The following is a 57,671-nucleotide window of genomic DNA, read 5'->3' as shown; positions in this document are numbered from 1 at the left end:
GCGCATGCCGTTGCCAACAAGGCCTCGGGCATCTACGCCGACTACCTCGAAGAGGACGAAGCGACCAAGGTCGCCATTTACCAGTCCGGCATCGAGCGTGCGGAGCAGGCCATCCAGCGCTGGGACCAGGACGCCAACGCGCACTACTTTCACGCCTTCCTGCTCGGGCGTTACAGCCAGAGCATATCGATCACCCAGGCCCTGGCGCAGGGCATCGGCGGAAAGGTGCGCGAGTCCCTGGAAAACGCGCTTTCGCTCTCACCGGAGCACGCCGAGGCCCACACCGCCCTCGGGCTCTACCACGCGGAGATCATCAACAAGGTCGGAAAGATGGTGGGCAAACTCACCTACGGTGCCAGCGCCGACAAGGCGCTGGAACATTTCGAGCGAGCACTGGAACTGACACCCGAGGCGCCGATCGCCCACCTGGAGTACGGCAACGGCCTGTACCTGTTGTTCGGCGACAAGCGCCTGGACGAATCGAACGCCGCCTACGAAAAGGCCGCCGCCATCAAGCCGATCGACGCGATGCAGAAGCTGGATGTGGAGTATGCCAGGGCGAGCGTGTAACCGCCCTTAGCCACCATAGCCGCCCTCATCGATCCACTCATGCATCAACTCCGCCGCCTCCGGCGGAATCGGGCCGTCCTGGGGCCCCAGCAGCATGGTCAGGTGCAGCAGGTTCTCGAACTCGCGCCTGAAATCGACAACCACTTTGTGCGGGTCCGGCACCAGGCGATTGTCGGTGATCAGCCCCGAAAACACCTGGCCGTTGTAGCTGATGATGCTGATGCCCATTCCGACCGATCCGGTCTGCGGCACCCAGAACATCATCTCGCGGATTTTCGAGCCGACCATGTAGAGCGGCTCCTGCGGGCCCGGAACGTTGGTCAGCACGGTTGAAGCCTTGCGGCTGAACAGTTCCAGCGCCGGCTTCTGCAGGGTGGCCGGCCCCATGCCCAGGGCGGCCAGCAGGCCCAGCGACATCATCGCCTGCCGGGAATCCTTGAGTTCGCGCATGAACTCGGCCACGCGGTAGACGCGTGCCAGGGGATTGTTCTCGGCCACCGGCAACTCCAGGAAAACCAGGCCAAAGTGATTGCCGAGTTCACGCGCGTGCTCCAGCGGCCTGAGATTGACCGGAACCGTGGCGCGCATCGTGACCTCGGAAGGATCGTCGCCGCAGTCGACCATGTAGCGGTGCAGCGCACCGGTCATGACCGCGATCAACACATCATTGACGGTGCAGCCCAGGGCCTTGCCGACGGCCTTGACCTCTTCGAGATCGATCGGCTCGGCCCAGGCGACGTTCTTGCGCACGCCGAGCTTGCCCTTGAAGCGCGAGGGGGGATCATCGGGCAACAGCAGTGCATTGATGAGTTCACCCGTCAAATCGGCCGCCGTGCCGGCATAGTCACTCGCCAGGTGCGGATCGCGCACTATCTGGGCGGCCTCCTCGATCATCTTGTAGCTCAAGTGCTGAACCGCGTCGATCCCGTCCCGAGCCGGCGCCATCAGGCGTCGAAAGATATTCGATTCGGCCGCACGCTTCTCTTTCCAATCCTGCGGGCTGATCTGCCGCAGCGATTTTTCGGGATCGGCCTCGGTCAGTGACAGCAGCACCTCGACCAGCGCAATGCCGTCGGCGTAACAGTGATGAATCCGGCTGACAATCGCCGGCCCGCCGGCATAGTTTTCCACCAGGTGGAACTGCCACAGCGGCTTGGTCTTGTCGAGCGGGGTGGAAGCGAGCTGAGAAACCAGCTCCTCGAGTTCGGCCTTGCCGGCATCGCCGGGGAGCGCCGTGCGCAAAATGTGCGCGCTTGGCTCGAACAGTTCGTCGGTTTCCCACCAGCAGCCCCGGGCGGACTCGACGGCCTTCTGGCGAAAGCGGCGAAAGGCAAGGAAACGATTGACCAGGATCTCGCGAAACGCCTCGAAGTCGATCGGATTCTCGAGGACGATCACGCCGGTGATCATCATCAGGTTGGTCGGCTGCTCCATGCGCAGCCAGGCAATATCGACTTTCGAAATCGCTTCGCGCTTGGCGCTCGTCACCCGGACCACTCCCTCAGCTTCAATAGCAGGATTCTTTCATGCCCCGCGACAAGCGTCAATTTGCGATCAATGAACCTGCCGCTGCCCTGCCCCCGCCTGGTCCTGCGCATTGCCGGCCAGATCGTAGGGCAACTTAACCTGGTCGAGCCCGAACTGCTTGAACACCGGCTGGAGTTGATGGTGGATGAGTGGATAGAGCTGACGCGTGAGGCTGCCGTGGTTGGCCTTGAAGGTTTCGAAGCCTACCGGCTCTCCCTGGAACTGCGAATAGACCACCTGCAGCACCAGCTCGATGGTGAACAGCGGCTTGTCTGGTTGCTCCTCGCGCGAACCGCGACACATCATCCGGGCGGTGACCTGGTACTGGGGCAACTCTCCCTCGTACTTCATCTCCAGCGGGGTGAGCTTGAGTTCGACCTTGGCGCTGAAGGTCTGGTTCGGCGGCACGATTTCGCCCAGTTCCGCATTCAGGCGTGTGACCTGGGTGTGCGCCAGGGCGAAGCGTTCGAGCAGGTTGATCATGGGGTGTCCCTGAAAGCGATCCGAACTGGAGACATGGCCATCGAGCGGGCCGGATTCAAGCACCGACGCGGCAAAAAACGGAGCGCCCGCACAATGGCGGGCGCTCCTGCTCTGTCAACGTCCGGGCAAACTCAGGGCGTGAAGGTGGTTGTATCCACCGCCGTGGCCTCGCCGTCGCTTTCACCCAGTGTCAGCGGCAGGTAGTCGTTGGTCAGCCACAACCTGAGCTGATTGGTATAGAAGGGGCTGACCAGCACACCGCTGCGACCGCCAGGCAGGATCTCGCTGACGTTGGGCGTGCCCGGCGTCATCTCGGCCACCGTGCGGCGCGCCGGACCGGAACCGAACATGAAGTCGTTGAGCCCGTCAGCTCGCACGCCGTGCGAAGAGGCATCGACGGTCTGGTATCCGCCGGCACGGGCTACGCCCGGCAGGTTCTCACCGACATCGCTCAGACCGCCGCCATTGGGCACGTTGAACGGATCGCTGCCCAGCGGGTGGCTGAAGACGATGCGGTGCAGCTTGCCCCAGCGGTACTCGCTCTGGTCGGTGGAATTGCCGAAGGCCGGGGCGAACTCGTCGCTGGCCAGCAGCTCGAGGGTCTGCGCCAGGCTGGCGAGCAGAACCGTGTCGCGAGCCGATGCCATGTCCGGCGCTTCCTCGACGTTGAAGAACGGCACACCGGAGGCGCCGAATCCACCGTTCTGGTCGAAATCGGCCAGCAGGTGATGGAATGCGCGCAGGGCGTCGCTCGAACCGGGGCGGAAATTGCCCAGCTGGAGGGCCTCGAGCGTGGCGTCGATGGTATTCCCGATGGCCTGTCCGCGCCAGACCGAGTAGATGGTGGCGGCCACGCTGTTGGCAACCGCCTCGGCCGAGGGTTCACCGCTGCCGGCGGGGCTGCCGGGATCCCAGCCCTCGGCCAGGCCTGTCGGCGTCGAGAAGTCCCATTCGGCGAGTCGGCCCGCAGCTTCCTGGATACCCGGATCGAGCGCGAACTGCGCCAGACCGGGCCAGGCATCTTCGGCGGTGGCGTTCTCGAACGCCTCGAGGATATGCGGCACGATCAACTCGGCGTCGAACATCTGGTTGTTGGCCTGCAACGCCTTCATCTGGTCCACGCTGATGTCGCCGGCGGAAATCATGTCCTGGAGCTCACGATCGATGCGCGCCATGCGCAGCTCCGAATAGGACGGATTGAGGTAGTAGATACCGTTTCCGCCCGGGCGCAGCTGGTTGAGCGGATTATTGTCCAGGGTCGTGCCGACCGGGTCGTTGTTGGCGTTGGCGATATAGCCGCTGGCCGGATTGACCACGTGCGGCATTTCCGACTTGGGCAAGGAGGCGAACGGCGCGGCCCGCGGCGAGTCGTCGTTGGCCGGCAGCCAGTCGTGGCCCAGCGCCCCGGAACCATCACGCAGCAGGAAGGGCGGAACGCCCCCGCCGACTTCGTTGTTCTGCAAGTCCTGGCGCAGGGGAACCCCACCGGCCGTGAAATAGGCGATATTGCCTTCGACATCGGCGTAGACAATGTTCTGAGAACCGAAGGTCCAGTTGTCGATTGCCGCGCGGAATTCTTCCATGTTGCTGGCGCGCTCGAAGCCTCGCAGGGTGCTCAGCTCGAAGGTCGCGCCCCAGCCGGCGTACTGCACGGATATCGCCGAGTCGGCGTCAGGCTGCGCCACGATCGGGCCGTTGTTGCGGCGCGGCACGAGGAAAGTAATGCCGCCAGAGGCGTAGCCGACGTTGGCGCGATTGAGGTTGTCCATCTCGCCGTCACCGACACCATTGACGAAGTAGCTCTGGAAGGCGTAGAGCACCGGCTCCTCGCCATCGGCGTGAACCGTATGCGTCGGCAGACCGTAGCCGTTGGTCAGGATCTCTTCCTGGAAATAATCGGTCACGTCGACATTGTGGTTGGTCAGGCCCCAGCAGATATCGAGGTTGCAACCGAGCAGGATCAGGGGCGTTCCCGGCGGCGTGACCCCGCTGACCACCCGTTCCTCGTCGCGAATGACGATGTTCTCGTTGATCATCAGGGCCGGCATGTCCAGTCCCAGATGCGGGTCGTTGGCCATGATCGGGAAGCCGTTCTCGGTGTGCTCACCGGAAACCACCCACCAGTTCGATCCGGCGCGATTGTCCGCCCGGCCGATGGTCGTGCCGAGCAAGGGGATGCTGCGGACCCGGTCCATGTAATGCCCCAGGCTGTCGACCACCGAGTCATCGAGCTGCGGCAGGTTCTGCCAACCACCCGTCTCGCCCGCCGAGCCGGATTCGGTCGCCGACTGGAGGCTGGCTTCTGACGTACCCGGCACCGGGAGGATGCCCGCCGTCTCGAAGAAATCCGGAATGCTGATGCGGTCATCCATGGGCGCACTGCGGGACAGGTCTTCTGAAAACAGTGCGCGTCCATCGAACCCGGCGGCATCGCCAACACCCTGGTAATTGGCGAGCCTGAGCGTGCGATCGACGACGCCGGAATCGAACGACAGCTGGAAGGCCAGAAGCTTGCCGATGATCAGCGAATCGACCGGCGACCAGCGCTCGACCTCGGTCAATTCCAGGGCGCCGTACTCGGGCGGCAGCTGGTCGGCACTGGCCAGGAATGCGTTGACGCCGTCGGCATAAGCCTTCACCCAGGCCTTTTCGTCGGCGGTCATTTGTTGCCAGGTCTCGAGCGCGCCGCGGCGGAGCCCCAGGGTCCGGAGCTCGACATCGCTGCTCAGCGCGCCCTGCCCGAGGAGTTCGGCCAGCGTGCCGGAGGCGACACGGCGCAGGTAATCCATCTGGAAGAGTCGGTCGCGCGCATGCAGAAAGCCCCGGACATAGTTGACGTCGTGTTCGGTGTCCCCGACGATGGTCGGAATACCGTTCGCGTCCGTGTGAACCGTGACCGGCGCGGAAAGGGCCGGCATCGGCACGGACTGCGCGTTCAGGCCGGCAGCCAACGCCAGGCCGCCGACGAGCGTGATCAATTTTCTCATTCTCTTGTACCCCTGATGTTTTGTGGTGTGCGTCACCGATTATGGCACACCCGGCGCCGGGGCCTGCATGGGCCGGGATCGGGCGCCAACCGGGCGCTTTTCCTTTCCGCGCCGGCGTTCGCGGCGCGGGTCAGGCCGCCATTTCCTCCCGGGCTGCTCAAGCGCTTATAATACGCACCGCTTCGGAGCCGCCGGCCGGCCTTCCGAACCCCGGCGCATCACTAAAGAAAGAGAGGAGTCGTCATGGCGCACACTGCCGCCGCCTTCAAGGTGGACTATTTCCAATTCCTCAAGCCCGATGGCAAGCTGGTCGACGACCAGCAAGTGCCGTCGCTGGCCAGGGATTTCGATCGGCTGACCGAGCTGTACAAGCTGATGGTTCTGACCCGCACCTTCGACAAGAAGGCGGTCGCCCTGCAGCGTACCGGCAAGCTGGGCACCTACGCCTCCAGCCTCGGGCACGAGGCCGCCCACGTGGCCATCGGCGCCTCGATGCGTGAACAGGACTGCTTCGCGCCGATGTATCGCGAGTACGGCGCGCAGTTCTATCGCGGCGTGAAGATGTCCGAGGTGCTGCTCTACTGGGGCGGCGACGAGCGCGGCAGCGATTTCAGCGGCCCGAAGCACGACTTCGCCTGGTGCGTTCCCATCGCCACCCAGTGCATGCATGCCGCCGGCGCGGCCTTGGCCTACAAGCTCAAGAAGGAAGATCGCGTGGCGGTCACGGTCGTCGGCGACGGCGGCTCCTCCAAGGGCGACTTTCTCGAGGCGATCAACGCCGGCAGCGCCTGGAAGCTGCCGCTGGTGCTGGTGATCGTCAACAACCAGTGGGCCATCTCGGTCCCGCGCAAGAAGCAGAACACTGCCGCCACGCTGGCGCAGAAAGGCATCGCCGGCGGGCTTCCCAGCATCCAGGTCGACGGTAACGACCTGATCGCCTGCCTTTGGGCCATGGACAAGGCGGTCAACGCCGCTCGCCAGGGCAAGGGCGCTTTCGTGATCGAAATGCTCACGTATCGCCTCAGCGACCACACCACCGCCGATGACGCCCGCCGCTATCGTCCCAGCGACGAAGTCGACGAGGCCTGGGACCGCGAGCCGATCAAGCGGCTCAACACCTACCTGGTCGACCAGGGCGCCTGGGACGACCAGAAGGAAGAAGAGCTGCTCGGCGAGTGCAAGCAGTGGGTCCAGCAGGCCGCCGATGAATACATCGACGTGATCGAGAACGACCCGCAGCCAGTGACCGCCATGTTCGACTACATGTTTGCCGAACTGCCGCACGACCTGATCGAGCAACGAACCTACGCCCAGGACTACGCCGAAGACGGAGGGCAACACTGATGGCAGAGATTACCCTGATCGACGGCGTCACCATGGCGCTGGCCCGCGCAATGGAAGAGGATTCGAGCGTGGTCATGTTCGGCGAGGACGTCGGCGTCAACGGCGGCGTCTTCCGGGCCACCGCCGGGTTGCACGACAAGTTCGGCGACGAGCGCGTGATCGACACGCCCCTGGCGGAGGTGATGATCGCCGGCATGACCGTCGGAATGGCCTCCCAGGGCATGAAGCCGGTCGCCGAAGCCCAGTTCTGCGGCTTCACCATGCCGATGATCGACCACATCATGTGCCACGCCGGGCGCCTGCGTAACCGTACCCGCGGGCGCATGAGCTGCCCGATGGTGTTGCGCTTCCCCTCCGGCGGCGGTATCCACGCCCCGGAACACCACTCCGAAAGCCCCGAGGCGCTGTTCGCGCACATGCCGGGCGTTCGCGTGGTCATCCCCTCCTCGCCCTCGCGCGCTTACGGCCTAATGCTCGCCGCCATCCGCGATCCCGATCCGGTCGTCTTCATGGAACCCAAGCGCATCTACCGCTGGCAGAAGGAAGAAGTGGCCGACGACGGCGAAGAGCTGCCGCTGGACGTGTGCTACACGCTGCGCGACGGCAACGACCTGACCCTCGTGACCTGGGGCTCGATGGTCAAGGAAACGCTGCAGGCGGCCGACGAGCTCGAGCAGCAGGGCCTGAGTGTCGAGGTGATCGACGTGGCCACCGTCAGCCCGCTCGACATGGACACAATCATCGAGTCGGTCGAGCGCACCGGCCGCTGCGTGATCGTCCAGGAAGCGCCCAAGCACTGCGGCGTGGCCAGCGAAATCGCCGCCGGCCTGGCCGATGGCGGCATCTGGCATCTCCACGCGCCGGTCAAGCGCGTTTGCGGCTACGATGTGGTCATGCCACTGTACCGAAATGAAATGAAATACATGCCCAGCGTGCGGCGCATCGTCGACGCGGCCAAAGAGATTCTGGAGGTTTCATGAGCGTTTTCAATCTGCCCGATCTCGGCGAGGGCCTGCCGGATGCCGAAATCGTCGAATGGCTGGTTTCCGAGGGCGACGAAGTCGAAGTCGACCAGCCGCTCGTTTCCATGGAAACAGCCAAGGCCGTGGTCGAGGTTCCCAGCCCCTTCAGCGGCAAGGTGGTCAAGTTCCACGGCGGCCCAGGCGATGTAATCAAGACTGGTGCCCCGCTGGCCGAATTCCAGGTCGAAGGCGACACCGGCACGGAAGAATCGACCCAGAGCGAACCGCCGGCCACCGTTGCCGCAGCCGAAAGCGAACAGCAAGACGAATCGCCGAGTTCCGAGGCCACCGAAAGCGAAAGCGGTGCGGCCGAAGACGCCACGGAATCGGACAAGCCCGCCGGCGGCGAGCGCGAGGATTCCGGAACCGTCGTCGGCAAGATGCAGGCCGGGGGCGAAGTCCTGCAGGAGCGCACCTCGACCGTGGGCGGCGTCAAGGTCACCCCGGCCGTTCGCGCTCTTGCGCGCAAGCACAAGGTCGACCTCTCCCAGGTCAGCCCCACGGGTACCGACGGCGTGGTCACGGCCGCGGACGTGCGCAAGGCAGCCGAGGAAGGAACCGCCAAGGCACAGCCGCGCCAGGAGCAGCCGACCCAGAAGCGCGAAGAACCGGATTTTCCGACCGATGCGCAGCGTGAGCACAAGCCGGCCGAATCGAGCCGTCCCAGCCAGCCGGCCGCCTCGGCCAGCGGCGAATGGGAGCCGCTGCGCGGTACCCGCCGCACCATGGCGCGCATCATGAGCGAGTCGCACAAGCGCGTCGTGCCGACCACGCTGATGGACGATGCAGACATCCACGCCTGGCGCGCCGGCGAAGACGTCACTTATCGTCTCCTGCGTGCCCTGGCCGCCGGCGCGAAGGCCGAACCCGGTCTCAACGCCTGGTTCGACGACGAGCAGAACATGCGCATGGTGCACAAGGGCATGGACGTGGGCATGGCGGTCGACACCGCCGACGGCCTGTTCGTGGCCCGGCTCAAGGGCGTGCATAACGGCTCGCGTGAAGACATTCGGGGCGAGATCAACCGCCTGAAGGAAAACGTCAACAGCCGCAGCATTCCGCCCGAGGACCTCAAGGACTACACCATCATGCTGTCCAACTTCGGGGTCTTCGCCGGGCGCTACGCCACGCCGATCATCAACCCGCCCTGCGTGTCGATCGTTGCCGCCGGCGTGTTGCGTCACGAGGTCGTGCCGGTCCTCGGCGGCGTGGAAGTGCACCGCATGATCCCGCTGTCGCTGACCTTCGACCACCGCGCCTGCACCGGCGGCGAAGCGGCCCGCTTCCTCCGGGCCATGATCGCCGACCTGTCAAAGGCCGAGTAAACCGCCAATGCCTGAAAATTCCCACGCAGAGACTCAGAGACGCAGAGGGCGCAGAGAAAATAGTTTTGTTATTGATTTTATCTCTGCGAACTTCGCGGCTCTGCGGCTCTGCGTGAGGCTGACGACGCAACTACTGGCTCCAAACTCATGAAGTCGCGGATATCCCCCCCCAACATGATCATCGGCGCCTGCGAATGGGTAGCGCTGCCGGATCTGGGGATCAATCAGCTGCGCGCGCGGGTCGATACCGGCGCGAAAACCTGCGCGATGCACGCCAGCGATATCGAACAGATCGAACGCGACGGCGTCACACTGGCCATTTTCCATGTGCCCATCGGCCGCCACGAAGCCGTCCGTTGGCAGCGTTGCGAAGCCCAGGTGCGCCGGATCCGGCGGGTGCGCAACACCTCCGGCGAGCTGGAAGAGCGCCTGACCATCCGGACCCCGGTAGTGATCGGGCATTCGAGCTGGGATGTGGATATCACCCTGACCAACCGTGAGAAAATGCGCTATCGTATGTTGCTGGGGCGGACCGCCATGGAGAACCATGCGCTGGTCTACCCGGCACGCACGTTTCTGCAGGGCAAGCCGCGCCTGTAAGCTTCACTCGTTCAATTAAAGGGTTCGCCGCTCATGCGCATCGCCATCCTTTCCCGAAGCCGCCGCATCTACTCGACCCGCCGCCTCGTCGAGGCCGCCAAGGAGCGGGGGCACGATGTGCAAATCGTCGACACGCTGCGCTGCTACATGAACATCGCCTCACACCGGCCGACGATCCACTTCCGCGGCGACCCGATCGAGCCCTTCGACGCCGTCATCCCGAGAATCGGCGCGTCGGTGACCTTCTACGGCACGGCGGTCCTTCGACAGTTCGAGATGATGGGTACTTTCCCGCTCAACGAATCGGTGGCGGTCACGCGCTCGCGCGACAAACTGCGGTCGCTGCAGCTTCTCTCTCGCAAGGGCATCGGCCTGCCGGTGACGGGATTCGCCTACGCCACCAAGGACATCAACGACCTCATCCAGATGGTTGGCGGCGCGCCCCTGGTCGTGAAGATGCTCGAAGGCACCCAGGGCATCGGCGTGGTGCTGTGCGAGACCAAGAAGGCCGCCGAGTCGGTACTCGAGGCCTTCATGGGCCTGAACGTCTCGATCATGGTGCAGGAGTACATCAAGGAAGCCGGCGGCGCCGATATCCGCTGCTTCATCGTCGGGGGCAAGGTGGTCGCGGCCATCAAGCGTCAGGCCCAGCCCGGCGAATTCCGCTCCAACCTCCACCGCGGCGGCTCGGCCAGCCTGATCAAGATCACGCCCGAAGAACGCTCCACGGCCGTGCGCGCGGCCAAGATCATGGGCCTGAACGTCGCGGGCGTGGACCTGCTGCGCTCCAATCACGGCCCGCTGGTCATGGAAGTAAATTCCTCGCCCGGCCTCGAGGGCATCGAAACGGCAACCGGCAAGGACGTCGCCGGCCTGATCATCGGTTTCATGGAAAAGAACGCGCAGAAGAACAAGACCCAGACGCGCGGAAAGGGCTGATTTCGACCGCCCACAAACGGTAGAAGTAACGGGGCGGCCTGCGGGTCGCCCCGTTTATTTACGCGTCGGCCGTGGCAGGCGCCCTCAGAACGCCAGGCGATCGAACTCCCGGATATTGACCAGCATCTCGTGGATGGCTTTCTCCATGGCCCTGCGGTCTCGCGCTTCGGCCAGGCGCCGGATGCTGTCGACGATGGCGATCCACCAGTTCATGTGCGTGGCCGACAGCTGGGCGGCCACCGCGACCAGGTCGCGCGTCATCGACAGCGACTCCTCGCCCTCGCGCTTGAGCGCCACCAGGCTATCGAGGTCGGGGTGCTTGCGCTCGAGCTCTTCGATCATGCGCGTGATCACCTGCGGGTCGCGCTCGAGCTCCTTCGAAGAAGTCGGCTCGGCGTTGGGTTCCAAAAAGGCGATATCGAGCAGCGACAACAGGTCGCGAAACGATCCGCGCAGGCTCAACCACATCTGCTGGCGCCGCTGGTGCTCCAGATAGCGCTGAATCAGGCCGAGCAGGCCGACCAGGAAGAAGGCCTCGATACAGAATACGACCAGTTCCGGGGACAGTTCCTCGCGAAACAGGCCGCCGCCGCTGCCGTAGACAAAATAGAGCCACAGCCCGCCCCCGGCGAGCGCAAAGATCACCATCAGGACGATGATGAACAGGCGGCTCATGACTCTGGCTCCGACTCCCGATCCGGCTTCGATCGAGTCTCGTCATCTTCACTGGCGAAAGCCCGCACGACCCGGGCGATGCGATCGGCCTCCTCGCGTGTCAGATCGAGCGGCAGGTTGGCGACGTACACCGTTTCGTCTTCGCGCAGCGCGATCGGAACGATATTGGATGGATTCTCGGTTGCTTCCAGCGTGATGCGCTCGCCCATTTCGCGTTCGGGCGTGAGCGACCCCCGCGGAACGGCCCGGCGCTGCTCGCCGCCGACGCTCTCGAAGCCGGCCGGATTATCGGCCCATGACAGGAAATCAGCCTGCGCCATGCGTACCCGTTCGGCGTACAGCGACAGGGCCTCGCTGCGAATGCTCGAGCCTTCGAGCTTATGGAAGCGCGAGGCCAGTTCGTCGACATCGAGCTTGCGTACGTCCGCGCGCTCGGCGTCGGTCAATTCGGCCTCGAGCTGCTCGACTGCTTTTCTCCTCGCCCGCGCGACCGCCGGATTGATCATCCCTTCCATCCCCGCGTGCTTGAGGAATTTCAGCAGGGTGTCTATCGAGTACGAACCGTCGGGCATCATGTCGTTATTCTCCGGCTGCCGTTGTGGCGATCATTCGAAGCCACCAGGACCTTCGTCAACTGAAGTGAGTATATCAACGGCGCGAGCGCCGCCAGCGCAGCAGCCAGGCAACGCCCAGACCCGCCAGAAACACCAGGTAGGCGCTGACCACGGCGATGATATTGCGATTGAGGTCCTCGAACTGCAGGGTCAGGTGCAGCCCGATCAGAACCGCCGCGGCCACCACCAGCGCGAGGATGGCCGGCAGCCGGTCGGCCAGCCAGTCTTTCCCGGTCAGTCCCCGCGGCCCCGAATAGGCGTACAGCCACAGCAGGAACACGGTAACGGGCAGCAGGATCAGGGCGTCGATCAACATTGGGTTCTCCGGTTAGTGGTCTTTATGCGGGTTCGTCCCAGGCGCATTCAGGCGTCGTCCGACAAGCAGCCCCGCAGCCGCCGCGGCCAGCCACAAGACGAGCGAGACGACCACATGCCCGGCCGCACGCGCAGGATGCTCGGCCAGTGCGAGGGTTTCCAGCGCAAAGGTCGAAAAAGTGGTGAGGGCACCGCAGAAGCCGGCCATCAGACCAAGGGAAAGCGCCGGGGGGAGCCGGTGGCGACCACCGGATTCACTGAAGGCCAGGACCACACCGATCAGGCCCGCGCCCCCAGCGTTGACCATCAGCAAGCCCAGGGGCAGTTGACCGGGCGCGGCAGGCCAGACGACCAGGACAAGCATCCGAAGCAGGCCGCCGGCCAGGCCGCCTAGAGCCACCGCCAGGTACACGCCCATCCCAACGCTCGACCTCATGCCCGGCCACCTGCCGACTGCGAAGCCAGGCCCCAGCAAGCCATGGCCAGCACCAGGCCGCCCAGAACCGAGGCCAGCACATAGGCCGCCGCCCTGCCCCGGTGGCCCGACTGCCACAAGATGACGGTTTCGAGGGAGAAGGACGACACGGTCGTATAGCTGCCGAGGAAACCGGTGGCCAGAAAAGCCACCAGGTCAGCGTTCGACTGCCAGGCGCTTCCGGCGAACAGGCCGGCCAGCGCGCAGCCGCTGAGGTTGACCGCAAGGGTGGCCGACAGGGGGTAGCGAAAATCCCGGCCCAGAACCCATTGCCCCAGCGCGAACCTCGCCAAAGTGCCTGCGGCGCTGCCGAGAGCAACCAAACCGGTCGCGAACATCGAAGGCAGGTCGCCCGTCACCAGGCTTCAGGCCGAGACGAGCCTGAACTCGAGTTCCGGCAGGCCTTCGACATGCGCGCGGACGCGCTGGCCGGTCTCGAGCGCGCCAACCCCGGCCGGCGTACCGGTGAAGACCACGTCGCCGGGCGCGATCGTGACCGTGCGAGAGAGCCGCGCGATCAATTCCGGCACGTTCCAGAGCATCTGACCGAGCTCGGCCGACTGGCGGCGCTCCCCGTCCACCCACAGGGCGATGGCCGTGTGGGAATCAGGGCGCCAATCGCTTTTGGGCACGATCAGGCCGACCGGCCCGGACTCATCGAAGCCCTTGCTCATCTCCCACGGCTGACCGGCCTGCTTGGCACGCGCCTGGACATCGCGACGCGTCAGGTCCACGCCCGCGGCGTAGCCGAAAACGGCGGATTCGGCCTGTTCGGGCGAAAGATTGCGCCCCCCGTCGGCCATGAAGACGACCAGTTCCACTTCGTGGTGCAGTTCGGCCGTATCGGGCGGATAGACCACTTGATCGGCATGTACCAGCGCCCGCGCCGGCTTGGAAAAGAACACCGGCTCCGAACGCTCGGGATCGACGCCCATCTCGCGGGTGTGCTCGGCGTAGTTTCGACCCACGCACCAGGCGTGGCGGGCCGGGAACACCCGCCCGTCGCTGACCGGCAGCGCCGGAGCCGACCATGTCACCGCCGCCTTCGCGCTCATGCCAGCGACCGGATGCCCACGGCGTCGCGCAGGCGCTCGATCAACGGCCGGCTGAGTTCGCGCGCGCGCTCGGCGCCGCGCTCGAGTTCCTTCTCGACCTTGTGCGGATTGCCGATCAGCGCCTCGTAGCGCTCGCGGGGGCCTTCGAGCTCGGCGTTGATCAGCTCGAACAGCTGCTGCTTGACCTCGCCCCAGGCGATGCCGTCGACAAAGGCCTGCCGCATCTCGGCGCGCTGGCGTTCGCTGGCGAAGGCGGCGTAGACCGAGTAGACGGACGCCGTGTCGGGATCCTTGGGTTCGCCGGGTTCCTGCGAGTTGGTCTTGATTTTCATGATCGCCTTGCGCAACTTCTTCTCGGGCAGCCAGAGCGGGATGGTGTTGTCGTAGCTCTTCGACATCTTGCGCCCGTCGGTGCCCGGCAGCGTAGCGACATGCTCGTCGACTACTGCCTCGGGCAGCGTGAAATGCTCGCCATAGCGGTGATTGAAGCGCCCGGCGATGTCCCGGGCCATCTCGAGATGCTGAACCTGATCGCGCCCGACCGGCACGCGGTGGGCGTTGAACATCAGGATATCGGCGGCCATGAGGACGGGATACGAAAAAAGTCCCATCGTGATACCCCAGTCCGGATCCTCTCCGCCCTCGACGTTGTCGTCGACGGCCGCCTTGTAGGCATGCGCCCGGTTCATCAGGCCCTTGGCCGTCACGCAGGTCAGCAGCCAGGTCAGCTCCGGAATCTCGGTGATGTCGGACTGGCGGTAGAAAACCGAGCGCGAGGTATCCAGGCCCAGCGCCAGCCAGGTCGCCGCGATCTCCAGCGTGGACTGCTGCACCCGGGCCGGATCTTCGCACTTGACCAGCGCGTGGTAGTCGGCCAGAAAGTAGAAAGAATCCGTCTCCGGATTCCGGCTGGCGGCGATCGCCGGCTTGATCGCACCGACGTAGTTGCCCAGGTGCGGTGTTCCGGTGGTGGTAATGCCGGTGAGGACTCGCTTATTGGCGGTCATGATCCTGTGTCTGGCGTGTTGGAAACGCGTTATTGTAAGCCATGACCCCAAACCTGATCGAAGCCACCTACGTCGCCACAAGCCCTGACCGCGATGCGGAAACGCTGGCGGAGAACATCGCCCGCGAGCAGAGCCTCGAGATCGTGCCGGAGCTGATTCCCACTGAGATCCGTGAGCGCCTGCTCGGGCGCGTGCTCGGCGTCGAACAACTCGATGAAGAGCGCTGGGCCCTGAACATCGGCTATCCCGAAGCGCTGGCCAGCCGGCAGATCGGGCAGCTGCTGCACCTGCTCTACGGCAACATATCCTTTTATCCGCGCATTCGCCTGACGGCTGTCCGGCTGCCCGAATCGCTGCTCGCCGAACTGCCTGGGCCGCTGGGCGGCATCGAGCGAATTCGCCGAATCACCGGGGTGCACGAGCGGGCCATGCTGATGACCGTGCTCAAGCCGCGCGGCAGCAGCCCGGAGCATCTCGCCGATCTGGCGCTGCGATTCGCTCGCGGCGGTGGCGACCTGGTGAAGGACGACCAGAACCTGGTCGAGACAGAAATATCTAGCTTCACAAAAAGAATTCGAAAGTGCGCGCAATCAATTGAAAAAGCTTCAGAAATTACCGGCCGTCGCTGTCTCTACCTGCCCCATGCAGCCGGTAGCGGTGACCACTTGAAGCGACAACTGGAAGCCGTCGCCGAAGCCGGCCTGCACGGCGTCGTCCTCTGCCCCTGGGTGATGGGCCTGGAAACAGCGGCTACCGCAGCCAGAGATTTCGACCTGATGTGGCTGGCCCACCCGGCCCTGGCCGGTAGCTTGACCGAACCCGAGGATCGCGGCGTCGAAACCGATGTCCTGCTCGGTACGATGACGCGCGTGGCCGGCGCCGACATCAGCATCTTCCCCGGTAGTGGCGGGCGAATCAGCGCCAGCCACGACGACGAAGCCGCAACCTGCCGCGCCCTCACTGCGCCGCTGGGAAACATGAAAACCACCCTGCCCTGTATCGGCGGCGGCAAGCGTATTGACCAGGTCGCCCAGGCCGGCCAGAAGCTCGGGCCGGACTATGCCGTTCTGGTCGGCGGCGACTTGCTCAGGCAAGGCGAATCGCTGGAGGCGGCGACGCGCCACGCGATCGACAGCCTTGGCTGATCCAGAAGGCGCAGCCTATTCTTCGCGGACGGCCGGAATCGGGGCCATGTCATCGTCGACCGCCACCATCGCCAGGTGGCCCTCGATGGCCAGATCCTGATCCCCGCTGCGCGAACTCTCGAGCATGATCTGGACACGAACGGTCATGGAAGTGCTGCCGACCCGGGTCACCTCACCGATGAGTTCCACGATGGCGCCTTGCGGAATCGGCACCTTGAAGTCGACGCGGTCCATCGAGACGGTGACGACCTGGCAGCGTGCGAATCGCGTCGCGGTCAGGAAGGCCACCTCGTCCATCCACTTCAGCGCCGTGCCCCCGTAGAGCGTGCCGATGGGGTTGGTGTCCTGGGGGAAGACCAGCTTGGTAATGCGTGTGCGAGACCGCTCGCTGCGTTCGGGATATGCGTCCATGCGTTAAGTATAACCGCCCGCCAGAAAAAGAGCCCCGCCGGCCTGCTTGAGCACCTTTTCGTGGCTGTCGATGCACAAGCCGCAGCCGTTGACGGCGGAGACGGCCAGCGACATCAACTTGAAATCCGCCTTGTCGATGCCCGGGCGGCCGATCACGTCCATGCGCAGGGCCTTGAATCAAGCCGCCTTCAGAGCATCCTCGCCGGGCTGCCAGTTGCAGGGGAACTTGTCGCCAATCGTCACCTATACGGTTGCGGGTTAACTGGCGCCGCTCTGCGACGAATCAGAACCCCCGCTGCCAACAAGAGAGAAAGCACGATCAGCAGAGCCCGACCCGGAATACCGAGACCGGGAACCGGATGAATCTGTCCGCAGCCGGGGCCAAAAGTGCAGCTGGAATCAATGGGGGTGACCACCGTATCGTCCTCCGGGGGCGTCTCGTCGCTGTCGCCGGTGCCGGTGTTGGATACCTGGCCCCCATCGACGTCGGACTGGGTCACCGTGTAGGTTCCCGTCAGTACGCAGTCATCGCCCGGCACCACCGTGGCACAGGTGGCCGGACTGGTATCCAGCAGCGGGTCGGTAACGACCACGTTGTTGAGCGTGACGTTGCCGGTATTGGTTGCCGTGACCGAGTAGGTCAGCACGCTGCCCTCCTCGATCGGGGTCGGCGCGTTGTCGAGGGTCTTGACTACACTCAGTCCTGGCGTGCCTGAGCCATTGGCCGTTGCCGAATCGGTAGCGCTCACCGGGTTGCTGTTGGAATCGCTTCCTTCAACTGTCGCCGTATTGGTAAAGCTGCCGTTGTCAACAGCGGCTTGCGTAACCGAGTACGTCGCTGCACACACCAGTGTCTCTCCCGGGGCCAAATTCGTCGGCTGCGCCGGCGTGCACGTTCCGATGACCGCATCCGGATCACTGATCGAGACAGCAGTCAGTGTGACGTTGCCGGTGTTGGTCGCCGTCAGCTCGTAGCTGATCGTGTCACCCACCGAATCGTACGGATCGCCGCCGGTGATGGCCTTGACCAGATCGATGCCGGGGTTCTGATCAACCTGCGTAACCACCGTGTCGTCCTCTGGCGGTGTTTCATCGCTGTCGCCGGTGCCGGTATTCTCGATCTGACCGGCATCCATGTCGCCCTGGGTCACCGTGTAGGTGCCCGACAGCACGCAGTCGGCGCCTGGCGCCAGCGTGGCGCAGGTTTCCTGGTCCGGTGAGAGCATCGGATCCGACACCAACACGTTGTTGAGCGTGACGTTGCCATCGTTGGTGGCTGTCACCGTGTAGCTCAGCGTATCGCCGATCGTCACACTTCCGCTGCCGTCTTCATCGGCGTTGCTTGTCAGCGTCTTGACGACGCTCAGTGCCGGCGCATCGGCGGCACTGGCTGTCGCCTGGTCGCTAGCGCTGACCGGGTTGCTGTCGGGATCACTTCCTTCGACCGTCGCGGTGTTGGTAAAGCTGCCGTTGTCCACATCGGCCTGCGTGACCGAGTAAGTCGCGGCACACGACAGCGTCGCGCCCGGTGCCAGGCTGGTCGGCTGGGCCGGCGTGCAGCTGCCAATCGTGGCATCGGGGTCGCTGATCGAGACGGCAGTCAGCGTAACGTTACCGCTGTTGGTGGCCGTGATCGTGTAGGTGATCGTGTCGCCGTCCGCCGAGTACGGGTCACCGGAGTCGATCACCTTGGACAAACCGATACCGGGGTTCTGGTCGATCGGAGTGACCACCGTGTCGTCACCGGGTGGCGTTTCGTCGCTGTCGCCCGTGCCGGTATTGGTCACTTGGCCGGCATCGACATCGGACTGGGTCACCGTATAGGTGCCCGACAGAACGCAGTCGGCACCTGGTGCCAGCGTGACGCAGGTCTCCTGGTCCGGTGAGAGCATCGGATCCGACACCACCACGTTGTTGAGCGTGATGTTGCCGGTATTGGTTGCCGTGACCGAGTAAGTCAGCACACTGCCCTCCTCGATCGGGGTCGGCGCGTTGTCGAGGGTCTTGACGACGCTCAGCGCCGGTGTGCCCGAGGCATTAGCCGTGGCCGAGTCGCTGGCACTAACCGCGTTGCTGTCCGGGTCAGTCGCGTCGACCGTTGCGGTGTTGGTGAAACTGCCGGCGTCGATGTCGTTCTGGTCCACCGCATAAGTCGCGGCACACACCAGCGTCTCTCCCGGGGCCAGACTCGTCGGTTGGGCTGGCGTGCAGCTGTCAATCGTGGCATCGGGATCGCTGATCGAGACGGCAGTGAGGGTGACGTTGCCGTTGTTGGTCGCCGTCAGCTCGTAGCTGATGGTGTCGCCCACCGAGGCGTAAGGATCGCCGCCGCTGATGGTCTTGACCAGGTCGATCAAGGCATCGGCCGGATCGATCGGTGTCGTCGTCGTATCTTCCGCGACCAGGTCGGGTGCGTTCGGGTCCGTCGGATCCGGGGCGCTGCTCGCCGCTTCGTTGACGATGTCGTCGCCGGCGTCCACATCGGCCTGCGTGACCTCGTAGCTGCCGGTGCACACCAGCTCTTCGCCGGGAAGCAGCGTTGCCGGCTGCGCGGGCAAACAGTCCAACCCGGCCGGGGTGGCATCAAGCAGGTCGTCGATGACCACCACGTCCGTCAGGGTCACATTGCCGGTGTTGGTGGCCGTCAATGTGTAATCGATGACTTCACCGACGTCAGCAAAGCCGTTACCGTCGATATCGTCAAGCAAGGCTTCCTTGAGCAGATCGAGCCCGGGAGTCTGATCAACCGGCGTCACCACCGTGTCGTCCTCCGGTGGCGTCTCGTCGCTGTCGCCAGCACCAGTATTGGTTACCTGGCCAGCATCGACATCGGACTGGGTCACCGTGTAGGTGCCCGACAGCACGCAGTCGGCGCCTGGTGCCAGCGTGACGCAGGTCTCCTGGTCCGGCGACAGCATCGGATCCGACACCACCACGTTGGTGAGCGTGATGTTGCCATCGTTAGTGGCTGTCACCGTGTAGCTCAGCGTATCGCCGATCGTCACACTGCCGCTGCCGTCTTCATCGGCGTTGCCTGTCAGCATCTTGACCACGCTCAGTGCCGGCGCATCGGCGGCACTGGCTGTCGCCTGGTCGCTAGCGCTGACCGGGTTGCTGTCGGGATCACTTCCTTCGACCGTCGCGGTGTTGGTAAAGCTGCCGTTGTCCACATCGGCCTGCGTGACCGAGTAAGTCGCGGCGCACGCCAGTGTCTCTCCCGGTGCCAAGCTAGTCGGCTGAGCTGGCGTGCACGTTCCGATGACGGCATCCGGATCGCTGATCGAAACTGAACTCAGCGTGACGTTGCCGTTGTTGGTGGCTGTAATCGTGTAGGTGATCGTGTCGCCGTCCGCCGAGTACGGGTCACCGGAGTCGATGACCTTGGACAGACCGATACCGGGGTTCTGGTCGATGGGCGTGACCACCATGTCGTCACCGGGCGGCGTCTCGTCGCTGTCGCCGGTGCCGGTGTTGGTTACCTGGCCGGCATCGACATCGGACTGGGTGACCGTGTAGGTGCCGGTGAGCACGCAGTCTGCACCTGGCGCAACCGTGGCGCAGGTCGCAGGACTCGTGTCCAGCAGCGGGTCGGAGACGACCACGTTGTTGAGCGTGATGTTGCCGGTGTTGGTGGCCGTCACCGAGTAGGTCAGCACGCTGCCCTCCTCGATCGGGGTAGCGGCGCTGTCGAGTGTCTTGGCAACGACCAGTGCCGGAGCTGCCAACTCAACGGTAGCACTATCATCGGGCGAGTCGATCTCGGGGGTGCTGGCGAAGGCGGTATTCACCACCTGCCCGTTGTTGACGTCGGTCGGACTCGTCGTATAGGTGCCGCTGCAGTTCAGCGTTTCACCGGGATCGAAGAAATTGTTGTTGTTGCCCACTGTGTTGAGGTCGGGGCAAAGCGCGTCGGTAATGAGCGGATCGTTGATCGCCACCGGTCCGGAGAGAACGGCGCTACCGGTATTCGTGACCACAAAACTGTAGCTGATGACCTCTCCGGCAGCGTCAAACACGCTGCGATCGGCCTGCTTGTCGAAACTCATGGCCGCGGTGGCAACCATCGCATCGTCGACATCACTAACGGCCGTACCGTTGCCGTTGGCGTCGGCCGTCGCAGTATTGGGAAATACGCCGCTGCTGCTGATGCTTACCGGACCGATAATGCAGACGTCGATGTGAGCCTCGGGGTCCGCGAACTCGGCCGTCGGCAGGGGATCGGTCCAGGTGCAGGCGGTCGTGTCGACATTCGGATCACTGACACTCAGACCAGTCAGCTCGGTTTCGCCGATGTTTTCAACAGTCAGCTTGTAGTAGACGCTGTCGCCCACCTCGACCGCCAGGTAATCGGACCAGGCACCGTCGACAGTGGAGCCGAATCCAACTTCCTTGCGCATCGCAACGTCGGGAATCGGTTCATCGACCAGCAGCGTCGCTTCAGCGTCATTGCCTTCGTAAAGGACGCCTTCGAATACATGGCTGACGGTTGAGGTCTGATTGTCGAAGATGGCGGGCAGATCACCCGCCACCAGACCGGGTGTAACGATGTCGATCGAGATCTCGCAGACCTGCCCGGCGAGAATCTCGCCGTTGCTGAACGACAGTGTGTTTGCCCCCGAATCATAGGTAAGCGTGGGCGACGCCCCGCACTGGCCGTTGTCAGTGAAGACCAGGGGACTGTCGGCGGGCTCCATACCCACAGGCAGCGGGTCGGTGAACGCCACGCTGGCAATGTCGAGCGCCGGATCATTGTTCGTAATCGAGAACGTCAGCGTGGAGAAGCCGGCAGGATCGAGCAGCGGATTGCCATCGAAAGTCTTGGCCAGCGACGGCGCCTGGGGCGGCGGAAGCACTTCGAGTTCGGCCAAGGCGCTGTTGCCAGGAAATGTCTCGACGGCGTCGACGGGGTCGCTGACGTTCGTGCTCGTACCCGTCTGGGTCGAGGACACGTCGACCGAAACGACACAGCTTGCGCCGGCCGCCAGGTCGACGTTTTCGAGTAGCAGAATCCCGGGATCTCCGGATTCGTTACCCCAACTGCCCCCGCATCCGTTGACGAAACCGCCCGTCGCAGTCATGCCGGCGGGTAATTCGTCACGGAAGGTCACGCCGGAAAGCGCGTCGGCGGCGTTCGGATTGCTCACTGTAAAACTCAATGTGACCGACTCCCCGGCCCGCACGGGATTGGCGGAGAACGCCTTGCTCAGTTCGGGGGGATCGGGCTCGGTCCCGGGATCGGCCGGGCCACAGATATCCCCTTCGCCGTCGATGCTGACATCGAGCAGGCTGATCGGCTGATTGCTGTTGCTTGCGCCATACGCATAGACCCGAAAAACGGTGTCGCCGGAAGCATTGAGGTTGGCCAGACCGGTCGCGATGAAGTTCGGCACGCCCGGGCGACTGTTCTGGGTCGGTACCGGTGAGAACGTAATCGATTCGGCCAGGCTGCCGACGGGGCCGTAATCAAGCGTGATGGACTCGGGAGCATTGCCGTTTCGCCGAAAGGCTTCCAGGCTGAAGTCCATCGAAACCAGGCCCGTTGTGTCGACCACAAACTCGTAATAGGCATCGGCGGCTCGCGCCGCGGTCAGGTCGCGACCCGTCTGGGTAACAGATCCTTGCCATTCCACGGAAGTATTGTCGAGCGCAAAAGCCAGGCCGCCACCACCGGAGGCAGACGCAATGCCCGGCACGACCTCGAATGTCGGAATCGGTGTCGCCGCGTTGTCGAACGAAGTCCAGCCGGCCACCGCGGATCCTGCGACAAGGGTCTGGCACTCCAGCGGCGGAGGCGGTTCTTCGGTCACCGTCAGGTCAGCATCAGCCGTGGCAGAAGGGTCGCCGGAACCGCCAATGAACAGGTCGACCGAGTTGCTCAATACGACCGGGTAAGTCGCGCCCGCAACAAAAGGCACGGTGACATCGACCAGTATCGAGCAACTGGCGTTGGCGGCGAGCGTGCCGCCGCTCAGCTCGACAGTGCCAGAACCGGCCGCCGCGGTCGCCGTGCCGCCGCATCCGTTGGTCAGATTGGCCGGTGAGGCCACGACCATGTTGCCGGGCAGACTGTCCGTGAACTCGTATCCCGAAACGGCCAGTGGATTGGGGTTGGTGATAGTCAAGCGCAGGGTCGAGACACCGTCTGCGCCGATCGTGTCGGGAATGAAACGTTTCGAGAAATCCGCATCGGTCGGATCCAGAACGACGAGATCGCCGGGCGACTGCGAGAAATCGGTGTTGTAGTGAAAGCTGCTGCCCGAGCGGTCGTAGATCAAGGCCAGCAGACCAACCGATGAACCGCCACCGCTGATGATGTCGATTTCGTAGCGCGTAACGACGGTACCACCGGCCTTGCCGTCGGCCAGGCAAGAGTTGTAGTTGGGGCTATCAACATCCGGCTCCCACAGGCAACCGTCCGCATAAAGGCGCGGATTCGGGACCGGCACGCGCGAATCGGGCGCGGTCTTGACACCATAGGTCGTCTCAACCGACTTGACCTGGAAAATCGTGTTCGAAAGCGTCAGGAACGACTCGAGCTGTTCGTAGGCAGTTGCCGTTTCCGTCGTCAGCTCGATGAAGTAGGTCTCACCAATCGCAAAGTTCAGCCCCCCGCCGGCTCCCAGTGTCTGCCAGTCGGATTCATCTTCCTGCTGCCCCCAGCGGATGAGCGTCGTGGTGTTGCGATTCTGCGAGACCAGCTGCTCGATAAGGATGGCACGTGGCGTCGGGCTCGAATAGACCAGGCCCGTGTCGTCATCCGTGGCCTCGATCCGGTATCGACGGCTCTCTCCGAAAGCCGCCGCGTCTCGGATCAGCTGGATCTCGAAATAGGCATCGAAACACTCGTCCACCGCCAGCGGGCCCGTCTGCAGAACCGCGAGGGATCCGGGACGAGTATCCACATAGGCATTGGGCTCTTCCCAGATCAGCTCCACTTCGGCATTGGAAATCGCCACATCCGAACAGACGCGTGCGCCCACGGGAAAGAGTTCCGGGCCGCTGGTCAGCGGCCGGTTGTGATCGAGCCCCACCACATCCCAGGTTATGGGCTCGACTGTGAGCCCGGCCAGGACGATGCTCGATGACAGCATGCCCACCGACATCGCCAGCAGCCTGATCGCTGCGAGCAAGACAGAATTTCGCACTGATATCCCCTTTTTGATTGACAGCGGTGGCACTGCCCGCAGCCGCGGATCCGGCACCGCCCTGAAACAATGCACCGATCGTGCCAGCGTTCAACCGAGGAATCGGACTCTCCCGATACGGCGGGCAGAAAAATCAGGCAAAACCTGACGCAGCGCAAGTAAATGCCGCGGAAGTTTAGACCGGATCCAATGCAAAAAGCCAGTCTCACTGTGACCAATTTCGTCAATCCCCGCCCATAAGGGGAGGTGTTCGCCAGATTGACAGGCTTGCCGGCGCCAATGACAATGATCGGCTTGACCGGCATACGGCTTCGCCATGAATCTTCGAGCCCTTCAGTACCTGATTGCTCTGGCCGACGTCCGCCATTTCTCTCGTGCCGCGGAACGCTGCCACGTCAGCCAACCGACCTTGAGCACCCAGATCAGAAAACTCGAAGACGAACTGGAAGTGCAGCTCGTCGAACGCCACCCGCGCCAGGTGATGCTGACGCCGGTGGGTGAAGAAATCGTCGGTCGCGCACGCACCCTGCTGGGTGAGATGGACGCCATCAGGGCCATTGCTCGACGCTCACGCGACCCCCACAGCGGCACGGTCCGGATCGGCATCTTTCCGACTCTCGCGCCCTACTTCCTGCCGCACGTCATCCCCGGCATTCGCCAGGCCTTTCCCCGCCTGACGCTGCGACTGTATGAGGAAAAGACCGAGGATGTCATTCGCATGCTGGCCGAGGGAAAACTGGATGCGGGCTTGCTGGCCCTGCCCCTGAACGAGGACTGGCTGACCAGCCGAACCTTGTTCGAGGAACCATTCGTGCTGGCACTGCCGGAGCGCCATCCGCTGGCCGCGCGAAGTGAGATCGCCATGAAGGACCTGGCCGACCAGGAGCTTCTGCTGCTCGAGGACGGCCACTGCCTGCGCGACCAGGCCCTTGAAGTCTGCCAACTGACCGGCGCCCACGAGAAGCTCGATTTTCACGCCACCAGCATGGAGACCCTGCGTCACATGGTCGCGGCCAATGCCGGGATCACGCTGATGCCCACGCTGTCGATCAAGCCGCCGAACGCCAATACCGACAACCTGGTCACCCGCCCCTTCCAGGCCCCGGGCCCGAAACGCACCATTGCGATGATCTGGCGCAAGTCGTCGGCGCTGAGTGACTTTCTTGAAGAGCTGGCGGAAATCTTCGCGGACATTGATCCGGAACTGTTGATCCCGCCCCAGTCCGGGTCTTAACGCCGGCGGCGCTCAGCCGCCGCTGTCTGTCGCCTCCGGGGCCTGCTCGGGCTCCTCCAGCAGGTCCTCGGTGCCGACGCGCAGGCTCTCGAAACGATCATCGGAAACGGCAAACTGCCACGGCGACAGCCGCCCGTCGATTGCCACGACGTCGAGCTCACGATCGGTCAGGTCCGAAGTTTCGCTGACACCCTGCGCCGATTCCGAGGGCGTCTCGTCCGAGCCGGAAGATTCGTCGGCACCTGCAACCCGGAATCGCAGCCACTTGCCGCCTTCATCCTCGAAGGTGGTGGCCTTGAATACCAGGCCGTCGCGGGTGGTGAAAATCGCCTCCACCGCATCGGATGGCACGGCGGCAGACTGATGGGGCCGAACATCTTCCATGTTCAGCCGCGCAAGGACGTTGGCGGTCTGCCCAAGCGCCCAGGCGGGCTTGACCTCCCGCCCGGCAGGCGGATCGAGCATTACCCAGGTGCCCCCTTCCTCGTCACCCGGCCGGAGCTCGACCGTGTCGCCGCCCGGGTGACGGATGGTGACCGCTGCGATATCGGATGGTGGAATATCCATGATCGCTCGCTCGAGCCACTCCATTCGCTCGCGCGGCAAATCGATATCCTGTCCGACGAGCCAGGCTCGGGATTCCCCCTCGAGGCGGACGTAACGACCGATTCCCGCCGGATCGGGCTTGCCGATGATCACGCCGGGCAGTTCGGCTTCCGGGAAGCGAACCGTCATACCCCGCTCACCGTCGGACTCGACAGCGTCAACGCCGAGGCGCCCGTACCATTCGGGATTGTCGGTCTTTGCCTCCAGTCTGTGCGCCTGGGAAAGGTCGCGCAGCAATTCGTGGATGCGCGCGAAATCGGCCTCGTAATCGTGCTTTTCGCGCAAGCGCCAACGTTCGCGATCGCGGTGCAGGCTGGCAACCGTGCCACCGTCGGGCCCGACGATTTCCAGGGCTTCGATCTCGTTGACCTGATTCTCCAGCCCCGGCAGCAAGAGCTCGCCGTCCGATTCCGGCGAGGACTCACCGGCCCGATCAACCAACCCGAGCGCCAGGAGAACGGCGACAACCGTGCAAAGTCCCAGGACAATCAGCAGATTCCTGCTCATGAGGGCACCTCGTCGTTGCTGCGGCCCTGGCGCCGTTTGCGCCAGGCCATCGCCAGTGCGAACAAGGTGACCAGCAAGGGCATCAGAGCGATGTTGGCCACCTTGATGCGAGTGCCAAGCGCTTCGATCTCTTCGTCGAGCTCGCGCCGCACTTGCCGCAGCTGACGCCTGATCTCCAGGCGCTGGTCCATGAAACGATCAATTTCGGCTTCCTGCTCATCGGTGAGAATGTCGAGATCGGTATCACCGCGAGCCTGCTGCAGCTCGGTCAGGCGCTGTTCGGCATCGGCCAGCTCTCCCTCGAGCCTCTGTTCGGTGGAACGCAGGTTCTCCTCGGCTTCGCGCCGCAGCGATTCGACCAGCGTGAAGGGCCGATTGGAGGTCGCCCGGGAACGCACGCTGATCAGATCGGCGTTACCGATGAGATTGTCGATGGCGTTGATCACGAAGTCGCCGTTGTCGGCGAAGGGCTCGAGCATGGTCGTGCCGAAGAACTGCTGCCGCTGCACCCAGTAGCGGTCGGCGAGCATGTCGACGTCGGCGACCACGATGGCGTTGAGCGAATAGCGATCGCCCTCCTGTGCCGACTCGTCGCTTTCGAATGCCCTCGGAACCTCCCCGGTGAGGCGGGCCGCCAGGGTGTACTGTTCCCCGGTCGCACCCATCTGATCGATCAGTTCCGACGGATCGGAAAGCATCTGCAGGCGTTGCGCGTCGAGGGGACCGGCCTGGCGGCTCGAGCGCATCAGCGGCTCGAGCTCCAGGGAGCTGCCCTCGGCCAGCCCCAGGCTACCGACGCTGGCCAGATTGACCGCTTCGAGCTCGCCGGTGACAACATCGTCGTCGTTAAGGTTGTCGCGCGTCACGCCCAGGATGCCGACGTGGCGTACCGGCCGCTGACCCTGCCCGACGTTGACCTGCAGCGCCAGCCCGGCATCGGCCACGAAACGCTGCTCGCTGAACTCCAGGCCCCAGGCCTCGAACAGGCCGTCCAGGTTGGACGCGCGATCCATGTTCATGGCCGCCATCGGATCGTTCGGGTTCGGCGGCGTGGCGCTCTCGGCGTGGGGATCGACGAAAGCCAGCAGTCGGCCGCCGTCGGCCAGGAATCCCTCGATATCGGCCAACAGGGCGTCGGACAGCTCCTGCGGGTGAACCAGCACCAGCACGTCGACATCCTCCGGAAGAGAATCATCGTCGGCCGCGACCGACGCCACATCGAACATCTCGTTGATCTGTTCCTGAATGGCCCAGGGCTCCCGTTGCTGACCGGTCTGCATATCCATGCCACCGTCCATGTCGATGCCGCTCAACAGCGCGGCCCGCGGTTTGTCCGGCCGGCTGAGCAGGGAGACCATGCGGGCCAGTTCATACTCCAGGAACTGCTCGCGCGACGGCGACAGGAAGGGCAGGACTTCGAGACCATCGATCGTGTTGGTACCGACGACACCCAGGTAGAGACTCTCGTCGCCGTTGCCGACCGGCACGGCCTCCAGGCCGTAACTGGCCGCTTGGTCCTCGGCCTCGCTGAAGGGCTCGGGTTCGACCCGCCGCACCTGCAGCTTGCCGTTGGAGCGCTGAGCCATCTCGTCGAGCATTTCCTGAACGCGCCGGGCGAAGTTGCGCACCATCGGCAGGTCAGCGCTGGCATCATCACTGAAGTAGAACTCCAGGGTGACCGGCTCGTCCAGGTCTTCGAGAATACTGACGGTTCCGGAGCTGAGCGTATAGAGCCCTTGCTCGGTCAGGTCGATACGCATTCCACGCAGGGCCGCGCCACTGAGGATGGTCAGAGCCAGAAAAAGGATTGCGAGCAGCACCAGCCCGGTTGCACTGTAGACGTTTCTCATGACTCAATCCGCCTTTTTCAGTTCGAGCACGATGCGGTTGGCCGTCAGCCAGAAACCGATCACGAGGGCGAAGTACACCAGGTCGCGCAGGTCGATCACCCCGCGCGAAATCGAATTGAAATGCACCAGGAAACTCAGGTTGGCCACGCCGTCGAGCAGCACCTGCGGCATCCAGCCACGGAACAGATCGAGCACCATCGGCAGGCCCGACAACAGGAAGCCGAAACAGACCACCACCGACAGGATGAAGGCCACGACCTGGTTGCGCGTGACCGCCGACAGCGCTTCGCTGATCGCGAGCATGCCGCCGGCCATCAGCCAGCTGCCGACGTAGGCGGCCAGGATGACGCCGTTGTCGGGGTTGCCCAGCAGATTGACGGTGATCCAGATCGGAAAGGTGAGTGCCAGAGCCAGGCCGACGAACAGCCATGCGGCGAGAAACTTGCCGACCACCGCTTCACTGATGGTGATCGGCAGCGTCAGCAGCAGCTCGACCGTGCCGTACTTGCGCTCCTCGGCCCACAGTCGCATGCCGACCGCCGGCACAAGGAACAGGTACAGCCAGGGGTGGAAGCGGAAGAACGGCTCGAGATCGGCGATTCCACGTTCGTAGAAACCGCCCAGGTAGAACGTGAAGGCTGCCGACATCACCAGGAAAATAACGATGAAGACGTAGGCGACCGGCGTGGCGAAATAGCCAACCAGCTCGCGCCGAAGGATGGTTCGAACGTTGGCCAGGCTCATGCCGCCTCCTCGCGTGTGATGGTTCGGAACACCTCGTCGAGCCGGCCCGGCTCGTATTGCAGCTGCTGAACCGGCCAGCCCTCGGCCTCGATCACCCGGGTGACCGCCTGGAAGAGATTGCCCTGGCCGGAGGGAAACACGGTGACCCGAGCGTTGCGCACCTCGACTTCGCGCGCCTCTTCGAGTCGGCCCAGGCGCGAGGCGGCGCGCTCGGGGTCTTCGACGTGCAGGGTCACGGCGTTGTGGTAGCGCGAGCGCGTCAGCAGTCCGGCCGGCGTGTCGTCGGCCAGCAGCTTGCCGCGAGCGATGATCATCGCCCGGCCGCACAGGGCGTCGACTTCCTCGAGGATGTGGGTCGAAATGACGATGATCTTGTCCGGCGCCATCTCGCGGATCAGGTGGCGCACCTGCTGCTTCTGGTTGGGGTCGAGCCCGTCGGTCGGTTCGTCGAGCACGAGCACCGGCGGGTCGTGCAGGATGGCCTGGGCCAGGCCGACGCGCCGCTTGAAGCCTTTCGACAGCGTCTCGATGGTCTGCTGCATCACACTGCCCAGCTCGAGTCTCGCGGCTGCGTCACCCACCCGCCGATCACGCTCGGCGCCGGAGTAGCCGCGCGCCTCGGCGATGAACCGAAGCAGCTGCGAGACCGTCAACTCACCGTACAGCGGCGCCCCCTCGGGCAAGTAGCCAATCAACCTGCGCGCCGCGATCGAGTCGCTGCGGATGTCGTGGCCGAGAATCTCGGCGCTACCCGATGTCGGCGTGAGAAAACCGGTGAGCATTTTCATGGTGGTGGACTTGCCCGCCCCGTTGGGGCCCAGGAAACCGAGAACGGTTCCGGGTTCCACCTCGAAGCTGAGATCGTCGACGGCCAGCAGGTTGCCGAATCGACGGGTCAGGTTTTTGGCTGCAAGCATCCGTTCGTACTCTCCTGGTGGGTTGTCCAGCAAACAGCGAGCGCCGTTGGGGCGCAATATGGACGGCCGCGCGATTTTTCAAGACCGACTCGAAGCCTGGCGGGCCGCCTTAATCCCGGGGGCGCTCAAGCACATCACACGCCGCGCTCCGAGCACTTTCCGGATCGATGCACCTTAACAGGTCTTTCCACGAACACGCGAAGCGGTTACGTTATCCAACGATATGGAACCCGTCATTCTCGATCATCTGCCCGATGGCCTGCTCGACCGGCCCGCAAGCCGCCTGCACGAAGTGCTCGACGGCCCCACCCTCGTTCACCTGCCGGGCCGACGACCGCAGCCACTGTTCGTCTGCGTCCTTCAGCACGGCAATGAAATTTCGGGCTGGGAGGCCGTCCGCCGCCTGCTCAAGGGCCGTTACGCCCGCGATCCGCTGCCGCGCAGCCTGATACTGCTGATCGCCAACGTTCGCGCCGCCTCCCGCAACCGCCGCCATCTCTCCGATCAGCCAGACTTCAACCGCTGCTGGCCCGGCTCCGACACCCGGCCCGGCCCCTTTCACGACCTGTTCGCGCGGGTCACCGAACACCTGCGGGCGCAAAAACCCCTGGCCAGCATCGACATCCACAACAATACCGGCGAGAACCCCCACTACGCGGCCATCAATCGCATCGACACAGCCCACCTGCGGTTGGCTTCGCTTTTCTCGCGCACCGTCCTGTACTTCACCCAGCCGCACGGCGTTCAGTCCATGGCCTTCGGCGATTTCTGTCCCTCGGTGACACTTGAGTGCGGCCCCCCTTCGCGCCTGGACGGCGCCGATCACGCCCTCTCCTACCTGTCTTCTATCATCAACGCCGAGGAACTCGACCGGCGCCCACCCTCACCGGAGGATATCGAGCTGTTCCAGATGGTGGCGACGGTCAATCTGCCGCCAGCCCATTCCTTCAGCTTCGCGCCGGACGGCTCCGACATCGTGCTGCGCCCCGACCTCGACCAGCTCAATTTCCGCGAACTGCCGCCGGGCACCCGGCTGGGACATGTCAATGCCCCGGTCGAACGCGCTCTGTTGGTCCGCGGCCACGACGAGGTCGACGCTTCGGCCAACTGGTTCAGCGTCGAGAAAGGCGATATCCTCACGTCCAGGCCGATGATGCCGGCCATGCTGACCACCGACGAACGGGTGATCCGCCAGGACTGCCTCTGCCACCTGATGGAACGCATCCCGGCCGTCGGTCCGGCCGACGCAGGAGACGACTGGCATCAGCTGCCCGAGAGCCGGCCATGACATCAAACATCATCAACAGGATAGACGCATGAACCTGTTTTCCGCCCTGGTCGCCATCGCCGCAATCATGGGAATCGTGGCGATTGCGCGCTACTGGTTCGACGCACGTGGCCGCCAGGCCGTCGACCGCGAACATCTCGAGCGCGTGGAAATCGAATTGCGCGAACGCATCGAGACCCTGGAGCGCATCGTCACCGACCAACGCGACCAGTTGAGAAGAAAGATCGATGACCTCTGAGCACGACAGCGCCGTGGCGCGCCTGATGCGCCTGTTCTTCAAAGGCCTGGGCACGATCATTCCGATCGCCTTGACGGTTGTCGTCGTACTGTGGCTGGCTGGCATTGCCGAACGCGGCATCGGCTCGCTGATCAAGCTGGTGTTGCCCGAGGAGTGGTATATCACCGGAATGGGCCTGGTCGGCGGCATCCTGGTGGTGCTGGCGATCGGGCTGCTCAGCCAGGTCTGGCTATTCCGCAAGCTCATCGACCTGGGCGAGGCCATCCTCGACCGCATGCCGGTCATCAAGTCCCTGTTCCGCGCGACCAAGGACTTTGTCGAGTATTTCTCCAGCGACAACAAGGATCGGTTCAGCCAGGCCGTAATGGTGCGCCATCCCGACCTGAAGCTCGGCGTGATGGGCTTCGTGACCCGGGAGGACTTCTCGAACCTGCCGTTCGGCGAGGAAGGCGAAGTAGCCGTTTACCTGCCCCTGAGTTACCAGGTGGCCGGCTACACGATCTTCGTTCCCAGGGAATGGTGCGAACCCATCGACCTGCCGTTCGAGGACGCCATCAGGCTGATCCTCACCGCGGGTATGTCGCGCAGGTGAAGCAAATCCGAAATACGAAGCACCAAATCCGAAAAACGACTTGGTGCCAAGCTAAGCGCAGGCACACGCATAACCGATCGACTCAACACCGTAAACCACCGAATCCGGCCAGTTTCGGAATTTCGAATTTGGTGCTTCGGATTTCGAATTTGACCGGGCTGGGCGGCGCCCAGCCCGGTCGTCCCGTCAACGTTCGTCGATCGCCGGCACCCCACGATCTTCCGGACCGATGTAGTCGGCGCCCGGACGGATGATGCGATTATTGCCCCGCTGTTCCATGATGTGGGCGCACCAGCCGGTCACGCGCGACATCACGAAGATCGGCGTGAACAGCCCCGTGGGAATGCCCATGAAGTGGTAAGCCGAGGCGTGGTAGAAGTCGGCGTTGGCAAACAGCTTCTTCTCGTCCCACATGGTTTTCTCGACGATTTCGGAAACGTCGAAGAGCGTGTCGTCTCCGACGTCGTCGGCGAGCTTGCGCGACCACTCACGAATGATGGCGTTGCGCGGATCCTTTTCGCGGTAGACCGCGTGGCCGAAGCCCATGATCTTTTCCTTTTCCTCGAGCTTGCGCAACACGTCCTCGCGCGCCTGTTCGGGCGTGTGGTACTGCTCGAGCATGGCCATGGCCATCTCGTTGGCGCCGCCGTGCAAGGGCCCCCTGAGCGAGCCGATGGCACCGGTCACGCAGCTGTGCATGTCCGACAGGGTCGAAGCGCAAACGCGTGCGGTAAAGGTCGAAGCGTTGAACTCGTGCTCGGCATAGAGGATCAGCGAGACGTCCATCACCCGCGCGTGCAGCTCACTCGGCGCCTTGCCGTGGAGCAGGTGCAGGAAATGCCCGCCAATACTGTCGTCGTCGGTCTCGACGTCGATACGCTTGCCGTCGTGGCTGAAGCGATACCAGTAGGTGATCATGGACGGGAAGCTCGCGAGAAGCCGATCGGCCACATCCTGCTGCGCGTCGAAGCTCTCCTCGGTTTCCAGGTTACCCAGGAAGGAACAGCCGGTACGGAGCACGTCCATCGGATGCGCCGATGCGGGAATGCGCTCCAGCACTTCCTTGAGCGCATCGGGCAGGCCGCGCAGTGACCTCAGGCGCTTGCTGTAAGCGTTCAGCTCCTCCGCATTGGGCAGGTGGCCCTTGAGGATAAGGTGAGCGACTTCGTTGAACGAGGCCTTCTCGGCCAGGTCATCGACGGCATAGCCGCGATAGCGCAGGCTGTTACCGGTCGCACCGACGGTGCAGATCTCGGTCTGGCCGGCAGACTGGCCGCGCAGGCCGGCTCCGGGTTTCTTCTCGGTCATGACGACTCCTTGCTGAACAACTGATCCAGTTTCTGCTCGAACTCGTGGTAGCCGAGCACCTCGTAAAGCTCTTCGCGCGTTTGCATGGCGTCAACCACGCCCTTCTGGTGGCCGTCACGGCCGATGGCTTCGTACACGGCCAGCGCGGCCTTGCTCATGGCGCGGAAAGCCGAAAGCGGATAAAGCACGAGGCCGGCACCCGCCTCGCGCAACTCGTCGACGCTGAACAGCGGCGTCTTGCCAAACTCGGTGATATTGGCCAGCACCGGCACGTCGACCTGGCGGGCGAATTCGCCGAACTCCTCGAGCGTGTGCAAGGCCTCGGCGAAAATCATGTCGGCGCCGCAATCCACGTAAAGATTGGCGCGATCGACGGCGGCAGCCATACCCTCGCCGGCGTAGGCGTCAGTGCGCGCCATGAAGACGAAGGCGTCATCCATTCTCGCATCGACGCCGGCACGCACGCGGTCAGCCATCTCTTCGGCACTGACCAGTGCCTTGTTCGGCCGGTGCCCGCAGCGCTTGGCCGCCACCTGGTCCTCTAGATGGATGGCGGCCACGCCGGCGCGCTCCATTTCACGCACCGTGCGCGCGATATTGAAAGCGCTGCCCCAGCCGGTGTCAACATCGACAAGCAGCGGCAGGTCACTCACGGCGGTGATGCGGCGGGCATCCTCGACCACGTCGGCAAGCTGCGTGATGCCCAGGTCCGGTAGGCCGTAGGAGGCATTCGCCACCCCTGCACCAGACAAATAAATGGCCTGGTGGCCGGCTTTTTCGGCCAGCAGCGCGGAATAGGCATTGATGGTGCCGACGACCTGTAGCGGGGGATGGTCGGCGACCAGCTTTCTAAAGCGTGCGCCGGGCGTTGGATCGCTCATGCGAAGTCAGGCTCCGGGAATGTGGACAGCCCCGCATTTTATCACGTGGGACCCCTCGCCTCTCTTTCCTCGCAGTCGTGGTCAAACGCGGTGGGCGTGCGAAGTCTCGGCCGCATGGACGGCCTGATTGACCAGCTCGACCGCGTCGGCGCGGGCGATGAACGGCACGGTGACCTGCCCCTGCGGCAGAACCAGCCGCACCGAAGCCAGGCCGTGGCGCCTGAAATACGGCGTGCTGACAACGGCGGCCTGCTGGACCATGGCCAGCTCGAAGGCGTCGCGCCGCAAGCCGAACAAACCCTGTTGAACCCAGCACACCCCGTCGACCACCTGCCAGCCCCAACAGCGCCAGCTGCGGTGGACGAGCCAGAGCACCAGCAGCAAGACCGCCAGCGCGCCGCCGATGAGCAAACGCGTATTGGACAAGTACCACCACGCCAGCGCCGCCAGGAGCAGGACGGGTGCACTGATGCGCGACCAGAAAAGCGCCCGAAAACGGCGGCTGATCGGCCGCATTTCCTCCGGCACGGAGAAACCCGGCATCAACCGACCGACCAGCATCCAATCCGAGCGCCGCATGCCCGGAATCAGAAAGTGCTTACCCGAGGGATCAACCTCGAACTCCTGACTGCTTGCCTGCTTGCCGACCAGGTACCACTGCCCGATCAGCCGCCCCAGCGCGGTCTGGTAGAGCGTCAGGCCAGTCAGCTTCCGGCGGCGGATGTTCTGTTCGCGCCGGTCCAGCAAGCCGCCGACGGCCAGGAAACGGTCGCCGAGGTCGCGCAGGATGAAGTCGTGAAAGCGCACGAGGGACAACAGGCCGGACAGCGCGAACAGGAACACGACGAGCATGAGCACAAGCCCCGCCGCCCCGCTCCATCCGAACTCGAGGATCCGCTGCACGACGACGCTCACGCCGATCGAATCGATCCATTGCTCAACACGCTCCCACATGGAGCTGAACAACCAGGCGGCGATGCCGGCGATCAGCCAGACCTGGTTGCTGACCAGGCCGTGGGCGAACAACCGCAGGTTGCCGGGGGCATGAATCAGGGTCGTGTCGGAATCTCCGCTGTCGTCTGAGTCGTTTTCCTCACAGGAACGATCATCCGCCCCGGCTCTCGCGGCCGCTGCGCCGCCAGCAAGGGCAATATGGTCGCGCAAGGCCAGTGCAAGGTCCCGGCTCACTCCCGGCAGGGACACTTCGGTCGATTCCGCGCCGGGCGTTTCGAGCGTAAAACGCACCAGACCGAAGGGCCTGAAGTAGAACGGCTGGCTCAAGCCGACGTTTTGCACGCGGGCGAAACGGATGCGCAAATCCTTGTTCTCGATAATTCCGCGCCGCACGCGAATGGCGTCGCCCTCGATCCGGAACCGGAAGCGGCGGTGATAGATGGTCCCGATCAGGATGGCCACGAGCAGTGCAAGCAGACCGCCGAGGACGAATTCGCGCAGGCCCAGGCGATCGAGGAAGGCGAAACCGACACCTGCGCCGGCGAAGACGTAGAGATTTTCGCGAATGAACTTCGCGCCGCCGTTGAGGACCAGAAACAGCAGCGCCATTGGGGCCAGGCGCTGCCAGGTGTTCAGATCAATCGGCCTCACGAACCGGCCCTTCGACATCACCGTCTTCCTCGCTATCGGCCGTCTCGGCGATCTGCTCGAGCAGATACTGGCGAACCCGCCGCGCATCGCTTCGATCAAGGCCCTTTACCGTCAGGTCGGCGGTCATGCCGCCAGCCGTGAAGCACTTGACCCGCATCAGGCCCAGATACCGTTCCAGCGGGCCGTGCACCGCCTCGACGTGCTGAATCCGGGCGAATGGCACGATCACCGTCTTGCGCCAGAGCACGCCGTAGCGATAAATCAGGTCGTGCTCGCGCAGCGCCCAGGCCCGGGTGCGGGCATCGAGCCGGGCGTAAACGGCGCCGGTGACGGCCACGGCCAACGGCGGCAGCGGAATCCACCAGAATCCGTCCAGCGGCACGAAGGGCAGCATGGGGACAAGCAGCGCGGCCAGGGCAAGCCCCAGCCAGAACACGGTCTGCGTGACCAGCGCCCAGGGCAGATACGCGTCCGCCACGGGCGTAAGTTCCACGCGCTGGAAATCCGGCAGCGTCGAGGCCTCGACCTGCTCGTTGCTGAAAATCTCTCCCTGCTCCATCCCCGATCCGTTCCGATTGCTCGATCTCGACTCAGTGTCGCGCGAGAGCGCGCGGCGCAATAGTGCCTATAGTCACGACGTGATTCAGCGTGCCTGCCGGATGATGCGCCGGCAACGCCATAGCAAGTAGTTCACGGCCACCCAGAAGTGCTTGAAGGCCTTGTTGCTGGTCTGACCATGATGGTAGCGGTAATAGATCTGCTGGGCGATGACAGCCAGACGGAACAGGCCATAGACTTCGTAGAAAGCCCAGTTCTCGGGCTGCAGGCCGGTGCTTTCGCAGTAGTAGTCCACCACTTCATTGCGAGTCATCATGCCCGGCAGATGGGTGGGCTGGCGGCGGAAGCCGCGGAAGTAGAAGTCGTCGTCGGCCTGCACCCAGTAGGCCAGCGAATTGCCCAGGTCCATCAGCGGGTCGCCCAGCGTGGCCAGCTCCCAGTCGAGCACGCCGACGATGCGCATCGGATCGTCGGCATCCAGCACCAGGTTGTCGAAGCGGAAGTCGCCGTGGATGACTCTGATGGCGACTTCGTCGGGAATATTGTCGGCCAGCCAGTCCATGACGTAGCGGCCGGAACCGACGTTCCAGGTCTTCGCCTTTCTGAATCGCCCGGACCAGCCTTCGATCTGGCGGCTATTGTAGCCCGCGCCCTTGGCCAGCTTGTCCAGGCCGGCAGCCTCGATATCGACCGAATGCAGCTCGATCAGCCGATCGACAGCATTTCGGCAAAGGGTGCGCACCTGCTTCTCGTCGAGCACCAGACCCTCGGGCAGATTTCGCCGCAGGATGATGCCCTCGATGCGCTGCATGACGTAGAAGTCGCAGCCAATCACATCGTGATCGGTGCACAGCGCCACCATGTCCGGCACGTAGGGAAAAACCGGCTTGAGCGCAGCCTGAATGTCGTGCTCGCGCACCATGTTGTGGGCGGACTTCGCCTTGGTGCCCGGCGGCGGTCGGCGAAGGATCAGATCGCGATCGGGGTAGCGCAGCAGGTAGGTCAGGTTCGAAGCACCCTTCGAGAACTGACTCACTTCCAGCTGCCCTTCCAGCCCCTCGACGCGCGCTTTCAACCAGGCGTCGACGGCTTCGACGTCGAAGCGATCCTCGTCGCGCAGGGCCCTGGGCCGATCAATGAGACGCTTGTCCTGCATGGCTCTCCCCGAATCCTGGAAACGCACATGATACACGCGCGTTCCAGTCGCGCCGATCACCGCCCCTCGAGCAATCCGCCCTATTCCTGTCCTCGCCTCGCTGCAGAACGCGTAACCAACTACAGGACCTCAACAAGACCGCAGGATGCAAACAGGAAACTTGATGCAACTCTTTCGTATCACCGCCACAGACTACGGGAACGGAGTGCACGGCCTTCAGGTCCTTGGATCAGAGAACATCATCGGGGCCGGGGGATTAGGCCGAAACCTGATCGGACACTCGGGCGAGAACGGCATCGTGATTGGCAAGGATAGTGGCTCGGCCGCCGACGCCAACGAAATTGTCTCGAACTGGATCGGAACCAACGACATAGGGGACGATCTCGGCATGGAAATTGGCATCCAGATACTCAACGGGGCCAACAGTCTGGTGACGAACAACAAGATTTCGAACAATACGAACGGCTCCGCCTACCAGGGGGAAAGCGGCGTCTTCCTTCACGGAAATACCATCAGCGACAACCAGACCGCTAGCGCTTACTTCCCCGCGCCAGGCCAGCTCGGATCGCTGGACTCGAGCCAACCCAATATCATCGGAAACAACACATTCGGAGTGCTTGTGGATGCCTACGAGAGCGCCAACCCGACAGGACTGGCAATTATTCGCAACAACTTCATCGGCACCTGGTCACCCGGAACCGCGACCGGAAATGTGAATGCCCACAACAACACAGGCATCCAGTTCAATCCAACCGACGATAGCTCGTATGGCAATACGATACGCGGCAACCGCATCCATGCCAATGGGTCGACTTCAACACCGGGGATCAACCTGGGCATGACCGAGCTCGACTACGGCGGAGATGGAACTGGCCCGAACACGCTGCTCAACTACCCGGATTTCGATCCCAATGCCACATCCTTCGACCAGGCCACCGGCCAGTTGAGCTATCGCTACCGGGTCCAGACCACGCCGATCAATGCAGATTGGCCGTTGACCATCGACTTCTACCTGACCAGCGACAGCAGTCCCCAGGGGCTCACCTACATTGGCTCCGAAACCTACCCTGAATCGGCCGCTTTCGAATTCCGCTCAGGCACCCTGTCCACGAGCGAATCCGTCAGTGGCTCGACCCATCTGGTTGCAACGGCAACAGACTCTTCCGGCAACACCAGCCAGTTCACCCATCAGCCCTTCCCACTGGTTGTTTCTGATGTGCTCTTCTCCGATCGCTTCGAAGGACCATAGCGTCATCGACGGAGAGCCGCGTAGCCACCCTGCAAGCTGCCGAGGTGCCACTGGCATCGGCTTGAGTATCTTCATGATCGCAGCCATCATTCTGCTTGCAGCCTGCTCGCCGAACGAGCCGAGTGACGGTTCGCCAACCGATCCACCAAATCGAGAAGTCGCCAATCGGGCACCAACCGCCTTTACCCTGCCCGATGACTTTCCGGAGCAGATTCCCTTGCCTGATACCTACCTGATCGTCCGCAAAAGTTCAGGAACCCGGGAGCAGACCGGGCGAGAGATCGCGCTCAATATCGCCATGACGGGAGACATCGACGAATGGCGGCGCACCTACGATGCAGCCCTGAAAGCGGGGTTCGAAGCCGTCGAATTCGAGGAGAGCGTCAGTGCCCTGCGCTGGCGCTTTCACGGGCAGGGTTTCGAGCATGCCATCCTGTACCTCAACGACAACCAGGGCTACCTCGATCGCGGCTCGACCGACTCGACCCACCTGCCGGTCATGCTTTCGCTGCGATTGACCGAACGCAGAATCCGATAGCAGCGCTCATGAATCAGCGGCCGGATCAAATTCGGCCAACTCGACCTTCAGCCAGGCCCGCGCCCTGCGCAGGTCGCGAATAACGGTGCGAGTGGACAAGCCGAAGCCCTCTCCGATCTCCTCGACGGTGGATCCGGCGTAGAGCTGGGCCGCGAGGGCTTCGGTCATGCGGGGATCGTGCTCGGCCATGCGCTCGAGCGCCTCGTCCACGGCGATGACCCGCACGAGATCCTCGGTTTCCATGCTGTATTCAGCCTCCTGGAAGGTCTCCCGAACCTGGTCGCCACCGCGCTTGACGGCCAGGTGCTTGCGGGCGTAGTCGAGTATCAGCTGGCGCATCACGCAGGCCACCAGGCGCTGGAAATGCAGACGATTCTCGATATCGCTGCCGGCGCTACGCCGCATTTTCAGGAAGGCTTCGTGTACCAGGGCCGTTGTCTGGAGCGTTACGCTACCACCCAGGCGCTGGCGCTGCGCGCGACCAATGCGTTTCATGTCGTCGTAGACCAGGGGCATCAGTCGCTCGAACAGCTCAGGCTCTTCACGGATCTCGGCCAGCAACTGCGTCACTTCGTGATCTGGGGCTGCAGCAAAGGATTCGTTGTTCACAAGCATGCTCCTCCGGCGCCGGGCAATTGTCTCCCGTGGGGGGTGTCGGTTCGGACGTGAAATCTCATCGGCTATCTTCCCCGCTGCCCAGCTGGCTCTGCCAATGGGCCAAACGATCGTCATGCCCGGCCTCCGGATCAGCTTCGTGCCAGCGAGCATAGAGATCGGCCAGGGATTCGACCACCACTTCCGTACGGTCATGCTCGGCACCCAGCGCGTCGACGAAGATCTGATAGGACTCCAGCGTGGCCGCCTCAGCTTCCTCGTAGCGATCCAGTGCCGCCAATTCCTGGCCGTGGCGATTCAGGAAAACGGCCAGGTACCAGTGCCCTTCGTCGAGCGAACGCCGGCCGCCTGATACCGCTTCGGCCGCAAACGCTTCTGCACTGTCGTAGCGACCCATCCTGTGCAGCAAGCCAGCCAGGTTGCTCATCAGAATCAAGGTATTGGGGTGGTCATCGCCACGGACCCGGCGGGATATGGAAATGGCCTCCCGATAGTGCCTTTCGGCTTCCTCGGGGCGTTCGGTGTGCTCCAGCAGGTAACCCATGTTGTTGGCGGAGATCAACGTGGCGGGATGCTCGCGACCGAGTACGGTCCGGCGTCGCTCAAGCGCCTCGCGGTAGTACGGTTCGGCATCGTCGAATCGATCCTGGCCGACGAGGAACACGCCAAGGTTGTTAATCGAGCGCATTGTCTCGGAATGGTTGTCACCGAGAACCTGCCGCCGCTTTTCGAGCGCTTCTCGGTAAAGCGGCAAGGCCTCGTCGGGCCGGTCGAGGCCGTCGAGCAACGCCGCCATATTGGAAACCGAGACCAAGGTATCGCGATGGTCGTCACCGAGCACCGCTCGCCGACCCTGCAAGGCCTCGCGGAAATAGGTTTCGGCATCGACGTACTGCCCCATCGCTTCAAGCGCAGTCCCTGCATTATTCAGCGCGGTCAGTGTCGCCGGATGCTCCGGCCCGTGCAGCGCCTCGAATCCCGCCAACGCCTCGCGATACTGGGCAAGCGCCTCCTCGCGTCTGCCCTCGACGGCGAGCTGCCGGCCCATTTGATTGACCGACTCGAGCGTATCGGGATCGTTGTCCCCCAGCCATTCGCGCCGTATGGCCAGCGCCTCCCCCTGTGGCAGGGCGGCTTGCCGGAACAGACCCAGGCTGCGCAGAGTGATCGCCACCGACTGCAGCAGGCGGGCACGAACCAGCGGCTGGCCAGTGAACTGCTCGTCTATGACAGCAAGTGCATTATCGAAGATGTTTTCCCAAAGCGTGTCGCGCGCCAGGTCGGTGAAGTTGACCCGAGCGAGCATCTCCCGGGCGTTCTTTGTCTCCTGACTCAACTCGTCTTCGTTCAGGTCGTCTCGTTCGAGCGCTCCGCGATGGCGATCGGCAATGGCCGCGCGCAGGCCGGTCCCCATTCGACGTGCGTCGATGGCGGAAAGCTGCTCGGCCTGGAAGGTCACGACCTGCTGAAGTTCACGCGCCATCCGCGTGCTTTCTGCTTCGGCCTGCAAGGCACGCTCGGTCTGGGCGGCAGCGCGGTCACGCTCGAGGGTTGCCCGATGCGCCTGCCAGACAGCGCCGACGAGTGCCAGGCATAGCGCGAGCGAAACCACTCCCGCGGCGCCAACAGCCAGCCGGTGACGCTGCACGAAGCGCTTGAAAAGATACATGCGCGAAGGCGGACGCGCGCTGACGGGAAACTGCTTGCGATAGCGACGAACATCCGCAACCAGGCTGGATACGGAAGCATAGCGGTCCCCCGGCTCCTCGGCAGTTGCCCGGTCGATGATCGCCGCCAGATCGTCGCGCCGGGGCATGCTGTCGGGCAACCGTTCCCCATCTGCGACGACGCAATCCCTTTCCAGCAGATGGTCCGTCACGAGCCAGTAAAGCATGGCGCCCAGAGACCAGACGTCCGATTGTGTCGAGACGGGTTCGCCTGTCAGCAATTCCGGCGCCGCAAACGCGGGTGTCAGTGCCCTCATGGGCGCGTTTTCACGCTCCTGGTCCTCGAGGAGCTGGGCAACGCCGAAATCGACGAGCCGAACGGAGCCGCTTTCGTTGACCCGGACATTGCTGGGTTTGAGGTCGCTGTGGACCACCCGGCACTGGTGGGCATGGCCGGTAGCAGTCGCCATCTGTTCGAACAAGTCGAGGCGGGCGGCCAGATCCGGCGACTCGTCTCGAATATAGCGGTCCAGGTCGCGCCCGGGAACCCACTCCATGACCAGGTAGGCGTGGCCGTCCTCGGTCGTGCCGCCGTCGATCAGGCGGGCGATATTCCGGTGACTGAGCCGCGCCAGCAGTTGGCGTTCTACGGCGAGGCGCTGGTCCAGTGCCTCTCGGCGAACCCGGATAAGCTTGACCGCGGCATCCATCTCGAAGGCCCCGTCGGCACGCTCAGCCCGGTAGACCGTACCCATCCCTCCGCTGCCAACGGGTTCCTCGATGCGCCACGGACCCAGGCGAGTGCCCGCTGGCAGCACCACCTCATCCGTTTCACGAGCTTCCTGCCTGGCAGCGTGCCCGACGCGCTCGAACATGGTGTCCAGGAAGTTGGTCGGCTCGGTGCTCGCTGCCAGCAATTTGACCAGCCAGCGATGGACGCGGGGGGCGCGTTCGGCTATGGCAGAGAGTTCGCGCTCACGCTCGAGCTCGTCACGCTCCAGCAGGCGATCCAGAAGCCGGTCCAGAAGTCTGCGACGGGCCACGGTCAGCCGCGGCCGCGCGGAATCAGCGGGCACCCGCCGAGCCCTCCGCCTGCTTGTCAGTGCGCACGTGGCGCGCCCTCTGTTGAATCCATCCCCATCGCCGACCACCCTACCATGGCCACCGCCGGAGTTCTCCCGCAGACAGTCCGTCGTCTTGTGTCAATCACCGGCACCGGCCCGGCAACGAACCGGATGACCGAAGCGTTTTGCGTCGACACAAGTCTACTTCCCCCGAGCACCAGGTCACTCGTCCCTCGGGTTGGCGTGAAGATTGCACTTCCATGACAAGTGCGGAATCCGCACTTTCTGACTGGCTGCCGCAAGGGCGATCGCTCATGAAAGAACTCGTACTGGTCGACACAAGAACCCTGGCCCTGGTTTCGTGCATCGGCGGTTTCATTCTGCTGGCGACCATGCTCGGGCTCTGGGCCGCCGGCACGCGTCAGCGCGAACTGCCGCACTGGGGAATCGGCGGCCTCTTCTACGGGCTCGGCTACCTTTCCGGCTACCTCTTGCTGACCTTTCAGGTTGAGTTGCCCGGCTGGGTGGCATCGAGCCTGGCCAACAACCTGATCCTCTTCGGCCACATCCTGATCCTGCTCGGTATCCAGATTCACCTGGGGCGGCCTGGCTTTTGCTGATCCCCGTGCTGCAGGGGCTGTCAATGAATATTGCAGCCCTACGAACGTTTCCCACACCTTTCATTACCGATTCGGTGCTGATGGCCCTGCCCGACTTGTTCGGCGCCTGGCTGCTTTGGCGGGCGCCTGCCGCCGGACTGGTCCTGATCAGGCGCACGACGGCCGTATTCCTTGCAGCGTTCGGGCTGTTCCTGCTCGGTCGGTTGGGCTACGTGCTGATCACGCGCGCGGTGTCGAGTTCATTCGACCCGCATCTCCTGCAAGCCCTGGCGTTTCTCGCTGGAATGCTCTTCGCCTTCTTCATGACCATGCTGCTCGTGCTGATGATTTTTCGTGACAAGGAACTGCAACTGCGCCGCACGGCGCGGCGTGATGCGTTGACCGGCCTGCGCAATCGCCTGGCCATGCGCGACCTCTCGAAACGTGAGTACGAGTCGGCCATGCGCTACCGCACGCCGCTTTCACTCATCGCACTCGATCTTGACCACTTCAAGGCGATCAACGACCGACACGGTCACGCTGCGGGGGACCGTGTGCTCGTGGATATTGCCTCCACCCTGTCCGACCAGCTGCGCGAAGCCGACCTGGTTTTCCGCACCGGCGGCGAAGAATTCCTGATCCTGCTGCCCCACACGCCGCTCAAGCCGGCACTGGAAGTTGCCGAGCGCCTGCGGCAGGCGGTAGAGAATGAGAGCTGGGCGTTCGATACGACAACGACCCGGTGCAGCACGAGCCTCGGCGTCGCTGAAATCGGAATACCTGACGAGACCTGGGAAAAGGCCGTTCAACGCGTCGATCAGGCGCTCTACAAGGCCAAGGCGGGCGGACGCAACTGCGTGATCGAAGCCGCAAGGACCGACGCGACTGGATAGGGCCCTGCTCGCTCGAAAGAAAACGGCATGGCCCGATCAGACTCAACGCCGCAACTGTGAAAGATCAGGGTCAGCAGCACGAGCAGCAAGGGAAGCACAACGGCCGAGCCGATCCAGGCATGCCGTCGCCGCTTTTCCAGGCGTTGCCGTTCGTCCCGGCGCCACTTGTCCGGGATGCCGCCACCGCAATGGACGCATGAGGCTTCCGCCAGTGGCGTGAGCTTTCGGCAGGACGGGCATTCCAGCCGTTTTTCGAAGCGAACCGGCGGCACCAGATGCATTGCAAGCAATCAGCCGTGCTTGTACTTGGACAGTTCAAAGCGGGCGACCAGCGCCCGGTGCACTTCGTCGGGTCCGTCGGCGATACGCAGCGCCCGGGCCCCGGTCCAGGCGGCAGCCAGCGGAAAGTCGTCGCTCATTCCCGCCCCGCCGTGGAGCTGCATGGCCATGTCGATGACGCGCTGCGCCATGGACGGCACAGCCACCTTGATCTGGCTGACCTCGCTCATCGAACGCGCAATACCGCGATTGTCCAGGCTCCAGGCCGCTTTGAGCACAAGTAGCCTCGCCTGCTCGATGGCGATGCGCGCCTCGGCAATGCGCTCACCGTTACCTCCCAGTTTCGCAAGCGGCCGCCCGAAGGCCTCGCGTTCGAGGCAACGGCGGCAGGCCAGTTCCAGCGCCCGCTCCGAAAGCCCGATCAGCCGCATGCAGTGATGGATGCGGCCCGGCCCGAGACGGCCTTGGGCAATCTCGAAGCCCTTGCCGGGCCCGGCGATGATGGCCGATTTCGGCAGACGCACGTCGGTGAAACTGACTTCCCCATGGCCCAGCGGCGCGTCGTGGAAACCCATGGCGTTGAGCATGCGCTCGATCTTCACGCCGGGAGTGTCGAGCGGCACCAGCACCATCGAGTGCCGGTAGTGGCGCTCGGCATCGGGGTCGGTCAGGCCCATGAAAATCACGACCCGGCAGTTGGGATGACCCAGGCCGGTCGACCACCACTTGCGGCCGTTGAGCACCACCTTGTGATCCTCGACGGTCGCCGTCGCTTCCATGTTGGTAGCATCCGAGGAGGCGACCTCGGGCTCGGTCATGCAGAAAGCCGAGCGAATCTCGCCAGCCAGTAGGGGCTTGAGCCACTGATCCTTTTGTTCATCTGACCCGTAGTGGTAGAGCACCTCCATGTTGCCGGTATCGGGCGCGTTGCAGTTGAAGATCTCGGGCGCGATCAGGGAGCGGCCCATGCGCTCGGCCAGCGGCGCGTAGTCGAGATTGGAAAGCCCCTGCCCCAACTCGTCGTCGGGCAGGAAGAGATTCCACAACCCGGCTTCCCTTGCCTTCGCCTTCAGTTCATCAATGACCGGCAGCACCTGCCAGGGATTGTCGAGCGCGGCCATCTGCCGGTGAAACTCGGGCTCCACCGGCTCGACTTCGTCGCGCATGAAACGGTGCAGTCGTCGGGCAATGCCCTGCCCTTTTTCAGACGGCGTGAAGTCCATCGATATCCCACTTGTCAGCGAAACCAGTCCACAATCCTACCCGATAACCAGTGGGCGAACGGGTTGATGGGCCTCGATTACGGCGTCGGGCACGCTGACCCAACACCAAAGCTGATTACTCCAGAGACGGTAACGCTCGCATTGCCGTTGACCGTGCTGAGATTCGGGGCGGCGCCGCTCGGATCCGCCTGGACGACGTTATGTGTTCCCGAGGTCTGGCGAACCCGCATATCCGAAATGCCTCCGATGTTGCTGAATGTATTGCCGGATACATCCGAGCAATGCGTACCGCCCACCCGTTCCTGAATGACAAGGCCCCGGTCATCGAAGATGTCGCGAATGATGTTGTTGGTCACCGTTGCATTCATCCTGCCTGCGTTGACAATGTCGTTGATGAAAATGCCTTCGAACCCATTGCCGGCGCCGTCACCCACCCCCTGAACGGTGTTGTTGTCGATCAGCACGTCAATCCGGTTCGCGCCTTCGTTGGAAATGTCGATGCCATTGCCGATCGCGCTACCGGAGTTGGCGACTCCCTGGGTACCGATCGTGTTCCCGAGAATGGAACCGGTCACGGTGGTGGCGGCTGAAGTCGACGCGTTGGCGAAGAAGTTGATCCCGATGGCGCGATGACCGGTAAAGGTGCTGTTGGTGATTGAGAATGAGGCCGAGCCTGAGCTGGATGTCGACACGTTCACACCTGCATTCTGCGCGGCCGGGTCAGTTGGATCGCTGTTGCCCGCGCCGGTGAAGGTGCTGTTGTCGACATCCACCCGGACCGACGACCCCGACGTACCGCCAGCATCGGCCTGGATGCCGTTGGACTTGTTGGCAATGAAGCTGGAATTGATCACCGTGGTGCCCATCGATGCCGTTCCGATCGCCTGGAGCAGAACGCCATTCGCTCCCGTTCCGACTGGGGTATCCCGGATGATGCTGTCCTCGATTACCAGGTCGGCCAGGGTGCCGGTATCGTTATCGATTTTGACATTGTGCGTGGTGGAACCGCTGATCGTGGTGTTCGAGATCGTGGCGGTGCCCAACAGGTTGTCGAACAGCAGGCCGATTCCTTCGATCGGATTGCCGTTGTTGGTCACCAGGGAATTACTGAGCGTGAAATTGGTGACGTTCTGTCCACGAATGCCGTTCAGGGCGCTACCCGAGATTTCGATGGAGTTGAGGATGATGTTGCCGGTATCGGTCAACTCCACGCTGTCGCCGGTTGTGTTCGGGATCTGGCCGTCGAGCACTTCGAGGCCAGGCCCGTTCGTATTGACCAACCGAAGGCCGGTGACCGAATTGAAGGCCTGCAGATTGCCGATCTGGATATTGATGGTGCCATTCTCCAGATCGACTGCGGCCGCCTCATCACTCCAAACGGTGCCGGTCGCCACACCACCGGGCGAAGTAGCACTATTGACGGTTGCCAGGTTCAGCGTGCCGAAGTTGTTGCCGAAGATGGCGTTCTCGAAGCGGCTGAAAAGACCACCGGAGATGTCTTCGACGGTCCAGACGCCCGGGGTGTTCACCAGAGAGATCGCCCCGCCCAAACCGCCTGCGTTATTCAGAACCGCCGCGAGGGCTTCGACCGTCACGCCGTTGGATGTGACGTCGCTGAAGTCGAGGCAGTGCGTATCCCCACCGACCGTCAGGTTGCCGTCGCATCGGACCCGCAGCCGGTCGATCGCGATGTTTCCGCTGGTCAGACCCTTCGCGGTCGCCGTGTCCCGAGTGGTCGCATCGACATAATTGAACGAGACCGGGTTCGTCGCGCCGGTCGCTTGCAGGTACAGCACTTCGGCGGTGGCCTGACCCTGAGGCTGGTTGGAGCCCGCGAGCACAAGGCCGTCCAGCGAGATCGTGCCCGTCCCGCCGATGATCTCGACCGTGCGCGACGACAGCAACGAGCCCGCGTCCAGCGTGTGCGCGATGCCGCCATCGTAGTCGATGTTCATCGTGCTGCTGTTGACCCGGAACGGAACGCCCTGGATGCCTTCGATCAAGGAACCGGCATTGGTGATGTTCAGGGTGCCGCCGCTGCCGTTGACAACGTTGACCCCCGCATCGCCGCCGCTGATCTGGGCCTGGCCGGACAGGTTGTAGGTGCCGTCGGCGTTGTCAAACTGCAACCCGGTGCCGGCCGATGCGGTCATCGCGCCGCTGAACGTCAGCGACCCGGTGTGCCCGCCGTGCACCCGAAGCAGCGGGCCGTTGCCGGCGGTCTGATTGAACGAGGCCGCGACGGTGCCGCCGATGTTGCCGCCGGAAATCGAGATGGTGCCCGATCCTGCGTCGGAATGGGCGACCGAACCGCTTGCGCTGTCCAGCGTGCCGCCGACGTTGACGAGCTCGATCTCGGTATCCGGTGCCGAGGTCGCCGAGGTTTCATTGAAGCTCGCGTTCAGCGTGCCGCCGTTGACAATACTCAGGATGCCGCCGGTGCCGTTGACGCCCACGTCCGTGATGGTCGCCGTTCCGATCGTCGCGCCGCCGTCGGCGAACGCGTAGCCCGACGTCGTGTCGCCGATATCCAGGCCGCGAACGGTATTGCCGCTGCCCAGCGTTAGACAGTCGCCGCTGCTCGCCAGCTGCGGGTGGGCGCCGGTCGTGTCGGGCGCGAGTACGGTCTCGGCCACCGGCGAACGCCCGGTCAGCGCGTCAAGCGTGCCGGCGGCTTCGCCTTCGCCGATCACGGTCTGATTATCGAGCAGGGTCAGGCCACACTGCACCGATGAGTTGTCGCTGGCCGAGTCGTAGACGAATACGGTCGCGCCGGCAACATCGCCGGGTGATCCATCGAAGCCGTTTCCGGAAACGGCCAGGTCATCGAATGGGAACGCCGCGGTGCCGTTGTAGACCGGGCCGGTCGCGTCGGCGTCGACGTACCAGATCACCGGGCCGTCGATGGTCATCGTGACGGTGGCCTCGTCGAAGCTGCCGGCAGGCGTGGTCAGGCGGTAGACGAACGTGTCGGTCGTTCCGGTAACGCCCGGCGGCGGGTTGTAGGTAAAGCTGCCGTCGTTGTTGACCGTGACGATCGCGCCGTCGCTGAACGTGGCCGTGTCGCCGGCGTTGTTGACGCTCGCGTCGCTTTCGCCGAAGGTCAGCGTGCAGCCGGTGCAGTCGTCGTTGACCAGCAGGTGGTCGTCGTTGCCGCCGGCGCTGCCGTCGGTGTAGGCCGCTTCCAGCTGCGCGGTGACGGTGCGGGCGTCGTCGTTGACGACCGGGGTGATCTCGAAGGCGAACGTCCCCGTGACCGGCTCGAGGTTGTCCGGCGGATCGTTGGCGTCGGCGTCGTTGATTTCAGTGACGTTGAATCCGAGCTCGCAGGTCTCGCCGCTGCTGAAGGTGCCCGAGGCACGGGTCAGCGTGATCGTGGCCGTGCCGTCGCCGCCGATGGCCAGATCGGTGGGCGTGGCGACCGTGCCGGAGTCGGTGCAGATCAGGGATACGCCGTCGTTGGTCACGTTGACCGGCTCCGAGAACCCCAGCGCGATGGTCGTATCCTCATCGACATTGCCCAGCGTCGTGCCGTCGATGACTGTCGTGAGCGTGTTTCCGACTTCGGCCTGGACGCTGTCGAGCACCGGGGCTTCGTCGATGGTGAAACTGAACACGAAATCGGCGTCGGGATTGTCCGGCGGGTCGATGCTGTCGACATCGCTGATTTCAGCAGCGACGACAGTGACGGTGCAGGTCTCGCCGCCCGGCAGATCGGTACCCGGGGTCAGCGTGTATTGGTCCTGATCGACATTGGCGCTGGCCGTCAGGCTGATCGTGCCCGGGCATTCGAGCACGAACGCCCCTGCCCCGGCCGTGACCGGTTCGCTGAAGTCGATGACGACGTCGGTATTGCCTGCGATATCGGTGGCGCTATCTGCCGGCGTCGTCGCGATGACTTCCGGTGCGGCTTCGACGTCGAAGCTGGCCGTGAAGTCGTCGCCGCCGACGCCGTCGCCGTTGCCGTCGAGCGTGTCCAGCCCGGGGCCATCGGCGCTGTCCTGGTCGTTCACGCCGTTGCTTACATCGGCGAAGATATCCAGCACACAGTTGGAGCCGAAGCCGAAATCGGTGTCCGGGTCCAGCGTGACTTGCGTGTTACTCACGTCGTTGCTGGTCACGTTGACGTTGCCGTTGCCCGGGCTGAACGTCGTCGCGCCGCATTGCAGCGTGAACCAGTTGCCGTTGAGATTAACCGGCTCGTCGAAACCGATGACCACATTGGCGCCCGGTTCGACACTGCTGCTGCCATCAGCCGGCGACAGGGCGTCGACCTGCGGCGGCGCCTCGACGACAAAGCCGAACACCGCATCGGCAACCATGTTGTCCGGCGGATCGATGGTGTCGCTGTCGCGCACGTTCGCAGCCAGGACGGTGACCGTGCAGACCGCACCCGGGGTCAGGTCCGAGTCCGGGATCAGGTTGATTGTGGCAATGCCGGTTGCCGGCAGCGGCGGACTGGTCGTAAAGGCCACCGGCGTGCTGTCGCATTCGAACGTGAATGCGCCAGCATCGATATCGACGTTTTCAGAGAAGTCGACGGTCACACCAGCGGACGGGTCCAGGTTGGTCTCGTTGTCGACCGACGAGCTGGCCTCGGGCGCCTCGTCGAAGTTGATGGTCTGGACCGCGCTGCCGGTGGCGCCACCGTCATCGGTGACGGCCGATTCGGCGCTGCGCGTAGCGTCGTCGGCCGAGGTGCTGGAGAACTGGAGCGCGCGCAGCAGCGCTTCGGTCGCGGCCTGGTCGGCATTGGTGCCGAGTTCGATAGTGAAGGGAATCTGCGCGCCGAAACCCGGATCAACGCAGGCCCAGGGCTCCACCGAGGTGCTGATCGGCGTGCCTTCGAAGCTGACCGTGGTGCCATCAAAGCCGATCTGGCCCGCGCCGGTGCCCTGGTCTTCGACGGTCAGCGTATCGGACGGATCGCAGGGGCCACCGATGTCGAGCGTGGTCTCGACGCGGCTGAACTGGTTGGAATCAACATCGGTCAGCGTCCCGGCCGGATCCAGGTTGACCGGGCCGGTACTGATGTCGAAGTTGGCGCCGGCAGTCGGGAACACAACGTTCGGGGCGTCGTTGACGCATGTCACCGTCACGGCCACCGTCGCCGTCGAGCCGCCGTTCAGGGTGTAAGCAAACTCGTCGGTCGGGCTGCCGTCGTTGCAGTAGTCCGGATCCGGTTCGTAGGTCAGATCGGCTCCGGCGTTTGTGATGGCCACGCTGCCGTTGGCCGGCTGGGTAACCCCGGTGACGCTAATCGGCCCGCCGTCGATGTCGGTGTCGTTGGCCAGCACGTCGATCGTTGTGGCCGGATCGTCTTCGGTCAGCGTCGTGGCATCGTCGACCGCCACCGGCGGGTCATCGACCGGATTGACCGTGATCGTGAAGGTCTGGACCGGGCTGGTATCGGTGCCGCCGTTGGCCGTGCCGCCGTCATCCTGGACGGCGACGTCGAACTCCGATGTCCCGAATGCGTCCGCCGCCGGCGTGTAGCTCAGGTTGCCCGCGGTATCGACCGTGGGACCGGTGCTGAACAGCGCGCCGTTGGAGACATTGCTGACCGTATAGGCCAGCACCGACTGACCGCCCTCGTTCGGGCCCGGATCGAACGACGTCACCCAGCCGTTGACCGTCTGCGCCCCGGCGTCCTCATCGACCGCCGGCGGATTTCCGGCCGTGAACGACGGCGCGTCGTTGACCGCGTTTACGGTGATGGTCACCGTCACCGTAGCGGAGTCGGCGCTACCGTCATTGGCGTGGTAGGTAAAGCTGTCGGTGCCGTTGAAGTCGGCAGCCGGGGTATAGCTGAACGAACCGTCCGCGTTCAGGTTCAGCGCTCCGTTGGACACATCGGCATCCAGTACCGCGGTGAGCGTATCGCCGGTGTCGACATCGTCGTCATTGCCGAGCACACCGGGTACGGGCACAACCAGCTCGATATCCTCATCCGTCATGTAGGCGTCGTCATTGGCCGTCGGGGCGTCGTTGACGCCGTTGATGGTGATCGTGACCGTCGCGGTATCCGTGCCGCCGTTGCCGTCACTGACGGTGTAGGTGAAGCTATCGGTATCGCTGTCGCCCTGGGCCAGGGCCTCGAACTGTCCGTTCGGGTCGTAGCCGAAGCTACCATCACCATTGTCGGTGACCGATCCCTGGGTGCCAATCGTATCGATCGAGTCAACACTGAGCGTGTCGCCCTCGGCATCGCTGTCGTTGGCCAGCACATCGCCGGTGGTCAGCGCGCTGTCCTCGTCGGTGGCAAAGGCATCGTCGCTGGCCACCGGCGCGGTGTTGATGCCGGTGATGGTGATCGTCACCGTGGCCGTGTCCGTGCCGCCGTTACTGTCGGTGACCGTGTAGTCAAACGTATCGGTATCGCTGTCGCCGTCACCCAGGCTGTCGAACTGACCGTTCGGGTCGTAGTCGAAAGTACCGTCGCCGTTGTCGGTGACTACGCCGGCGGTTGCGGTGGTATCGATCGAGTCGAGCGACAGCGTATCGGAGGTATCCGGATCAGTATCGTTGGCCAGCACGCTGGTTGTGGTGATTGGCGTATTCTCGTCGGTGGCAAAGGCATCATCGCTCGCCGTCGGCGCGTCATTGACCCCGTCGACGGTCACCGTCACCGTGGCCGTGTCGGCGCTGCCGTCGGGATCCTCGATGGTGTAGGTGAACGTGTCGTCCTGAGACTCGCCGACAGCCAGGGCCTGAAGCGCAGCCACGCCGGTCGGGTCGTAGTCGAGATCACCGTTGGCCGCGATGTTGACCGCCGCGCCCTCGGCGCTGGTCGCATCGAAGCCGGTGACCGCCAAGGTATCGCCGTCGGGGTCCGAGTCGGGGCCGGCGCCATTGTCGGCCAGCACGTTTTCGCCGGTCAGGACGGTGTCCTCATCGGTAGTAAAAATGTCGTCGGCCGCGGTAGGTGCGGCGTTCTCGATATCGGCCAGGTCGACTCGGAACCACAGTCGGCCATCCTCTTGCGCGGTGAAAACCGCCAGGATATCGGCGCGGTTGCCGCCGGCGGTGGTGTCACCCGCCGGGTCGATGATCGGACTCACTCCCGCCCAGTCGGCCACTTCACCATCGAGCATGAAATGCGCTGCCCAGGCCGTGACCGCAAGCAGGCCCAGCAGCAGGGCCGTCGGGCCGCGATGGCGACTGAGCGCCCACAAGGCAATCGCAAGCAGTGCAACCGCCAACAGCAGCATGGCCCAAGGCGCCAGCGGCACCGGCACCGTAATGCCCAGGCCACCACCGGCCGCCTGGTCCACGGAGCTACCGTCGTCGGCCATCATCGTGAATGAATACTGCGCCGAACCGCTGCCGAGCTGGGCGGCATGAACCGCCAGTTCAACCACGTCAGCCCCACCCTCGCCGTTGTTCAAGCCCACCGGATAGCCGCCGTTCAATGTCTGCGGTGCGCCAAAAGAGCCGCCTTCGCAGCGCTCCAGGGTCAAGGCATCCACCTGGGCCGTGGCCGGGTCTACGCTGGCCCTCAGCCGGGCAACCACCCCGCTGACAGGATCGACCGCGTTCACGGAGCAGGCCCCGGACCCACCCCGGTCAATCAGAACCGAGACATCAACGCTCTGGGCAACGGACACACAGGAGAAAAACGACAGAAAAATCAGGACGAACAGGCGACGCATGGGGTTCCCTCTTGGCAATAGCCAGGATCCGACGATCCTGGCCCCGCCACTATAAGCGGCCCCCTGGACAATTTTAAGCGACGTCTCTCAGCCGGGCCGCATCGACTCGACCACGAAGTCGAACTAATCCGATTCGCCGAGCGGCGGGCGCAATGCCGCCCACGGGTTGACCGGAACTTCTAGCACACCCGGAACCCGCTACGATTAACCCGACCGCCCTTCCATCGTGGTCAGGACGCATAGCCCGATTGCACCTTCCTCGAAAGGCTGATCTCGCGGTGGATTGAGCGCGAGACGGGATTCCGGGCCAGCCTGCACGCCGAGCAGGGTCTCACCGCGAGCGGCCACAGCCAACTCCATCTCCCCGAACCGCTCGCCGCCACGCAAGCCATACTCGGAAAGCGCGCGGAACTCGATCTCGGGTCCGCCAGCGGTGAACAGCTCGTCGAAGATCCGGCGAATCGCCGGCTGCAGGGCAATGCGCGCCAGCAGGTGGCTGACAATCATCGGGCTGATCACCGATTCCACGCCGGCCACTCGCGTCAACCCCTCGTTGGCGGCGTCGGCCAGCTCGACCAGAACCTGCGGTCGCCGTTCCTGGCCGGCCAGCAAGCTGTCGACCAGTCGATGCCCCACAATCGTCCGCGCATCGGCGGCCTCCTCGCTGCCCGCATGGTCGCTGGCCAGCACGAGGACCGACGAGAAGCCTTCGAGATGCGTGGCGCGCAGACTGCCGGCAAGCAGGAAGTCATCACGGACATGCTCGATCGGGACACGCGCTGCCCGGGGCGAATAGCGCTCGATCTCTTCCTGGCGCTTGGCGACATCGACCGAAGAAACCAGGCGAACCTCGAAGCGGTGATCGGCATAGCTACCGAACTCGTCGAGCAGGTTGGGCACACGCTGGTTCCAGCCGAGGATCAGGAGCCGATGCTTCCGCGCCCCCTGACGCAACGGCCGCCGGGCACTTCCGCGTTCGATCGGAGAAAGACGCTCACCCGCATTCCGCGTGGGCTGGGTATCGGCCAGGCTGCTTGCGAGCAGCACCAGCTTGTCACCCGCTTCGATGCGGGTGGCCGAGGGCGGATTGAGCAGCGCATGCGTTTCCTCACCGGATCCGCGAACGATCCCCATCACGACGGCGTGCGGAAACTGGCCCGCGACTTCCTTCAACCTCGCCCCGGCAAGATCCCCGGCCCGGCGAAGCAGGATTTCATTGCCCTGGCGGGCCGTCAGCACTTCGCGGTAGAAAGCTGACAGCCCGGGATGCAGCACGTTCTGCACCAGCAGCCGGCTGATGGCATCATCGGAAGCCACGATCTCCAGCGGCCCACGGTAGGCGCTGCGCGCCATGCCCATGTGCCGAATGTCCTGCATTTCGGCCACTACCAGGGGCGGCGGCTGGCCAAAACGCGAGGCGCGCGAGTCGATCGACAACAGCGAACGGATCGTCGCCACATCGGCACTGACCAGGCTGTCGGCCCGGGCGAAATCGGTGGGCATGATGACCACCGCGGCATTCAGGCATCCGGCGCGATGAATGGCCTCTTCCTCGAGCGGCGAGCCGTCTCGCAGAACGACATGCCTGGCCCGGCGACCGAGACCGGAGTCCACGCGCAGCGCCTGCGCCTGGGCTGCCGAGACACTGTCGGAGAGCACGACCGAGCGCAGGCGCCGGATGCCGAAGGCGCTCTGGAATTGCTCTCGGGCCCGATCGGATCCGACCAGCTCGCGCAGCAGCGGCAGCGTTCGGTTGGTCCATCCGATGATCACGACGTGCTGGCGCATCGCCACCGGCGTGAGCCCGCGCTCGAACTCGCGCATGCGGGCGATCAACCACTGCGTCATGATCGCCACCAGCGCGCCCAGGAAGACAACGTAGCCGCTAACCGTCAGAACGGTCGAGACGATGCGCCGCCAGGCACCCTCGTCATCGCCCAGGTAACCCGGATCGGTCAGCCGCAGGAAGGCCCACCAGATCGCGTCCGCGACCCCTTCGCCGCCGCCACCCAATCGAAGGGCCAGGCCGCCCGTCAGGGAAATCAGTCCGATGACCGCGGCCACGACCAACAACTGAAATCCGGCGCCCTTGACGAACTGACGCTCGACAATGAACTTGAGTCGGTCGACCAGCGGTAGCTTGATCACGGAACCACCGAACAGCTGTTGATCCTGCCAGCATCATAACGGTTCGGGCAGCCGCCGTTGATTCGATCGTACCCAGCCAGATTCGCGCTTACATCCGGCAGGTCGCATTCTTGCCGGCACCGAGGAAACGGATTCAGCGGGCTGAATCGGCGATTCCGGGCAAAACCGCCCTACGCTCCGGCTCCAACTGGCGGCGAAGCAGCTCGAATAGTTCACTGACCATCAGCACAACCGCACTGACGACCATCACGATGATCGCCATTCCGGTAAAAAACGCGAACCAGCCGAAAAAACTGCCCTGATACGTCGTGGTACCAAAGAAATAGGCCACGAACAAAAGCGCCCAGCCGACCAGAACGCAGATGACCACGACCCTCAACTTCTGCGCAAGGGTTCGCGGCGGTCGTGAACCAAAGACCAGGCTGCGCAGCAGGCTAAACAGCCACGCCGCCAGGGCGATGATGCCCCAGGCCTTCATGATCCACGGCATCACATCCCCCAGGTCAAACTCGACCGGCTCCTGTAAAGGCGGCTCCGTAGCGTCCGGATCCCTCTCACGCTCGGCCTGCTGTTGCACATAGTCCGCTTCCTGCTCTTCGATCCAGTCGATCGGCCCGAACCATTCGCTGTAGGTCTCATAACCACGCTCCACCCCGTCCCAGACGGAGTCCTCGAAGTTGACGTAGACCATGAACACGACCATGAACAGGTAAAACGCCCAGACCACCACCATGGGCGTGAGGCTCACCCAGCGAAGGTAATCAAGGCCAAGGCCGAGAAGAATCCGCAGCGGTTCGGGGACCGCGGCCGGACCTCTCGCATTCTCAGCTTGCATTGATCTCACGTTGCGCCTCCATCGAGATGGGTTCGGGTTCCCGACGCCGGGGATGCCGGGTTTCCCGAGCGGGTTCAGCGATTCTATTCGACAAGCGGCCGAATTCCGGGCCATTCCATTCGATGACGGTCCGCCCGGCCTTTACCGACAAGTGGATGGCCAGGTGTCCGCGCCTTTTGCGAATAAGTATCCCGAACAGTATCGGCAACCGAGGAATGGACCCATGCCAAGAACAATGCTTGCGGTGATCGTCACGGCAACCGGACTTGCCCTTCCCTTCGCGTGTCGCGGAGGCGATGTCGAGGACCTGATTTTCGCCGACCGTTTCGAGTTTCCGAGCCCGGGCGGCCCGCTGACCTGTCCCGAGGACGATGCCTTCGAGCCCAACGATGAATTCGAAACGGCCGCGCCGATTGTCCCGGGCACCGTAATCGAGGCCATCGTTTGCAGCGGCAATCAGGACCACTACGTGGTTATGGCCGACGACGGCGATGAGCTCGCCATCTTGTCGAGCTTCAGTCACGCTGAAGGCGACCTTGACATGCAGCTCTTCCGCGAAGGCCAAACCGACCCCATCGACTCTTCGCAAGGGACATCAGACTCGGAGTTCATCGCCTACACCATCCCGCCGGGCGAGGGCGGCAACTACATCGTCCGGGTTTTCGGCTACGCCGGCGCCTCCAACACCTACAGCCTGCAGGTGGATATCACGGGCAGCGCCTCGTTATCACCCTCCGGCCCTTGATCGGCCAGGAAGGCGAGATTCGCGGCGTTTGAAGCCAATGCGCACACCCGAATGACCAACTTTCTCGGCGGAATCCGGATAGCCCTTCAGGACATTGATTCACGCCGAGGAAATTTCGATGTTGCGCATCGCATCCATGGTCATTGCAGTACTGATGGCGCTGCCCGTCGCCGCCCAGGACAGCACAATCACCTATCAGGGTCAGCTGCAGGAAAACAGTACGCCGTTTACCGGCACGGCCAACCTGCAGTTCCAGCTCTACGACGCGCTGGTTGACGGCAGCCAGGTCGGCACCACGGTGATCCAGACCAACTGGCCGGTCGAGGACGGGCTGTTCCAGGTAGAGCTGGATTTCGGACCGGCGGCGTTCGACGGCAGCGCGCGGTTTCTCGAGGTTTGGGTCGACGGGGCGCCATTGAGTCCGCGCCAGCCGATTCGGCCGGCGCCCGTAGCGCTGTTCGCGCTCGACGGCAATGAAGGCCCCGAGGGCCCTCAAGGGCCGGCCGGGCCCCAGGGTGATCCCGGGCCCTCTGGGCCTCAAGGCCCAGAGGGTCCGGAAGGGGCATCGCCTTTCACGCTCGACTCGGCTACCGGCGCAATAGAGTACTTGTTCGAGACTCAGAAATTCAGTTTCGAACCCCGTGAAGGTGAGTTGGGTGGCGAATCATTTTTCTCACCCTCCCTCACGCTGGGGTATTCCGGCAATGAAGCCTCAGCCGCCGCTAGCGTTGTTTCCGGCGGCGGGTTTGATGCCGGCCCCAATCTCGCAACAGGTATTTACAGCACCGTCGGCGGGGGCGTCAATAACAAGGCCTTTGAAAGAGGCAGTACAGTCGGCGGCGGCGCGAGTAACGAGGCATCTGGAACTCTAAGTTCCATTGGAGGAGGCGCCGGCAACTCTGCCAATACAGGAGCCCACGTTGGCGGCGGTAGCAGCAACACCGCCAGCGGTATTTCAAGCTCCGTCGGCGGCGGATGGATCAATACCGCGAGCAACACGTTGGCGGTGGCTCAAGAAATTCGGCACATGGTGGATTTAGC

General features: G+C 63.7%; 45 protein-coding genes (2 of these 45 running past the window's edge). 17 read left to right on the top strand and 28 right to left on the bottom strand.

Going from position 1 to position 57,671, the window contains the following annotated elements:
* Positions 1 to 570 carry the 3' portion of a tetratricopeptide repeat protein gene (locus ACDC67_RS04140; protein WP_376690860.1) on the top strand. It extends 207 nt beyond the left edge of the window, so 570 of the gene's 777 nt are visible here — the last part of the coding sequence; its start codon lies off the left edge, out of view; its stop codon occupies positions 568 to 570.
* Between the two features lie 6 nt (positions 571 to 576).
* On the opposite strand, the gene ACDC67_RS04135 is transcribed toward ACDC67_RS04140, so the two are convergent.
* The 3 genes from ACDC67_RS04135 to ACDC67_RS04125 form a co-directional block, all read right to left on the bottom strand.
* Positions 577 to 2,058, bottom strand: coding sequence for a WS/DGAT/MGAT family O-acyltransferase (locus ACDC67_RS04135; protein ID WP_376690858.1), 1,482 nt, complete (start codon positions 2,056 to 2,058; stop codon positions 577 to 579).
* Positions 2,059 to 2,124: 66 nt separating this feature from the next.
* Positions 2,125 to 2,580: a hypothetical protein gene (locus tag ACDC67_RS04130; protein ID WP_376690856.1), complete on the bottom strand. Its 456-nt coding sequence runs from the start codon at positions 2,578 to 2,580 to the stop codon at positions 2,125 to 2,127.
* 131 nt (positions 2,581 to 2,711) lie between these two features.
* Entirely contained in the window at positions 2,712 to 5,567 is a 2,856-nt protein-coding gene (locus ACDC67_RS04125) for a penicillin acylase family protein (protein ID WP_376690855.1), read from the bottom strand.
* Between the two features lie 243 nt (positions 5,568 to 5,810).
* Between ACDC67_RS04125 and pdhA the strand changes: the two genes are divergently transcribed.
* From pdhA to rimK, 5 genes are all read left to right on the top strand, one after another.
* Positions 5,811 to 6,911: a pyruvate dehydrogenase (acetyl-transferring) E1 component subunit alpha gene (gene pdhA, locus ACDC67_RS04120; protein ID WP_376690853.1), complete on the top strand. Its 1,101-nt coding sequence runs from the start codon at positions 5,811 to 5,813 to the stop codon at positions 6,909 to 6,911.
* The gene (locus ACDC67_RS04115) at positions 6,911 to 7,891 is read left to right on the top strand and encodes an alpha-ketoacid dehydrogenase subunit beta (RefSeq protein ID WP_376690852.1); all 981 of its coding nucleotides are present in this window, start codon (positions 6,911 to 6,913) and stop codon (positions 7,889 to 7,891) included. Before pdhA ends, ACDC67_RS04115 begins: the two co-directional genes overlap by 1 nt.
* On the top strand, positions 7,888 to 9,258 hold the full coding sequence (locus ACDC67_RS04110) for a dihydrolipoamide acetyltransferase family protein (protein ID WP_376690850.1): 1,371 nt from the start codon (positions 7,888 to 7,890) through the stop codon (positions 9,256 to 9,258). Before ACDC67_RS04115 ends, ACDC67_RS04110 begins: the two co-directional genes overlap by 4 nt.
* 174 nt (positions 9,259 to 9,432) lie before the next feature.
* Entirely contained in the window at positions 9,433 to 9,858 is a 426-nt protein-coding gene (locus ACDC67_RS04105) for an ATP-dependent zinc protease family protein (protein WP_376690848.1), read from the top strand.
* Positions 9,859 to 9,891: 33 nt separating this feature from the next.
* The gene (gene rimK, locus ACDC67_RS04100) at positions 9,892 to 10,797 is read left to right on the top strand and encodes a 30S ribosomal protein S6--L-glutamate ligase (protein WP_376690847.1); all 906 of its coding nucleotides are present in this window, start codon (positions 9,892 to 9,894) and stop codon (positions 10,795 to 10,797) included.
* Between the two features lie 84 nt (positions 10,798 to 10,881).
* On the opposite strand, the gene ACDC67_RS04095 is transcribed toward rimK, so the two are convergent.
* From ACDC67_RS04095 to ACDC67_RS04065, 7 genes are all read right to left on the bottom strand, one after another.
* On the bottom strand, positions 10,882 to 11,472 hold the full coding sequence (locus tag ACDC67_RS04095) for a hypothetical protein (protein ID WP_376690845.1): 591 nt from the start codon (positions 11,470 to 11,472) through the stop codon (positions 10,882 to 10,884).
* Positions 11,469 to 12,047 carry a hypothetical protein gene (locus tag ACDC67_RS04090; RefSeq protein WP_376690844.1) on the bottom strand — a complete coding sequence of 193 codons (579 nt, stop codon included), beginning with the start codon at positions 12,045 to 12,047 and terminating at the stop codon, positions 11,469 to 11,471. Before ACDC67_RS04090 ends, ACDC67_RS04095 begins: the two co-directional genes overlap by 4 nt.
* A gap of 73 nt (positions 12,048 to 12,120) precedes the next feature.
* Positions 12,121 to 12,402 carry a hypothetical protein gene (locus ACDC67_RS04085; RefSeq protein WP_376690842.1) on the bottom strand — a complete coding sequence of 94 codons (282 nt, stop codon included), beginning with the start codon at positions 12,400 to 12,402 and terminating at the stop codon, positions 12,121 to 12,123.
* 12 nt (positions 12,403 to 12,414) lie between these two features.
* Complete coding sequence (locus ACDC67_RS04080) at positions 12,415 to 12,837, bottom strand: FluC/FEX family fluoride channel (protein ID WP_376690841.1); 423 nt, start codon at positions 12,835 to 12,837, stop codon at positions 12,415 to 12,417.
* Positions 12,834 to 13,235: a fluoride efflux transporter FluC gene (locus ACDC67_RS04075; protein WP_376690839.1), complete on the bottom strand. Its 402-nt coding sequence runs from the start codon at positions 13,233 to 13,235 to the stop codon at positions 12,834 to 12,836. Before ACDC67_RS04075 ends, ACDC67_RS04080 begins: the two co-directional genes overlap by 4 nt.
* Positions 13,236 to 13,241: 6 nt before the next feature.
* Positions 13,242 to 13,931 (bottom strand): fumarylacetoacetate hydrolase family protein, encoded by a 690-nt coding sequence (locus ACDC67_RS04070; protein WP_376690837.1) that lies wholly within the window; start codon positions 13,929 to 13,931, stop codon positions 13,242 to 13,244.
* Positions 13,928 to 14,938: a tryptophan--tRNA ligase gene (locus ACDC67_RS04065; protein WP_376690836.1), complete on the bottom strand. Its 1,011-nt coding sequence runs from the start codon at positions 14,936 to 14,938 to the stop codon at positions 13,928 to 13,930. The genes ACDC67_RS04070 and ACDC67_RS04065 overlap by 4 nt, the downstream gene beginning before the upstream one ends.
* A 41-nt stretch (positions 14,939 to 14,979) precedes the next feature.
* Between ACDC67_RS04065 and ACDC67_RS04060 the strand changes: the two genes are divergently transcribed.
* Positions 14,980 to 16,083, top strand: a complete 1,104-nt coding sequence (locus ACDC67_RS04060; RefSeq protein WP_376690834.1) for a RuBisCO large subunit C-terminal-like domain-containing protein — start codon at positions 14,980 to 14,982, stop codon at positions 16,081 to 16,083.
* Positions 16,084 to 16,098: 15 nt separating this feature from the next.
* On the opposite strand, the gene ACDC67_RS04055 is transcribed toward ACDC67_RS04060, so the two are convergent.
* From ACDC67_RS04055 to ACDC67_RS04045, 3 genes are all read right to left on the bottom strand, one after another.
* The gene (locus ACDC67_RS04055) at positions 16,099 to 16,494 is read right to left on the bottom strand and encodes an acyl-CoA thioesterase (RefSeq protein ID WP_376690832.1); all 396 of its coding nucleotides are present in this window, start codon (positions 16,492 to 16,494) and stop codon (positions 16,099 to 16,101) included.
* A 3-nt stretch (positions 16,495 to 16,497) separates the two neighbouring features.
* Entirely contained in the window at positions 16,498 to 16,662 is a 165-nt protein-coding gene (locus ACDC67_RS04050) for a carboxymuconolactone decarboxylase family protein (protein WP_376691175.1), read from the bottom strand.
* Positions 16,663 to 16,733: 71 nt separating this feature from the next.
* The gene (locus ACDC67_RS04045) at positions 16,734 to 23,624 is read right to left on the bottom strand and encodes a DUF7507 domain-containing protein (RefSeq protein ID WP_376690830.1); all 6,891 of its coding nucleotides are present in this window, start codon (positions 23,622 to 23,624) and stop codon (positions 16,734 to 16,736) included.
* A 331-nt stretch (positions 23,625 to 23,955) separates the two neighbouring features.
* Here ACDC67_RS04045 and ACDC67_RS04040 point away from each other — a divergent pair, with 331 nt between their 5' ends.
* Positions 23,956 to 24,873, top strand: coding sequence for a LysR substrate-binding domain-containing protein (locus ACDC67_RS04040; RefSeq protein ID WP_376690829.1), 918 nt, complete (start codon positions 23,956 to 23,958; stop codon positions 24,871 to 24,873).
* A gap of 12 nt (positions 24,874 to 24,885) precedes the next feature.
* On the opposite strand, the gene ACDC67_RS04035 is transcribed toward ACDC67_RS04040, so the two are convergent.
* From ACDC67_RS04035 to ACDC67_RS04020, 4 genes are read right to left on the bottom strand one after another with little or no spacing between them, the layout of a single operon-like run.
* Positions 24,886 to 25,986 carry a DUF4340 domain-containing protein gene (locus ACDC67_RS04035; protein WP_376690827.1) on the bottom strand — a complete coding sequence of 367 codons (1,101 nt, stop codon included), beginning with the start codon at positions 25,984 to 25,986 and terminating at the stop codon, positions 24,886 to 24,888.
* The gene (locus ACDC67_RS04030; RefSeq protein WP_376690825.1) at positions 25,983 to 27,836 is read right to left on the bottom strand and encodes a Gldg family protein; all 1,854 of its coding nucleotides are present in this window, start codon (positions 27,834 to 27,836) and stop codon (positions 25,983 to 25,985) included. Before ACDC67_RS04030 ends, ACDC67_RS04035 begins: the two co-directional genes overlap by 4 nt.
* A 3-nt stretch (positions 27,837 to 27,839) precedes the next feature.
* Complete coding sequence (locus tag ACDC67_RS04025; RefSeq protein WP_376690824.1) at positions 27,840 to 28,580, bottom strand: ABC transporter permease subunit; 741 nt, start codon at positions 28,578 to 28,580, stop codon at positions 27,840 to 27,842.
* The gene (locus ACDC67_RS04020) at positions 28,577 to 29,497 is read right to left on the bottom strand and encodes an ABC transporter ATP-binding protein (RefSeq protein ID WP_376690823.1); all 921 of its coding nucleotides are present in this window, start codon (positions 29,495 to 29,497) and stop codon (positions 28,577 to 28,579) included. Before ACDC67_RS04020 ends, ACDC67_RS04025 begins: the two co-directional genes overlap by 4 nt.
* Before the next feature lie 223 nt (positions 29,498 to 29,720).
* Between ACDC67_RS04020 and ACDC67_RS04015 the strand changes: the two genes are divergently transcribed.
* The 3 genes from ACDC67_RS04015 to ACDC67_RS04005 are packed head-to-tail and all read left to right on the top strand — an operon-like array spanning position 29,721 to position 31,615.
* Positions 29,721 to 30,785 carry a M14 family metallopeptidase gene (locus ACDC67_RS04015; RefSeq protein WP_376690821.1) on the top strand — a complete coding sequence of 355 codons (1,065 nt, stop codon included), beginning with the start codon at positions 29,721 to 29,723 and terminating at the stop codon, positions 30,783 to 30,785.
* A 28-nt stretch (positions 30,786 to 30,813) separates the two neighbouring features.
* Positions 30,814 to 31,023 carry a hypothetical protein gene (locus ACDC67_RS04010; protein WP_376690820.1) on the top strand — a complete coding sequence of 70 codons (210 nt, stop codon included), beginning with the start codon at positions 30,814 to 30,816 and terminating at the stop codon, positions 31,021 to 31,023.
* Positions 31,013 to 31,615, top strand: a complete 603-nt coding sequence (locus ACDC67_RS04005; RefSeq protein ID WP_376690819.1) for a DUF502 domain-containing protein — start codon at positions 31,013 to 31,015, stop codon at positions 31,613 to 31,615. The genes ACDC67_RS04010 and ACDC67_RS04005 overlap by 11 nt, the downstream gene beginning before the upstream one ends.
* A gap of 186 nt (positions 31,616 to 31,801) precedes the next feature.
* Here the strand turns inward: ACDC67_RS04005 and prpC are convergent, their stop codons facing one another.
* The 5 genes from prpC to ACDC67_RS03980 all read right to left on the bottom strand — a co-directional run bounded on the left by prpC (position 31,802) and on the right by ACDC67_RS03980 (position 37,123).
* Positions 31,802 to 32,923 carry a bifunctional 2-methylcitrate synthase/citrate synthase gene (prpC, locus tag ACDC67_RS04000; RefSeq protein WP_376690817.1) on the bottom strand — a complete coding sequence of 374 codons (1,122 nt, stop codon included), beginning with the start codon at positions 32,921 to 32,923 and terminating at the stop codon, positions 31,802 to 31,804.
* The gene (gene prpB, locus ACDC67_RS03995) at positions 32,920 to 33,804 is read right to left on the bottom strand and encodes a methylisocitrate lyase (RefSeq protein WP_376690816.1); all 885 of its coding nucleotides are present in this window, start codon (positions 33,802 to 33,804) and stop codon (positions 32,920 to 32,922) included. The genes prpC and prpB overlap by 4 nt, the downstream gene beginning before the upstream one ends.
* 81 nt (positions 33,805 to 33,885) lie before the next feature.
* Positions 33,886 to 35,409 carry a PH domain-containing protein gene (locus tag ACDC67_RS03990; RefSeq protein WP_376690814.1) on the bottom strand — a complete coding sequence of 508 codons (1,524 nt, stop codon included), beginning with the start codon at positions 35,407 to 35,409 and terminating at the stop codon, positions 33,886 to 33,888.
* A complete protein-coding gene (locus ACDC67_RS03985) occupies positions 35,396 to 35,968 on the bottom strand; it encodes a PH domain-containing protein (protein WP_376690813.1) in 573 nt (190 codons plus the stop codon). The genes ACDC67_RS03990 and ACDC67_RS03985 overlap by 14 nt, the downstream gene beginning before the upstream one ends.
* A gap of 84 nt (positions 35,969 to 36,052) precedes the next feature.
* On the bottom strand, positions 36,053 to 37,123 hold the full coding sequence (locus tag ACDC67_RS03980; protein WP_376690811.1) for a phosphotransferase family protein: 1,071 nt from the start codon (positions 37,121 to 37,123) through the stop codon (positions 36,053 to 36,055).
* 163 nt (positions 37,124 to 37,286) lie between these two features.
* On the opposite strand from ACDC67_RS03980, the gene ACDC67_RS03975 reads away from it, so the two are divergent.
* Both ACDC67_RS03975 and ACDC67_RS03970 read left to right on the top strand, forming a co-directional pair.
* Positions 37,287 to 38,372, top strand: a complete 1,086-nt coding sequence (locus ACDC67_RS03975) for a right-handed parallel beta-helix repeat-containing protein (protein ID WP_376690809.1) — start codon at positions 37,287 to 37,289, stop codon at positions 38,370 to 38,372.
* 73 nt (positions 38,373 to 38,445) lie between these two features.
* On the top strand, positions 38,446 to 38,910 hold the full coding sequence (locus ACDC67_RS03970; RefSeq protein WP_376690808.1) for a hypothetical protein: 465 nt from the start codon (positions 38,446 to 38,448) through the stop codon (positions 38,908 to 38,910).
* A 6-nt stretch (positions 38,911 to 38,916) separates the two neighbouring features.
* Here the strand turns inward: ACDC67_RS03970 and ACDC67_RS03965 are convergent, their stop codons facing one another.
* Both ACDC67_RS03965 and ACDC67_RS03960 read right to left on the bottom strand, forming a co-directional pair.
* On the bottom strand, positions 38,917 to 39,519 hold the full coding sequence (locus tag ACDC67_RS03965) for an ECF-type sigma factor (RefSeq protein WP_376690806.1): 603 nt from the start codon (positions 39,517 to 39,519) through the stop codon (positions 38,917 to 38,919).
* A 64-nt stretch (positions 39,520 to 39,583) separates the two neighbouring features.
* Positions 39,584 to 42,268: a serine/threonine-protein kinase gene (locus ACDC67_RS03960; protein ID WP_376690804.1), complete on the bottom strand. Its 2,685-nt coding sequence runs from the start codon at positions 42,266 to 42,268 to the stop codon at positions 39,584 to 39,586.
* Positions 42,269 to 42,570: 302 nt separating this feature from the next.
* Between ACDC67_RS03960 and ACDC67_RS03955 the strand changes: the two genes are divergently transcribed.
* Together ACDC67_RS03955 and ACDC67_RS03950 are read left to right on the top strand one after the other, a co-directional pair.
* Entirely contained in the window at positions 42,571 to 42,876 is a 306-nt protein-coding gene (locus ACDC67_RS03955; protein WP_376690803.1) for a hypothetical protein, read from the top strand.
* Positions 42,877 to 42,881: 5 nt separating this feature from the next.
* Positions 42,882 to 43,748, top strand: a complete 867-nt coding sequence (locus tag ACDC67_RS03950) for a GGDEF domain-containing protein (RefSeq protein ID WP_376690801.1) — start codon at positions 42,882 to 42,884, stop codon at positions 43,746 to 43,748.
* 290 nt (positions 43,749 to 44,038) lie between these two features.
* Here ACDC67_RS03950 and ACDC67_RS03945 read toward each other — a convergent pair whose 3' ends face one another.
* The 4 genes from ACDC67_RS03945 to ACDC67_RS03930 form a co-directional block, all read right to left on the bottom strand.
* Complete coding sequence (locus ACDC67_RS03945; protein ID WP_376690800.1) at positions 44,039 to 45,250, bottom strand: acyl-CoA dehydrogenase family protein; 1,212 nt, start codon at positions 45,248 to 45,250, stop codon at positions 44,039 to 44,041.
* 77 nt (positions 45,251 to 45,327) lie between these two features.
* A complete protein-coding gene (locus ACDC67_RS03940; RefSeq protein ID WP_376690798.1) occupies positions 45,328 to 52,791 on the bottom strand; it encodes a tandem-95 repeat protein in 7,464 nt (2,487 codons plus the stop codon).
* A 315-nt stretch (positions 52,792 to 53,106) separates the two neighbouring features.
* Positions 53,107 to 55,050: a CASTOR/POLLUX-related putative ion channel gene (locus ACDC67_RS03935; RefSeq protein ID WP_376690796.1), complete on the bottom strand. Its 1,944-nt coding sequence runs from the start codon at positions 55,048 to 55,050 to the stop codon at positions 53,107 to 53,109.
* 133 nt (positions 55,051 to 55,183) lie between these two features.
* Positions 55,184 to 55,885, bottom strand: a complete 702-nt coding sequence (locus ACDC67_RS03930; protein ID WP_376690794.1) for a hypothetical protein — start codon at positions 55,883 to 55,885, stop codon at positions 55,184 to 55,186.
* A 223-nt stretch (positions 55,886 to 56,108) separates the two neighbouring features.
* On the opposite strand from ACDC67_RS03930, the gene ACDC67_RS03925 reads away from it, so the two are divergent.
* Together ACDC67_RS03925 and ACDC67_RS03920 are read left to right on the top strand one after the other, a co-directional pair.
* Complete coding sequence (locus ACDC67_RS03925; RefSeq protein WP_376690792.1) at positions 56,109 to 56,630, top strand: hypothetical protein; 522 nt, start codon at positions 56,109 to 56,111, stop codon at positions 56,628 to 56,630.
* A 118-nt stretch (positions 56,631 to 56,748) separates the two neighbouring features.
* On the top strand, positions 56,749 to 57,671 hold the 5' portion of the coding sequence (locus tag ACDC67_RS03920; RefSeq protein ID WP_376690790.1) for a hypothetical protein. The gene runs 43 nt beyond the window's last position; only the first 923 of its 966 coding nucleotides appear in the window; its start codon is at positions 56,749 to 56,751; its stop codon lies off the right edge, out of view.

The organism is Wenzhouxiangella indolica, from assembly GCF_042310355.1.
Taxonomy (GTDB): domain Bacteria; phylum Pseudomonadota; class Gammaproteobacteria; order Xanthomonadales; family Wenzhouxiangellaceae; genus Wenzhouxiangella.
The sequence above is the reverse complement of the archived record's forward strand: the minus strand, read 5'-3'. Positions and strand labels throughout refer to the sequence as shown.

Bases quoted from the DNA above. Each gene is read 5' to 3' on its own strand.
- ACDC67_RS04130 (WP_376690856.1), bottom strand. From the start codon at position 2,580: ATGATCAACCTGCTCGAACGCTTCGCCCTGGCGCACACCCAGGTCACA.
- ACDC67_RS04125 (WP_376690855.1), bottom strand. From the start codon at position 5,567: ATGAGAAAATTGATCACGCTCGTCGGCGGCCTGGCGTTGGCTGCCGGC.
- pdhA (WP_376690853.1), top strand. From the start codon at position 5,811: ATGGCGCACACTGCCGCCGCCTTCAAGGTGGACTATTTCCAATTCCTC.
- ACDC67_RS04115 (WP_376690852.1), top strand. From the start codon at position 6,911: ATGGCAGAGATTACCCTGATCGACGGCGTCACCATGGCGCTGGCCCGC.
- ACDC67_RS04110 (WP_376690850.1), top strand. From the start codon at position 7,888: ATGAGCGTTTTCAATCTGCCCGATCTCGGCGAGGGCCTGCCGGATGCC.
- ACDC67_RS04105 (WP_376690848.1), top strand. From the start codon at position 9,433: ATGATCATCGGCGCCTGCGAATGGGTAGCGCTGCCGGATCTGGGGATC.
- rimK (WP_376690847.1), top strand. From the start codon at position 9,892: ATGCGCATCGCCATCCTTTCCCGAAGCCGCCGCATCTACTCGACCCGC.
- ACDC67_RS04095 (WP_376690845.1), bottom strand. From the start codon at position 11,472: ATGAGCCGCCTGTTCATCATCGTCCTGATGGTGATCTTTGCGCTCGCC.
- ACDC67_RS04090 (WP_376690844.1), bottom strand. From the start codon at position 12,047: ATGATGCCCGACGGTTCGTACTCGATAGACACCCTGCTGAAATTCCTC.
- ACDC67_RS04085 (WP_376690842.1), bottom strand. From the start codon at position 12,402: ATGTTGATCGACGCCCTGATCCTGCTGCCCGTTACCGTGTTCCTGCTG.
- ACDC67_RS04080 (WP_376690841.1), bottom strand. From the start codon at position 12,837: ATGAGGTCGAGCGTTGGGATGGGCGTGTACCTGGCGGTGGCTCTAGGC.
- ACDC67_RS04070 (WP_376690837.1), bottom strand. From the start codon at position 13,931: ATGAGCGCGAAGGCGGCGGTGACATGGTCGGCTCCGGCGCTGCCGGTC.
- ACDC67_RS04065 (WP_376690836.1), bottom strand. From the start codon at position 14,938: ATGACCGCCAATAAGCGAGTCCTCACCGGCATTACCACCACCGGAACA.
- ACDC67_RS04060 (WP_376690834.1), top strand. From the start codon at position 14,980: ATGACCCCAAACCTGATCGAAGCCACCTACGTCGCCACAAGCCCTGAC.
- ACDC67_RS04055 (WP_376690832.1), bottom strand. From the start codon at position 16,494: ATGGACGCATATCCCGAACGCAGCGAGCGGTCTCGCACACGCATTACC.
- ACDC67_RS04040 (WP_376690829.1), top strand. From the start codon at position 23,956: ATGAATCTTCGAGCCCTTCAGTACCTGATTGCTCTGGCCGACGTCCGC.
- ACDC67_RS04035 (WP_376690827.1), bottom strand. From the start codon at position 25,986: ATGAGCAGGAATCTGCTGATTGTCCTGGGACTTTGCACGGTTGTCGCC.
- ACDC67_RS04030 (WP_376690825.1), bottom strand. From the start codon at position 27,836: ATGAGAAACGTCTACAGTGCAACCGGGCTGGTGCTGCTCGCAATCCTT.
- ACDC67_RS04025 (WP_376690824.1), bottom strand. From the start codon at position 28,580: ATGAGCCTGGCCAACGTTCGAACCATCCTTCGGCGCGAGCTGGTTGGC.
- ACDC67_RS04020 (WP_376690823.1), bottom strand. From the start codon at position 29,497: ATGCTTGCAGCCAAAAACCTGACCCGTCGATTCGGCAACCTGCTGGCC.
- ACDC67_RS04015 (WP_376690821.1), top strand. From the start codon at position 29,721: ATGGAACCCGTCATTCTCGATCATCTGCCCGATGGCCTGCTCGACCGG.
- ACDC67_RS04010 (WP_376690820.1), top strand. From the start codon at position 30,814: ATGAACCTGTTTTCCGCCCTGGTCGCCATCGCCGCAATCATGGGAATC.
- ACDC67_RS04005 (WP_376690819.1), top strand. From the start codon at position 31,013: ATGACCTCTGAGCACGACAGCGCCGTGGCGCGCCTGATGCGCCTGTTC.
- prpC (WP_376690817.1), bottom strand. From the start codon at position 32,923: ATGACCGAGAAGAAACCCGGAGCCGGCCTGCGCGGCCAGTCTGCCGGC.
- prpB (WP_376690816.1), bottom strand. From the start codon at position 33,804: ATGAGCGATCCAACGCCCGGCGCACGCTTTAGAAAGCTGGTCGCCGAC.
- ACDC67_RS03985 (WP_376690813.1), bottom strand. From the start codon at position 35,968: ATGGAGCAGGGAGAGATTTTCAGCAACGAGCAGGTCGAGGCCTCGACG.
- ACDC67_RS03980 (WP_376690811.1), bottom strand. From the start codon at position 37,123: ATGCAGGACAAGCGTCTCATTGATCGGCCCAGGGCCCTGCGCGACGAG.
- ACDC67_RS03975 (WP_376690809.1), top strand. From the start codon at position 37,287: ATGCAACTCTTTCGTATCACCGCCACAGACTACGGGAACGGAGTGCAC.
- ACDC67_RS03970 (WP_376690808.1), top strand. From the start codon at position 38,446: ATGATCGCAGCCATCATTCTGCTTGCAGCCTGCTCGCCGAACGAGCCG.
- ACDC67_RS03955 (WP_376690803.1), top strand. From the start codon at position 42,571: ATGAAAGAACTCGTACTGGTCGACACAAGAACCCTGGCCCTGGTTTCG.
- ACDC67_RS03945 (WP_376690800.1), bottom strand. From the start codon at position 45,250: ATGGACTTCACGCCGTCTGAAAAAGGGCAGGGCATTGCCCGACGACTG.
- ACDC67_RS03930 (WP_376690794.1), bottom strand. From the start codon at position 55,885: ATGCAAGCTGAGAATGCGAGAGGTCCGGCCGCGGTCCCCGAACCGCTG.
- ACDC67_RS03925 (WP_376690792.1), top strand. From the start codon at position 56,109: ATGCCAAGAACAATGCTTGCGGTGATCGTCACGGCAACCGGACTTGCC.